This window comes from Helicobacter suis, from assembly GCF_902196135.1.
Lineage (GTDB): Bacteria > Campylobacterota > Campylobacteria > Campylobacterales > Helicobacteraceae > Helicobacter > Helicobacter suis_A.
The window spans coordinates 1-41,223 of record NZ_CABIKE010000013.1 but is presented as its reverse complement, the minus strand read 5'-3'; the positions used below and the strand labels follow the sequence as shown (position 1 = coordinate 41,223).

41 protein-coding genes and 4 tRNA genes are annotated in these 41,223 nt (G+C 40.5%); 29 read left to right on the top strand and 16 right to left on the bottom strand.

Annotated features, from left to right (window positions below):
- Nucleotides 1–113: 113 nt before the first annotated feature.
- The 6 genes from putP to G6Q06_RS07430 form a co-directional block, all read right to left on the bottom strand.
- Nucleotides 114–1,589 (bottom strand): sodium/proline symporter PutP, encoded by a 1,476-nt coding sequence (gene putP / locus G6Q06_RS07455; protein ID WP_163566209.1) that lies wholly within the window; start codon nt 1,587–1,589, stop codon nt 114–116.
- On the bottom strand, nt 1,579–5,130 hold the full coding sequence (locus G6Q06_RS07450) for a proline dehydrogenase family protein (protein WP_163566208.1): 3,552 nt from the start codon (nt 5,128–5,130) through the stop codon (nt 1,579–1,581). Before G6Q06_RS07450 ends, putP begins: the two co-directional genes overlap by 11 nt.
- 70 nt (nt 5,131–5,200) lie before the next feature.
- Nucleotides 5,201–5,277 (bottom strand) — tRNA-Arg (locus tag G6Q06_RS07445).
- A 1-nt stretch (nt 5,278) separates the two neighbouring features.
- Nucleotides 5,279–5,355, bottom strand: a tRNA-Arg gene (locus G6Q06_RS07440).
- Between the two features lie 42 nt (nt 5,356–5,397).
- Nucleotides 5,398–5,474, bottom strand: a tRNA-His gene (locus G6Q06_RS07435).
- 13 nt (nt 5,475–5,487) lie between these two features.
- A tRNA-Pro gene (locus tag G6Q06_RS07430) sits at nt 5,488–5,565 on the bottom strand.
- A 208-nt stretch (nt 5,566–5,773) separates the two neighbouring features.
- On the opposite strand from G6Q06_RS07430, the gene G6Q06_RS07425 reads away from it, so the two are divergent.
- From G6Q06_RS07425 to murA, 9 genes are all read left to right on the top strand, one after another.
- On the top strand, nt 5,774–6,388 hold the full coding sequence (locus G6Q06_RS07425) for an XRE family transcriptional regulator (RefSeq protein ID WP_163566207.1): 615 nt from the start codon (nt 5,774–5,776) through the stop codon (nt 6,386–6,388).
- Nucleotides 6,389–6,522: 134 nt separating this feature from the next.
- Nucleotides 6,523–7,215 carry a cytochrome c3 family protein gene (locus G6Q06_RS07420; protein WP_163566206.1) on the top strand — a complete coding sequence of 231 codons (693 nt, stop codon included), beginning with the start codon at nt 6,523–6,525 and terminating at the stop codon, nt 7,213–7,215.
- A 33-nt stretch (nt 7,216–7,248) separates the two neighbouring features.
- Entirely contained in the window at nt 7,249–8,679 is a 1,431-nt protein-coding gene (locus tag G6Q06_RS07415) for a multiheme c-type cytochrome (protein ID WP_163566205.1), read from the top strand.
- 102 nt (nt 8,680–8,781) lie between these two features.
- A complete protein-coding gene (gene gltX / locus G6Q06_RS07410; RefSeq protein ID WP_163566204.1) occupies nt 8,782–10,113 on the top strand; it encodes a glutamate--tRNA ligase in 1,332 nt (443 codons plus the stop codon).
- Entirely contained in the window at nt 10,110–10,403 is a 294-nt protein-coding gene (locus G6Q06_RS07405; RefSeq protein ID WP_163534909.1) for a YggT family protein, read from the top strand. Before gltX ends, G6Q06_RS07405 begins: the two co-directional genes overlap by 4 nt.
- Before the next feature lie 2 nt (nt 10,404–10,405).
- Nucleotides 10,406–12,064, top strand: coding sequence for a lytic transglycosylase domain-containing protein (locus G6Q06_RS07400; RefSeq protein WP_163566203.1), 1,659 nt, complete (start codon nt 10,406–10,408; stop codon nt 12,062–12,064).
- Nucleotides 12,061–12,897 carry a UTP--glucose-1-phosphate uridylyltransferase GalU gene (galU, locus tag G6Q06_RS07395; protein WP_163534056.1) on the top strand — a complete coding sequence of 279 codons (837 nt, stop codon included), beginning with the start codon at nt 12,061–12,063 and terminating at the stop codon, nt 12,895–12,897. Before G6Q06_RS07400 ends, galU begins: the two co-directional genes overlap by 4 nt.
- A complete protein-coding gene (locus G6Q06_RS07390) occupies nt 12,890–13,288 on the top strand; it encodes a hypothetical protein (protein WP_163534055.1) in 399 nt (132 codons plus the stop codon). Before galU ends, G6Q06_RS07390 begins: the two co-directional genes overlap by 8 nt.
- A gap of 1 nt (nt 13,289) precedes the next feature.
- Nucleotides 13,290–14,576, top strand: coding sequence for a UDP-N-acetylglucosamine 1-carboxyvinyltransferase (murA, locus tag G6Q06_RS07385; protein ID WP_163566202.1), 1,287 nt, complete (start codon nt 13,290–13,292; stop codon nt 14,574–14,576).
- 187 nt (nt 14,577–14,763) lie between these two features.
- Here the strand turns inward: murA and rny are convergent, their stop codons facing one another.
- A complete protein-coding gene (gene rny / locus G6Q06_RS07380) occupies nt 14,764–16,332 on the bottom strand; it encodes a ribonuclease Y (protein WP_163534053.1) in 1,569 nt (522 codons plus the stop codon).
- A complete protein-coding gene (locus G6Q06_RS07375; protein ID WP_275896962.1) occupies nt 16,280–16,825 on the bottom strand; it encodes a 5-formyltetrahydrofolate cyclo-ligase in 546 nt (181 codons plus the stop codon). Before G6Q06_RS07375 ends, rny begins: the two co-directional genes overlap by 53 nt.
- 245 nt (nt 16,826–17,070) lie before the next feature.
- Here G6Q06_RS07375 and greA point away from each other — a divergent pair, with 245 nt between their 5' ends.
- From greA to rfaE1, 9 genes are read left to right on the top strand one after another with little or no spacing between them, the layout of a single operon-like run.
- Nucleotides 17,071–17,556, top strand: coding sequence for a transcription elongation factor GreA (greA, locus tag G6Q06_RS07370; RefSeq protein WP_163566201.1), 486 nt, complete (start codon nt 17,071–17,073; stop codon nt 17,554–17,556).
- The gene (gene dut, locus G6Q06_RS07365; protein WP_163566200.1) at nt 17,549–17,980 is read left to right on the top strand and encodes a dUTP diphosphatase; all 432 of its coding nucleotides are present in this window, start codon (nt 17,549–17,551) and stop codon (nt 17,978–17,980) included. The genes greA and dut overlap by 8 nt, the downstream gene beginning before the upstream one ends.
- Nucleotides 17,980–18,597, top strand: a complete 618-nt coding sequence (locus tag G6Q06_RS07360) for a hypothetical protein (RefSeq protein WP_163566199.1) — start codon at nt 17,980–17,982, stop codon at nt 18,595–18,597. Before dut ends, G6Q06_RS07360 begins: the two co-directional genes overlap by 1 nt.
- Nucleotides 18,594–19,802 (top strand): hypothetical protein, encoded by a 1,209-nt coding sequence (locus G6Q06_RS07355; RefSeq protein ID WP_163566198.1) that lies wholly within the window; start codon nt 18,594–18,596, stop codon nt 19,800–19,802. The genes G6Q06_RS07360 and G6Q06_RS07355 overlap by 4 nt, the downstream gene beginning before the upstream one ends.
- Nucleotides 19,799–20,419 carry a type III pantothenate kinase gene (locus G6Q06_RS07350; RefSeq protein ID WP_163566197.1) on the top strand — a complete coding sequence of 207 codons (621 nt, stop codon included), beginning with the start codon at nt 19,799–19,801 and terminating at the stop codon, nt 20,417–20,419. Before G6Q06_RS07355 ends, G6Q06_RS07350 begins: the two co-directional genes overlap by 4 nt.
- Nucleotides 20,420–20,425: 6 nt before the next feature.
- Nucleotides 20,426–21,118 carry a sulfite exporter TauE/SafE family protein gene (locus G6Q06_RS07345; protein WP_163566196.1) on the top strand — a complete coding sequence of 231 codons (693 nt, stop codon included), beginning with the start codon at nt 20,426–20,428 and terminating at the stop codon, nt 21,116–21,118.
- Nucleotides 21,115–21,642, top strand: coding sequence for a D-glycero-beta-D-manno-heptose 1,7-bisphosphate 7-phosphatase (gene gmhB / locus G6Q06_RS07340; RefSeq protein ID WP_163566195.1), 528 nt, complete (start codon nt 21,115–21,117; stop codon nt 21,640–21,642). Before G6Q06_RS07345 ends, gmhB begins: the two co-directional genes overlap by 4 nt.
- A gap of 1 nt (nt 21,643) precedes the next feature.
- Complete coding sequence (gene rfaD / locus G6Q06_RS07335) at nt 21,644–22,609, top strand: ADP-glyceromanno-heptose 6-epimerase (RefSeq protein ID WP_163566194.1); 966 nt, start codon at nt 21,644–21,646, stop codon at nt 22,607–22,609.
- Nucleotides 22,602–24,026 carry a D-glycero-beta-D-manno-heptose-7-phosphate kinase gene (rfaE1, locus tag G6Q06_RS07330; RefSeq protein ID WP_163566193.1) on the top strand — a complete coding sequence of 475 codons (1,425 nt, stop codon included), beginning with the start codon at nt 22,602–22,604 and terminating at the stop codon, nt 24,024–24,026. The genes rfaD and rfaE1 overlap by 8 nt, the downstream gene beginning before the upstream one ends.
- 229 nt (nt 24,027–24,255) lie before the next feature.
- On the opposite strand, the gene G6Q06_RS07325 is transcribed toward rfaE1, so the two are convergent.
- Genes G6Q06_RS07325 through G6Q06_RS07300 form a run of 6 tightly spaced genes read right to left on the bottom strand, consistent with a single transcriptional unit; the run spans nt 24,256 to nt 29,632 of the window.
- Complete coding sequence (locus G6Q06_RS07325; RefSeq protein ID WP_205436000.1) at nt 24,256–24,708, bottom strand: peroxiredoxin; 453 nt, start codon at nt 24,706–24,708, stop codon at nt 24,256–24,258.
- Nucleotides 24,709–24,716: 8 nt separating this feature from the next.
- On the bottom strand, nt 24,717–25,361 hold the full coding sequence (locus tag G6Q06_RS07320; protein ID WP_163534044.1) for a LutC/YkgG family protein: 645 nt from the start codon (nt 25,359–25,361) through the stop codon (nt 24,717–24,719).
- Nucleotides 25,354–26,799, bottom strand: coding sequence for a LutB/LldF family L-lactate oxidation iron-sulfur protein (locus tag G6Q06_RS07315; RefSeq protein WP_163534043.1), 1,446 nt, complete (start codon nt 26,797–26,799; stop codon nt 25,354–25,356). Before G6Q06_RS07315 ends, G6Q06_RS07320 begins: the two co-directional genes overlap by 8 nt.
- Nucleotides 26,796–27,533, bottom strand: coding sequence for a (Fe-S)-binding protein (locus tag G6Q06_RS07310; protein ID WP_163534042.1), 738 nt, complete (start codon nt 27,531–27,533; stop codon nt 26,796–26,798). The genes G6Q06_RS07315 and G6Q06_RS07310 overlap by 4 nt, the downstream gene beginning before the upstream one ends.
- Before the next feature lie 51 nt (nt 27,534–27,584).
- The gene (locus G6Q06_RS07305) at nt 27,585–28,694 is read right to left on the bottom strand and encodes a DNA type IV secretion system protein ComB10 (protein ID WP_205435999.1); all 1,110 of its coding nucleotides are present in this window, start codon (nt 28,692–28,694) and stop codon (nt 27,585–27,587) included.
- Nucleotides 28,691–29,632, bottom strand: coding sequence for a TrbG/VirB9 family P-type conjugative transfer protein (locus tag G6Q06_RS07300; RefSeq protein WP_163566192.1), 942 nt, complete (start codon nt 29,630–29,632; stop codon nt 28,691–28,693). The genes G6Q06_RS07305 and G6Q06_RS07300 overlap by 4 nt, the downstream gene beginning before the upstream one ends.
- Nucleotides 29,633–29,723: 91 nt before the next feature.
- Here G6Q06_RS07300 and G6Q06_RS07295 point away from each other — a divergent pair, with 91 nt between their 5' ends.
- From G6Q06_RS07295 to hemC, 11 genes are all read left to right on the top strand, one after another.
- Complete coding sequence (locus G6Q06_RS07295; protein ID WP_163534923.1) at nt 29,724–30,761, top strand: flagellar basal body P-ring protein FlgI; 1,038 nt, start codon at nt 29,724–29,726, stop codon at nt 30,759–30,761.
- On the top strand, nt 30,758–31,069 hold the full coding sequence (locus G6Q06_RS07290; RefSeq protein WP_163534039.1) for a hypothetical protein: 312 nt from the start codon (nt 30,758–30,760) through the stop codon (nt 31,067–31,069). The genes G6Q06_RS07295 and G6Q06_RS07290 overlap by 4 nt, the downstream gene beginning before the upstream one ends.
- Before the next feature lie 50 nt (nt 31,070–31,119).
- Entirely contained in the window at nt 31,120–32,112 is a 993-nt protein-coding gene (locus tag G6Q06_RS07285) for a sensor histidine kinase (RefSeq protein WP_240329346.1), read from the top strand.
- Between the two features lie 73 nt (nt 32,113–32,185).
- A complete protein-coding gene (locus tag G6Q06_RS07280) occupies nt 32,186–32,626 on the top strand; it encodes a Dps family protein (RefSeq protein ID WP_163566190.1) in 441 nt (146 codons plus the stop codon).
- Nucleotides 32,626–32,901: a DUF2018 family protein gene (locus G6Q06_RS07275; protein ID WP_163566189.1), complete on the top strand. Its 276-nt coding sequence runs from the start codon at nt 32,626–32,628 to the stop codon at nt 32,899–32,901. The genes G6Q06_RS07280 and G6Q06_RS07275 overlap by 1 nt, the downstream gene beginning before the upstream one ends.
- Nucleotides 32,894–33,277 carry a hypothetical protein gene (locus tag G6Q06_RS07270; RefSeq protein WP_163566188.1) on the top strand — a complete coding sequence of 128 codons (384 nt, stop codon included), beginning with the start codon at nt 32,894–32,896 and terminating at the stop codon, nt 33,275–33,277. Before G6Q06_RS07275 ends, G6Q06_RS07270 begins: the two co-directional genes overlap by 8 nt.
- On the top strand, nt 33,262–34,167 hold the full coding sequence (locus G6Q06_RS07265) for a polyprenyl synthetase family protein (protein WP_163566187.1): 906 nt from the start codon (nt 33,262–33,264) through the stop codon (nt 34,165–34,167). The genes G6Q06_RS07270 and G6Q06_RS07265 overlap by 16 nt, the downstream gene beginning before the upstream one ends.
- 11 nt (nt 34,168–34,178) lie before the next feature.
- A complete protein-coding gene (hemA, locus tag G6Q06_RS07260; protein WP_163566186.1) occupies nt 34,179–35,477 on the top strand; it encodes a glutamyl-tRNA reductase in 1,299 nt (432 codons plus the stop codon).
- Nucleotides 35,477–37,207, top strand: a complete 1,731-nt coding sequence (locus G6Q06_RS07255; RefSeq protein ID WP_163566185.1) for a proline--tRNA ligase — start codon at nt 35,477–35,479, stop codon at nt 37,205–37,207. The genes hemA and G6Q06_RS07255 overlap by 1 nt, the downstream gene beginning before the upstream one ends.
- Nucleotides 37,208–37,561 carry an FxsA family protein gene (locus tag G6Q06_RS07250; protein WP_163566184.1) on the top strand — a complete coding sequence of 118 codons (354 nt, stop codon included), beginning with the start codon at nt 37,208–37,210 and terminating at the stop codon, nt 37,559–37,561. It abuts the gene before it with no gap.
- Complete coding sequence (hemC, locus tag G6Q06_RS07245; protein ID WP_163566183.1) at nt 37,558–38,466, top strand: hydroxymethylbilane synthase; 909 nt, start codon at nt 37,558–37,560, stop codon at nt 38,464–38,466. The genes G6Q06_RS07250 and hemC overlap by 4 nt, the downstream gene beginning before the upstream one ends.
- A 30-nt stretch (nt 38,467–38,496) precedes the next feature.
- On the opposite strand, the gene G6Q06_RS07240 is transcribed toward hemC, so the two are convergent.
- The gene (locus G6Q06_RS07240; protein WP_163566182.1) at nt 38,497–39,819 is read right to left on the bottom strand and encodes a glycosyltransferase family 4 protein; all 1,323 of its coding nucleotides are present in this window, start codon (nt 39,817–39,819) and stop codon (nt 38,497–38,499) included.
- Between the two features lie 9 nt (nt 39,820–39,828).
- Nucleotides 39,829–40,965, bottom strand: a complete 1,137-nt coding sequence (locus G6Q06_RS07235; protein ID WP_163566181.1) for an aldo/keto reductase — start codon at nt 40,963–40,965, stop codon at nt 39,829–39,831.
- Nucleotides 40,966–41,223 lie beyond the last annotated feature (258 nt).

Below are 41,223 nucleotides of genomic sequence, written 5' to 3'. Positions count from 1 at the left end.
TTAAATCATCTTTGATCTCTTCAAATTCTTCAAAGAGTTCATCAATGTTTTGGGTGTTATTCTCTGCTTTCATGGAGCATCCTTGTGAAGTGGTGGAAATAAAGTTTCAAATTCTATCCCTTATTGATTTCTTGCACCACTAAATCAAAAGCATCTTTTGTGCCGGGACGCACAGAACTTAGTAGGCTGAAAATTACAATGGCCAAAGAGCTAGCGATAAATCCGGGTACAATTTCATAAATGTCTAAATAAACCTTTCCAAATTTATCGTATAAAATCACCGTGCTAGCGCCAAAAATCATCCCCATAATAGCCCCTATTCTTGTCATGCGTGCCCAAAAGAGAGAAAATAAAATTACAGTGCCAAAGCTAGCGCCAAAGCCTGCCCATGCATAGGACACGATTTTAAGCACGCTAGCGTTGCGATCGGTGGAGATAAGAAAAGCAATACAGGCTACGGCTAAGACTGCTGCGCGGCTAACCAACATCACGGCTTGAACGGGGGCTTGCTTGTTAAAAATCTTGGAGTAAAAATCCTCAGCAATGGTAGAAGAGCTCACCAATAATTGCGAGCTAGCCGTACTCATCACTGCGGCTAAAATGGCGCTTAAAAGTACCCCGCTAATCCATGGGTTAAAAAGAGTAGCGCTCATGTGGATAAAAATCTTTTCTGGATCATCTAAGCTTAAATGGAATTTAGCCACATAGGCCACACCAAGCAAGCCAATCAAGCAAGAGCCAATCAAACTAATTGCCATCCACGAAATACCTACCGCTGTGGCTTGGGGGATTTCTTTAATGGAGCGAATAGACATGAAGCGCACCAAAATATGAGGCTGGCCAAAATAACCCAAACCCCAAGCCAAACTAGAAATAATAGCTACTAAAGAAGTGCCCTCTAAAAAGGTAAGATTGTTTGGCTTAACCTGTGCGATGAGTTCAAAGCTAGGGCCAAATCCTCCCAAATGATAAAGCATCATGCAAGGCACAGCAACCAATGCCCCCATCATTAAAAGTCCTTGAATGAGATCAGTCCAACACACCGCCTTATAACCACCTAAAAAGGTGTAGGTTACGATGATAAGTGTCCCTGTGATCAAGGCATGGTTGTACTTCACTCCAAAGGTGGCTTCAAAGAGTTTAGCCCCACTTACTAATCCAGAAGAAACATAAAAGGTAAAGAAGATCAAAATTACAATGGCTGATAAAAGCCGTAAAATGTGTTTATCATCGCTAAAGCGGGTTTCAAAGTAATCCGGAATAGTGATAGAATTAGCAATGACGCTTGTATAAACTCTGAGTCGCTTAGCTATTAAAACCCAGTTAATACACGCCCCGATCGTTAAACCAATGGCAATATGGCTATTGATCAATCCGCTTACATACAAAGCCCCGGGTAAGCCCATTAACAGCCAGCCACTCATATCGCTTGCCCCCGCACTTAAAGCACTCACAACCGGCCCCATAGAACGATCGCCTAAAAAGTAATCCTCTGTGGTTTCATTCTTTTTATAAAAGTAAAAACCAATGGCTAGCATTAAAACAGAGTAGAGAACAAAGACGGTAAAAACTTGGTAATTAATCTGCATGGGCGTGCTTTTGCATTTGTAAGCCTCTTGCGCCTAGATTGCCATAGCGGTGGTAAGAAATACTCACCGATTTTTCTAAATGGTAATTGAGCAACTCAAAGCGCCCACATCTAAGGGGCTTAGCCGTAGCTAGTACAATGGCCAAAGCGCTAGCGGCTTCATAAAGAGAGTCTAATGACTCGCTAAAGTAGCGTACCCGCCCAAAGCTTTCTAATTTAGCGCTAAAATCCTCCAAACTTTCATAGCAAATTGTAGGGCTAAAGTGGTGTTTGAGACATTCTAAACAGGCTAGGAGTTTTTCAAAATGCGGGTTTTCTGTTTGGCTGGTTGTACTAATTGTAAGCGGAATAGCACACACCGCTGCAGCCATTAAAACGCTAAAGAGTTCTAAAGGGCCATCTGTAGGGCATACGCGATAACCAATGCTAGAAACTTTGGTGTATGAAAACCAATTTTCCTCGCCTCTAATTTGAACAAAGTCGCGCTTTTGGCTAAACTCCTCTTGTTCGTAGTAGGCATAATTGCGCGCTAATTGCACGGCCTCTTTAAAGCCATGATTATTCTGAGCATTAAAAGATTCAAGGGCTTGTAAAAAGGGAGTAGTGGCGCTTTGGGTGATGAGATCCGGGATTTCCTCAATGCGTACAAACTGGGTTACATAATTATAAATCCCTACTTTGCGCCCCAAACCTACGGCAGATTTTTTAATCCCGCCAAAGGGTTGGCGCAACACAATAGCCCCTGTGGTGGGTTTGTTGATGTAGACATTGCCTACTTCAATGTGATTAACATAATATTCCCACTCCCTCTCATCTAAAGACTCTAAAGCCCCTGTAAGCCCATAACCTGTAGCATTAGCTATTTCTACAGCTTCTTTTAAATCTTTGGCTTTCATCACAGAAAGATAGGGGATAAAAAGCTCGGTGGTGTGGGTGTAATCGCCTAAGCGAGTGCCATATTTGATACAAGGGGGCATTAAATAGGGGTTATCATTTAGCGTAACAGGTTTAATAGCCCACTCCTCGTGATCTTCAATGTGATCAAGTGCTTTTTTAACTTTAAGGCTGGGTAGATCGGCTAAAGTGCCTATTTTGTGGTACAACTCCAAAGGATCGCCCACACTCATAGACTTAGCCGCGTCTACTAAAGTCTTTTTAAAATCTACATCGTTGTAAACTTCCTCTTCTAAGATTAAAAGCGAAGTAGCCGAGCATTTTTGGCCGGAGTTACTAAAGGCTGAATGAATGACATTGCGGATTGCCTGATCGCGATCGGCAAATTTGGTTACAATAGTGGCGTTTTTCCCACCCGTTTCTGCACTCAAAGCCAAAGTGGGGCTGGCCTCTAACATGCGTTTGGCTGTATCCTCTGATCCGGTTAAAACAGCAAAGCTAATGAGAGGACTTTTAAGTAGGTGTTTACTCACATCTTCCCCTCTACAGGGTAGATAAAGAAGTGCATCGCGAGAAATTCCGGCATCCCAAAAACATTCACACAAACGATACCCCACCACAGCGCTTAAACTAGAAGGCTTATAAATCACGCGATTACCCGCCGCTAAAGGCGCAGCAATCGTGCCTACAGAAATACCAATAGGAAAATTCCACGGGGCTACTACAACCCCCACTCCCTTAGGTTGGAAGCGCACTTCGGGGTGTTGTTTGAGGAGTTGTTGCAAACTATGGGGGTAATATTCTAAAAAATCAATCGCCTCGCTCACCTCCGCATCGCTCTCTACAAAGGTTTTACCCACCTCTAGCGCACTCAAACCAATTAAATCGCCCCGCCTCTCTCTAAAATACTGGGCTGTTTGGCTTAAAATAGCGTGGATTTCGCTAAAACTTTTTTCAGAAAAAGAACTTTGTTCTACAGATTCAAGCGCTTCTTTAATCACAGCTTCATTAGCCAAAGCCACAGTGGCGATTTTTTTGTGGGCGATCTTATCTTGGATAATCAAGGTTTTAAGGTCTTGGGCGTTGTAGGAACGGCCAATCACAGGGGAGAGCTCTATAATGGGCGCATTTCTAGTTTTATCTACGATTTTTTGTGCCCATTGCCGATTAGGTTTTAAAATAAAATCTGTATCGCTTTCGTTTTTAAAGGGGTTATCTGGATAAGTAGAATGCCCACTTTGTGCGCTGTTTCTATCCTGAGTGCGGTAGGGGATGTTTTGGATAGTGGCCATGCCCCCTAAACTTTTTAGAAAGCGGCTTTCTTGATCTTTCCAAGCAGGGGAGTCTACGGTGAGATTGAAGTAGGCTTTCATAAAATTATCGGCTGCGGTGTTTTCATCTAAACGGCGGACAAGGTAGGCAATGGCGTTATTAAAATGTTTGGCATCACAAACAGGAGCGTATAAAATGAGTTTGTGCATTTCTTTGAGTTCATAGCTAGCTTGTAAACTCATTCCTTCAAGCATTTCAAAGGTAAAATGTTCTTGTGCTATGGGATCGTTAAGTGTGTGGATACGGGTATAGGCATAGGCGATCTCAAAAAGATTATGCGAAGCGATACCAATATGAATGTATTTGTAATTCTCATCTTCTAAGATCAAATCAAGCATTTTATTATAGTTAGAGTCTGTGTCTTGCTTGCTTTTAAAGGTGGGTAATTCCCAGCCCTTCATCGCCGCGACCACTTCCTCATTTTCCATATTTGCGCCTTTGACAAAACGGATTTTAATAGGGGGGAGTTGGCTTAAAACCCGCTCTTTAGAAAAGGCTAGCAATTTTTTAAGATATTCATAAGAATCGGGGATATAGGCCTGTAATACAATGCCTGCACTGATAGGAAATTTAGCAATAGATTCCATAAACGCAGCCACGGTGAGCTCTAAATCTTTATATTCCTCCATGTCCAGATTGATAAATTTATCCCGCCCATGTTTTTCCTTTTGCTCTAAAGCTAAACCATAGAGAATATCTAGCCTTTTAACCACCTCTTGTTTGGAGCGTTCAAAGTCTAAAATATTGATCTGGGAAAAAATCGTGGTGATTTTAATGGAGATGTATTCAATGAAACTAGTCTTAATCGCTTCTTGGTATTTGTGCATGCGATAAGAAGCCTCTATCTCACCTAGCACTTCCTCCCCGATGAGATTAATATTTAGCGTGATATGTGCCTCGCGCCGTGATTCAATTTTTTGGCGTAAGTCTGCGCCTTCCTCGTTTAAAACAAGTGCTTCTGTATCCTTACGGAGTTTTTTAATGAAAAAGGGGACGCTGATAGAGGGGGCGATTTTCCCCACACTCAAAAAGGCCACAAGTAAGAATTTTTCAAAGCCACTAAAAAAATCTGCAATGCCATGCTCTTTTAGTGTGTGTTCAATAAGATCAAAGCGGGCGCGGTTGTTTTGGCAACGGAAACTGCGATCGAGTAATTCAATCAACATAATTTTATTAGAGGGGTTACTTAAGAGTTTTTGCATCTTGTTATGGAAAGAACGCTCGGTGTGGCTGAGTTTCTGGCTGATGCGTTGTTGCAAGGTGCGGGCAAGGGTACAAGTTGAGCGGATAATTTCCTCAAGAGGCTGTGCTGGCATGGTAACTCCGTTTAATCAATGAATAAAAAACCTGCCGTATTATAGGGTGTTTAAGTTAATCAATGGTGTTTGGTACGCTTGGCAGGATTCGAACCTGCGGCCTACGGCTTAGAAGGCCGTTGCTCTATCCAACTGAGCTACAAGCGCGTGGTACGCTTGAAGGGAGTCGAACCCCTAACCCCCAGATCCGAAGTCTGGTGCTCTATCCAATTGAGCTACAAGCGCAAAAATGCAAGAAAGGGGAAATAAGCAGAAGTTGAAGCAAAATGGGGTGGGTGATGGGGCTTGAACCCACGACCCCCAGGACCACAATCTGGTGCTCTAACCAACTGAGCTACACCCACCATAAAACCTTGCTGGTCGGGGCGAAAGGATTTGAACCTTCGACCCCTTGGTCCCAAACCAAGTGCGCTAACCAGGCTGCGCTACGCCCCGAAATTCTCACAAAGGGGTATTTTATCCTAAATAGGGTTATCTTGTCAAGCTAAGGTTTTTTATAGCTCAAAAATAGGCACTTTAAACATATTTTAAATTACTCACTTGTATAAATTATTCGCATAAAGCCTCTAAGTGAGACTGAAGAGGGTTAGGTATGTTTTATTTAGGTACACAAAGATATGCAAGATACAAGAAGGGAGTTTTTATGCTAAAAGAAAAACTAAAACAATTACGGAGTGCCAATAACTTAACCCAAGAGGAGTTAGCTTTAAAATGTGGGATTAGTCTACAAAGCATTAAACGCTATGAGAGTGAGCATAAAAGCAATATCACTTTAGAAACTTTAGAAAAGCTAGCCCACGCTCTTAATACGGATTTGTTTTTTTTCACCTCCACCCACCAAGAGGTAAAAGACACCGTGATGGTGCCCTATTTTAGAGATATTAAAGTAGGCACTAGCAATAGCCCGGAGGATAAGGATAAAATGACCTTTCTGCCTTTGAGCAAATCCTTTTTAATCCGCCGTTTTGGTCTGGTCTCTACCGATCATTTAGGTTTTATACAGGCTATGGGTAATTCTATGGAACCTCGTATCAAAGAAAATGATTTGTTGTTATTCCAAAGCGATGGTACCCGTTATGAGGGGGCAATTTATGTGGTAAATTTAGGGGGCGAGTATTATATCCGCCGTCTTAGCAAACGCCCTAAAATATCTCTAATTAGTGATAATCCTGTTTACCAACCCATTACGGTACATAATTTGGACGAATTAGCCATTTTAGGCAGAGTGGTAGGCGTATTACACACTTTTAGTTTATAAATGGGAGCGAGGAGGATAATCTTTTATCCGCCTGATTCTTAATTTTTTTCAATTTTGTAAAAAAATTTCTTTTTCATTAACTTTACATAGTAATAATTCCGAAAAATTTTGGGTAATTTTTAAACGAGGGCAATATGGGCGTTCTACTTGCTTTAAAAGAAGGGCGGTTTTTTCTGTTCTGGCTCTTTGTCGGAGGGTGTGTGCTTGGTGTGGTTTTAAGCATTGTAACCGTGCAGGCAGTGGAGTGGACAGGAGATGATAGATTTTGTGGGATGTGCCATATCATGACTCCTGAGGTAGATGCTTACCACTTGGATAAACATGGGGGTAAAAATGGCGTGGGTTTTAAGGCCACTTGCGTAGATTGCCATTTACCCCATGACAACATCATCAACTACTTTGTAACAAAAACGATTTTAGGTCTTCATGATGTGTATGGTAACACCTTTAAAAACCCATACAAATTTGACTGGGAGGAAAATAGACGGCGCGCAAAAGAGTATGTTTTTGACTCTGGCTGTTTGCGCTGCCATGAAGATCTTAAAAGCGAGACCACTTCTAATATGAAAGCCTTTTTGCCTCACCGCGATTACTTTAGCGGGCTTTCACACAAAAAATGCGTGGAATGCCATTTAGATCAAGTAGGCCATAAAAATTTAGGCCTTCACTTCAAAACCTTTTTGAAAAAAGACTATAAACCCTATCCTAGAGCTTTCTTAGTACAGGGTAGCAAGCAGACGCTAGAAGAATTAAGCGGAGTTAAACCCGCCTCAGATTCTGCGATGGTTGATCGTAAAATCCAAACAAAGACCCAAACAAAGGAGTAAAAATGTGCTTTAACCCGACTAAAGGAGAGAACCATGCGTGCTTCTAGCAAAATGAGTTTGCTAGCTTTGATGTTTATGTGTCTTGTAGGGGTGGCTTCTGCCCGGTCTCACACGGAAAACGCCCATACGCATAGTACCCATACAAATAGCGCCCACACAGGGGGGGGTACGAGTGTTGATAATGGTATGGATACACAACTACCCCTTAAAACTTTTAGAGGCATGACCGGGGAAGCTAAGGGCTGTATTGAATGCCATGCTAAGAAGAATCCGGGCATTGTGGCTGACTGGAAGATGAGTCGGCATGCCCATGCAGGAGTGAGTTGTATTGATTGCCATGGAATCACTAAAGATAGCCCCATGCTCACTATGGATGGGCATGAAGGTTCTAAAGTGCCTATCTCTGTGCTTGTTTCTACTAACACCTGTGCTAAATGCCATGAAAAAGAAGTTACAGAGTTTAGACACAGCGGGCACTCCAGAGGTGCGGTACAAACTTGGGCTAAGGCTAGTATGCGTACTCTCATGATTGAAGTAGAGGGGCGTGGGCATCCAGATTTAGGGCGTGCACCCTCCATTACAGGCTGTTCACAATGCCATGGCACTATCATCAAGTTAAACAAAAACAGACGCCCAACTCCAGAAACTTGGCCTACTTATGGTATTGGTACGGCTTTCCCAGATGGTTCTTTGGGTAACTGTGCTAGTTGTCATAGCGCGCATAAATTTAGTTTGGTTGAAGCTAGAAAACCAGCGGCATGTGCAAGTTGTCACTTAGGTCCTGATCACCCCGATATTGAAATTTATAATAACTCTATGCACGGGCATATCTACAATACTGAGGGTGAACAATGGAATTTTGATGCCGCACCCGGTACTTGGAAAGTGCCAGACTTTAGAGCCCCCACTTGTGCAACTTGTCATATGAGTGGTAACTCTAAAAGCGCGGTTACTCACAATGTAAGCCGCCGCTTAAAATGGAATTTGTTCATGCCTTTAAGCCAATTGCGCACAGGAGGATATGAAACTGCTAGCGATGCCTTTAAGTATGATAATAAAATCACCGCAGGTAATCCTTTAGCAGGCAATGTTAAAGGACCTGAGGCCGCACGCGAGGAAATGAAAGCGGGTTGTATGGACTGCCATAATAGCACCCATGTTGATAACTTCTTCCTCATGGCAGATAAAAATATCATGCTCTACAATGAGTATTACCAAGAGGCGGTTAAAATGCGCGATGCTTTGGCTAAAAAACACTTGTTAGGTAAAGACATGTGGAGCGATGATTTCCAAAATACCATGTATCACATGTGGCATCACGAAGGCCGTCGCATGCGACAAGGGGGTATCATGATGGCTCCGGATTACTCTCACTGGCATGGGGTCTTTGAGGTGCAACAAGACATCAGAAAGCTTAGAAAAATCTACGCTAAACGCATCAAAACTAATCAAATTGAGGATTAATGTTGCTTGCAGGGATAACCCCTGCAGGTATGCCCTTAAACTACACCAATAAGGGCGCTTTTAAAGCACTTTTAGTTATAATCGGGCAAAAAGGCTAAACCAATGTTACGCTTTGCCCCCTCTCCAACGGGAAGTATGCATATTGGAAATTTGCGCGTGGCTTTGCTTAATTTTCTAGTAGCCAAGCGCCTTAAACTCCCCCTGATGGTGCGTATTGAAGACACCGATTTAGAACGCAATATTCCGGGTAAAGATCGAGAAATCTTAGAGATTTTAGAAAAAGTGGGCATTACTTGGAATGAATTGATCTATCAAAGTGCGAATTTACCCACCCATTTAGCCTACGCAGAAAAACTTTTACAAAATCAAGAAGCCTTTTATTGCTACTGCACCCCTGCTTTTTTAGAGGCCAAAAAAGCAGAAGCTCTAAAGGCTAAAAAACCCTTTCGCTATGAAGATCACTGGGCACTCTTAGAAAAAGAGAGTAACCCTAATCCTGTTGTGCGTTTAAAGGGGAGTACGCAAGAAATGCAGTTTACAGACACAATCAAGGGCATGATTTGTTTTAACGCCCATGAACTTGATAGTTTTGTGATTTTGCGCTCTAATCAAACCCCTACTTATAACTTTGCCTGTGCTTGCGATGATTTTACCTATGGCATTAGTTATATTATCCGCGGCGAAGATCATGTAAGCAACACCCCTAAACAAATGCTTATCCAACAAGCGCTTTCTCGCGTACTGAATTTGCCCTATAAACCCACCACCTACGCACATTTGCCCATTATCTTGAATGAAGAAGATGGAAAAAAGATGAGTAAGAGAGTTGAGTCTTCTAGTGTGCAGTGGTTACTCAAACAAGGGTTTTTACCCGCTAGCATTGCTAATTATTTGATCTCTTTAGGGTATAAGCCTCCAAAAGAGGTTTTTGATTTATCTGAGGCAGCTACTTGGTTTGTCTTAGAAAATGTGAGTGCCTCAAGTGCTAAATTTAGCCTCCCTTATTTACGCCATTTAAACCATAAACGCCTCCAAAATCTTAGCCTAGAGGAGTTGGCTAAAGTTTTGCAAATAGACCCCTCTAAAGCTCCATTAGCCCAGCTTTTTTTAGAGGAATCTAGCACTCTAGTAGAATTAAATAGCAAGTTACAAGCAATGTTTGCGCCTAAGGATATTTCTAAAGATTATGAGGGCCAAAATTTCTACGATAAATGTTTGCTACTCTTTAACACTTTAAAAACCATGCCCGTTTGTACAGATTTTGAAAGTTTTAAAAAAATGGCCATGCAAAAAAGCCAACTTAAAGGAAAGGATTTTTTTAAACCCCTGCGGATTTTACTCACCGGACAATCCCACGGCCTAGAGTTAGCCACACTTTATCCCCATGTATATCCTTTTTTAGATCAAATCCTTACTTTGGCAACAAAATCATGATCATGAATACCCTTTTAAATGCTATCGCCACTATTTTACATGCCCTGCTTAATCTTTATCTTTGGATTATTATCATTGCCTCTTTGATTAGTTTTTTAAGACCCGATCCTTCCAATGTTTTAGTACAAATCCTCTATCGTCTCACAGAGCCGGTTTTATTAAAGATGCGCCAGATGATGCCCTTCTTGCTTTTTAATGGAATCGATCTCTCTCCTCTAGCTGTGATTATTATCTTAGAGTTTTTAGACATGACATTAGTACGGCTTTTATTCATGTATGCTCAAGGTTAAATTTGCGTACTTGGATTTTGGGATTTTTGATTCTACTAAATACTCTAAGTGCCCAAGACCTTACTTTGAATTTTTTAAAGAGTAAACCTAAAGGCATTGCGCGCGATTTTTTCATTTGGATCTTTTTACAAGACCCAACCACCACAGCTGAAGAAGCCCAAGAGGCCTACGCGCTTGTGGCTTATAAAAACGCCAAAATTCAGAGTTTGATGTATCAAAAAAAGGCATTAGAACCTGCTAGTAAAAACCCATGCCAAAACCTTGCTCTAGTAGATTTAATTTCTAAGGATAGCTCTTGTATTGTTGCTGGCTTGTCTCTTTCTAAAATCTTTAGCGATGCTAAACAAGAGGCTAATCTCCCACTGCTTAAAACTTTGCAACACAAACTAAGCGCCTATCCTAAATACTACATGGCATTAGAAATTTTATGTAACCCCTCTAATACCCAAACTCTTCTTAAGGCCGGAGCGGCCAATGTGGCTATTTTATACAACGCTCTTTCCTACGAACAAAGACAAGATTTTCTAGATAAACCCATTAATCCAGATGTTTTAACGGCTCTAGCTAATCAAAATAACGCTAGCTTTAATGATATTTTACAGCGCATTATTTTAGATGCCCGGTTTTTACACTTCAAACAAGCTTTAAGCCAAGCTTCTATCACCCATTCAGATTCTAAAACCTTTTTTCTTTTAGGAATCAACGCCCTTTTATACCACCAAGAACAAAAAGCCCTTAGTTATTTTAAACTCTCAGAAAAAAGCGCTAACTCTGATTTTTTACACGACCGGGCGCTATTTTGGCAATATCTGATGAGTAAAGATCACACCTATTTAAAAACCCTAAGCCATAGTTTAAACCCCAATCTCTTTAGTCTTTATGCTAATTTGATCCTTAAAACTCCCCCTAAATACCATTTGGTTACCTCTTTAGATTGGTTAAGCCATAAACAACCCTATTTTGATATACAAGACCCCTTTGCATGGCAAATTTTAAAAGAAAAGATTCTGGCTATTAGTGATAGAAATACCTTTTTAAGAGCGCTTAAACCTTTACGGACACAAAAAAGCCAAGCCCATTTAGCCTATTTTTTAAGCCATTACTATAACCAGCAACGGCATTACTTTTTAACCCCCTATGAACATGGTATCCGCTGGAAAAGTTTGCAAGAAAAGGCTATGGCTTATGCCATTGCTAGACAAGAAAGTTTGCTTTTGCCTGCTTTAATCTCTCGCTCCTATGCCTTAGGTTTGATGCAAATCATGCCTTTTAATGTCGCTCCCTTTGCGCACCAATTAGGGTTTAACTCTATTAGCCTTACTGACATGTTTAACCCCAATATTTCTTTACTCTTTGGTAATTACTACCTCAACACACTTAAAGAGGAATTTAAACACCCTCTCTTTGTGGCTTATTGCTATAACGGAGGGCCTAATTTTTTTAGAAAACTCCTTAAAGAGCGGCATTTTTTCAGCCAAAGGCGTAGATTTGATCCATGGCTTAGCATGGAACTTATTCCTTATGAAGAAACCCGTCTTTATGGCCAAAAGGTCATGGCCAATTACATTATCTACCAAAATATTTTTAAACACCGCGCCCACCACCCCCATTTTGATATAGAGGGTTTTTTTAACGCGACTTTACAAAAGGAGAAACCATGATTAAAAAGTGCCTTTTTCCGGCAGCAGGCTATGGCACGCGCTTTTTACCTGCCACTAAAGCCATGCCTAAGGAGATGCTACCCATTGTGAATAAACCCTTGATTCAATATGGCGTAGAGGAGGCTGTAGAGGCCGGGTGTTGTAGTATAGCCATTGTTACAGGACGCGGTAAAAGAGCAATTGAAGATCATTTTGATATTAGTTATGAATTAGAACACCAAATCAATGGTACGCAAAAAGAACAATATCTAAAAAGTATCCGCGCACTGATGCAAGAATGCAGGTTTTCCTACACCCGCCAATATGAAATGAAAGGATTAGGGCATGCTATCTACACCGCCCAAACCCTTATTGGTAATGAACCTTTTGGGGTGGTGTTAGCCGATGATTTATGCATTAACTCTCAGGGTAAGGGAGTGTTAGCCCAAATGGTGGAGTTGTATCATAAATACCAATGTTGCATTGTGGCTATTGAAGAGGTGAGTATAGAAGAGGTGCATAAATACGGCGTGATCTTAGGGCGCGAAATAGCAGAGGGGGTTTATCAAGTACAAGACATGGTAGAAAAACCTAAAGCAGAGGAAGCCCCTAGCAATTTAGCCGTCATTGGCCGTTATATTCTAACCCCAGATATTTTTGCAATACTCAAACACACTAAGCCGGGCAAAAATCAAGAAATCCAGATCACCGATGCTTTGTTAGAACAAGCCCAAAATAAATTAGTACTAGCCTACAAATTTAAGGGGAAGCGTTATGATTGTGGGAATGTAGAGGGGTTTGTAAAGGCTACAAATGATTTTTACCATTTATACGCGCGTGATTTGAATGTATGATTTGTGGTTTTATGGCTTTTACTGGGCAATTAGTTTATTATTTGCCTTCCCTGTGTTTTTAATTGGTCTTGTCTACACTTATTTAAAACCCCCCCCTCCGCCAAGCAAAATCCCCACAGTCAAAGAACTTTTATCAGAATTTGACAATATTAAAGATACAGCAGGCTATCAAACTTTATTAGAAAATTTTAACCGCCACTATCAGATTTTGCCCAAGAACACTAAAGAAGGAGATTGGCTTGAATTAATCCAAAAGCTAGCCGCATCTGAATTTTTAGATTTAGATTCAAGCATTAAATTTGGACAAGATATAGAAGATGCCAACCCTAAAATGCAAAAAACCATCGCTAACACTGTGGGTTTAGCGCTCAAACATAAAAAGAAGGATTAGCGTGGATTATTTAGAAATTAAGGGTAGAGAAATTCTAAGCGGGAGCATTGCTATCTCAGGCGCTAAAAATGCCGCTTTGCCTATTTTGGCTAGTACTCTTCTAGGTAAGGCTAGTGTGTGCATTAGTGGTTTACCTCAAGTAAGTGATGTACGGGCTTTAGTTGATCTTTTAGTGCATTTGGGCGCTTATGTGGAGTGGCAGAGTACGCATGATCTTAAGATCAATACAGAAAAAATCACGCGCTTTAGAGCCCCTTATGATATGGTGCGTAAAATGCGCGCCTCTATCCTAGTTTTAGGACCACTACTCGCGCGTTTTAGAACATGTGAGGTGAGTTTACCGGGTGGCTGTGCCATTGGAGCTAGACCTATAGATTTGCATTTAAAAGCTCTAGCAAAAATGGGGGCAGATATTCATATTGATGGGGGTTATATTATTGCTAAGGCCAAACACGGACTACAAGGCTGTGATATTATTTTTGATAAGATCACCGTAACGGGTACAGAAAATGTAGTCATGGCCGCTAGTTTAGCCCACGGAGAGAGTCGAATTATCAATGCAGCCAAAGAGCCGGAAGTGGTGCAACTGTGCGAATTTTTACAAGCTGGGGGTGTAGAAATTGAGGGGATTGGCAGTAGCGAATTATATATCCGTGGCAGCAATCAAGAGGCGCTAAATTTAAAGCCCATTCATATCATGCCAGATCGCATTGAGTGTGGGACTTATTTATGCGCAGCAGCTATTACTAACTCTACCCTTTGCTTGACAAATACCAATGCTTCCCATTTAGAGACAATTTTAAGTAAACTCAATGAAATTGGTTTTCGTATTGATATTAAAGAAAATGCACAAAATCACATGCTTACAATCCACAAGGCAGATCAAAGACGCGCTTTTAATATTACCACAACCGAATACCCGGGTTTTCCTACCGATTTACAAGCCCAATTTATGGCCTTAGCTACCCAGTGTGAGGGTAGTAGTCTGATTGAGGAAAGATTATTTGAAAACCGCTTTATGCATGTGAGTGAATTACAGCGCATGGGTGCACAAATTAGTCTAAAAGGTTGTTTAGCCCAAATCAAGGGGAGTTGTGCTTTAGTGGGTGCAGATGTGATGGCTACAGATTTGCGGGCTTCCTCAGCTTTGGTTTTAGCCGCTTTGGTTGCTAGTGGTAAAAGTAGAATACACCGCATTTATCACCTAGATCGTGGCTATGAGTGTTTAGAAGTTAAGATGAATGCACTAGGGGCTAAGATCAAACGGCTTAAAGAATCCATGTCTTAATCATCACTAAAGACATACACCAACGCAGTTTATAGCCCCGCGCGCTAAGCTAGAGGATTAGTTAAACATCAAAAAGTGTAGCCCTCACTCTGGGCGGTTATAGTACAAAACCTTTTCTTAAGCTTACAAATTTTAGTACTAGTGCTCAACACATTCTAAGAGTTTTAACTCTATAACCTTTACCCCACTATCTAGCAATGGCTTTTGCATGGGTTTCTCTAACTACATGTACAACTACTTCCCCGGGGTATTGTAAATTAGCTTGGATTTCCTTAGCAATATCGCGGGCTAAAAGCGTGATTTTGGCATCATTGATTTTATCCGGACAAACAATTACGCGTACCTCTCTACCCGCATCCATCGCAAAAACCTTTTCTACACCACTTTTTTGGCTAGCGATGCGTTCTAAATCATGCATGCGCGCTAAAAAGTTCTCCGCTTCCTTACGCCTTGCTCCGGGGCGTGCGGCTGAAAGCGCATCGGCTGCACACACCGCTGCACATTCAATACTTTTAATTTCTTGGCGATCGTGGTGGGCATAAATTGCATTGATCACTACCGGGTGTTCGCCATGTCTTAAACACACCTCCGCGCCTAGTTCTACATGATCGCCTCCATGTTCTTGGGTTAGAGCCTTGCCAATATCATGTAAAATACCCGCGCGCCTAGCTAGTTTGGCATCGCCTCCTAATTGTGCGGCAATGCTATCGGCTAAAATGGCCACTTCAATAGAGTGGGTGAGTGCATTTTGTCCATAACTGGTGCGGTAGCGCATACGCCCTAAAAGCGTTTTGAGTTCTTGATCCATAGAATCTAATTGTAAATCTAAAATGATCTCTTCGGCTTGCTTTAAAATATTTTCTTCCATGTTAGCCTCCACCCGTTTATAGACGGTTTCAATGCGAGCCGGTTGGATTCGCCCATCTTCAATTAAAAGTTTTAAAGTTTGGGTGGCAATTTCGCGCCGGTAAAGATTAAAACAGCTTAAAGTAACGATTTTAGATTCCTCATTAGGTATGATTTCTACCCCGCTAATGCGCTTAAAAGCCTCAATATTCTTCCCATCTTTACCGATGATGCGGCCGATAAAATCAGCGCTAGGTAAAGAAACCACACTGGTTAAATTTTCCACCGCAAAATCACTCGCAAACCTAGAAGTGGCCTCCGCTAAAATAAAATTAGCCCTTTCTTTGGCCTCTTTCTTGGCTTGTTTTTCATAACGGCGTACTAAAGCCCCCTTTTGTAAAATTAACTCCTCTTCTAATAGACGCAAAACCATGTTTTGGGCTTCTTCTTGGGTATAACCCGATCGTTCCATTAGAGTATCTAGGGCTTGTTGTTTGAGTTTGTTATATTCTTGGCATGTCTGCTCTTGGAGTCGTTTTTCCTCCTGTAATTGTTTTTTAAGATCATCTAAGGCTATTTTGTCTTGATCTAGTTTTTTATGTTTGCTATTCCAGTGTTGTTGTTGTTGTTGTTCGTAAGATTTTAGATCATTAAGTCTTGTTTGGTAAGAGGTGTTATGGGTTTGAATCTGTTCTTCATATTGTTGTTTTAATTGGTGGGCTAGCGTTTCTGATTCAACTTCCTTTGTTTTATAAAGTACTTGGGCTTGATAAAGCAACATGTCTGCCTTAGCCTTAGCCTGTTTGATCAAAGATCGATGCTTAGAAGTCAGCGATTTTTTTGTGATCCAAAAAACACTAATGCCGGTGAGTAAGCAGGGTAGCAAGCTGTTTATAAAAATTCTTTCCATTTAATTTCCTTTTAAAGCTGTGGTGATAGATCCCCTCATAGTCCATGCAATAATCCCCTTTTATATCATGGGATTCTCCTAAGTCTAGGGTAGATACAAGGATTTCTTTAGCAATAAAAACACTTAAGGGCGGCTTTTTAAACCGCGCAAACAAGCAATCATACATTCCTTTACCAAAACCTACCCGTTTAAAATGCGGATCTATACCCAAAACGGGGATAATAGCTAAATCTAAGTTTGTTTTATAAAATAGGCTAAATTTGGATTCATAAATCCCATAGGTATTTTTAATAAGAGGCAAACGGTAGGGAACAACTAAACAGGATTGGTTACGCACAAAAGGCATAAAGAGATTGATTTTTTGCCGCCTTGCCCATTTGATAAAGGGCGTTAAACTCACTTCATGGGGCATTGCACAATAAATGAGCACATTAAGCCTAGCATAGGGTTTTATTGCTTTGATTAAATGGGTGATGATTTTATGATCCTTAATATCGCCGTGCTTTGCATATAAAATACCCTTGCATGTAGTGCGAAACTGCGCCTTAGTGTTGATCTCTAAAGTCTTAATGTGATGCCTTTGTAACTTGAATCATTAAAAATCAAATTTTGTGGGGCTATTATTGGTATCTTTGGCTTAGAATAGGATTAATACAAGCAAATACCCAGTTTATGCGTTTTAATAGCCCTTTAACCATGCTTTTTATATAATGCCCCTCTCATTACAAGGAGTAAAAAATGAAAGAACCCATGAGCGCATATGGTTATGAAAAAATATGCGTTGAATTAAAACGGCTCAAAGAAATAGAAAGACCGGAGATTGTTAAAGAAATTGATCGAGCCAGAGAACATGGCGATTTAAAAGAAAATGCTGAATACCACGCGGCTAAGGAAAAACAGGCTTTTATTGAAGCGCGAATCAATGATTTAAGCCGTATTTTAGCTAATGCTCAGGTGATCGATCCTTCAACTTTAAGCCATCAAAAAGTGAGTTTTGGGAGCACGGTTAGGATTTTGGATTTAAATAATGATAAAGAGTTTAGCTACACCATTGTAGGCAGTATGGAGAGCGATCCAAGCCGGGGGCTTATTTCTTTTGGATCGCCGGTTGCTAAAAGTTTAATGGGTAAGTCTAAGGGCGATGAGGTAACGGTACTTCTACCTTCTGGTGAAAGCGAGTTTGAAATCCTAGACATTTGCTATAAAGATATTGTTTATGGTTAAGCTTTTACTAAAAAAGCTACACCCACAGGCTAATTTACCGGCTTATCAAAGTTTAGGGGCTAGCGGGTTTGATTTGCATGCCTTAGAAGATTTAATAATTGCACCCAAAAGCGTAGGGTTAGTTAAAACCGGTCTAGCCATTGAATTAGAAGAGGGTTATGAGATACAGGTGCGATCGCGCAGTGGTTTGGCTCTTAAGCACCAAATCATTGTGCTTAATTCTCCGGGCACCGTTGATAGCGATTATCGGGGCGAATTGCAGGTTATTTTAATGAATTTATCTAACACGCCTTTTTATATCCACCAAGGCGATCGCATTGCACAGGGCGTGCTTTGTCAAGTCATGCGCGCAGATTTTAAAGAGGTAGAAGAATTAGATCAGACAAAGCGGGGCACTCAAGGCTTTGGGAGTAGCGGGGTTTAATGGCCATTAAAGAGGATTTAAAACAGATTCAAGAGGAATTTAAGAGTGATGAAAAACTCTTAGAGGGCGCTTTTAAGCTAGAGCGGTTTTATAAGCAGTATAAATATGTGTTATGGGCTATCTTAGCTTTTTTAATTTTGTGGTTTGGGTATACAAAGTTTTTAGACATGCAAAAAGAGAGTCGGATTAAAAAAATCACCGCTGTTTACAATGAGGTTTTACAAAACCCCCAAAATGTGGCGGTGCTAGCGCGCTTAAAAACTATCGCACCCAAGCTCCACGATCTTTATCTCTACGCTAAAGCGTTAAAAAATCAAGATAAAAAAACCCTAGAAAATTTGAAACAATCTACTAGCCCTTTGGTCCAAACTCTGGCTAGTTATTATTATGCCTCTTATACACAGGATTTAAAAACGCTACAAACGCTTAACTTGCCCGGTTTAGGCGATTTTATCGCAATCCAAAAAGCCTATTTACTCCAAAATAAACCAGATTCAGCTAAACAAATCCAACAAATTTTAGTCACGATCCCCCCCACATCTAGTTTATACCAAATGGCCATTTTAATGAGACATTACCCCGCTACCGGTAAACAACCCATTAAAGGCCATCCATGAGGAGTTTAAAGCTACTCATCGCGGTAGTTTTGGCCTTGCTCTGTTTGGGGTGTAATGATCGCAAAAACTTCAAGCCACCTAGATCTAAAATCAGGGGTGATATTAGTTTTAAATACCAACTCAAAGACCCCATTATTTTTACTAACCGCTATGGGGCTATTTTGAATAATGGGGGCGTGATTGATTTACAGGGTCTAACCCAGCTAAAGTTAAGCAAACACACGGATAAAGAAATCTCTTTTCTTAACCAAAGCCAAGATTATTATATCCTCGCTCAGGATTGTTGGCGTAGCCATAAACAAAATGGTAAAAAAGTCAAAAAGCGCAAGAAAAACGCCACGCTTACAGATCAACAAGCAGAGGCAGAGATCATGGGCAATCTTGAGGGGAGTGATCAAAATGTGGTTTTAAACGATCACTGCCATCATATTGAATTAGTTAGTACCGCTATTAATGCCAAACCCTCTATCATTATCCCTTTAGAAACCTATCCGTTAAGCGCGAGTATCAAAGGCAATAGCTTAGCTGTGGTGATGGCGGATAATTCGGCTAATATTTATGACATCACGACTAAAAAGTTAATTTTTAATGAAAAGGGTACTTCTAGTCCGGCGATTAATTCTTTAGTGGCTGCTCCGGTGTTTTTAGATACGGTGGTGGTCTTTCCGATGTTAGATGGCCGTTTACTTGTCGTAGATGTGAGTCAAAAAGAACCAACCATTGTGCGCAATATTGTGCTCAATAGCGAGAAATTCTTTAACAATGTTACTTATTTAAAGGTGGATGGAGAAAACATGTTTGCTGCTACAGGCAAGCGTTTAGTCTCTGTGATCTCAGGGCAAGAATTTAATTTTGATACAGATATTGTAGATGTACTTTATAAAAACCACCACCTTTATGTGCTCACTCTTGATGGGCGGATATTAGAAATGGATCAAACCCTTAACGATCAGAGCATGGGGGTTGTTAAATTACCCTTTGCTATGTTTGCTACTTTAGTTGTAACAGATAAAAGGCTTTATACCTTAGAAAAGCGGGGCTATTTAGTAGAGGTGGATTTGGATCATTTTGATGATTACCGCGTTTATAGACTCAAAGGCGCTTCTAAGGATTGGGGCGGGAAATTAAATAAGATGAGTTTTTATAGTACCGATAAAATCTATTACGATCGCTACTACCTTGATTTAAGCCATGATCACCCATGATTTTATGTGATATTGGCAACACCTACCTACATTTTTATAATGGTTCTAAGGTATGGAAAAGCCGTGTAGAACAGCTACAAACTATTTTTACAGATACGCTTTACTACATTAGTGTCAATACAGCACACACACAAGCCCTTTTAAAAGTTTGCCCCCATGCTCAAGATTTAGCCCCCTTTCTTGTTTTAAAAAGCAAATATGAGGGTTTAGGGGTGGATAGAAAGGCGGCATGTTTAGGATTACAAACTAAAAGCGCTGTAGTCATAGATGCTGGAAGTGCTATTAGTGTAGATGTGATGGATTCTGGCATGCACTTAGGCGGTGTTTTATTGCCCGGATTAAAGGCCTATTACAAAGCTTATAGCCAGATTTCTAAGGCCCTTAATTATCCAATCAATGCGCGCGTTAATTTAAATACTCTGCCTCAAAGCACCCAAGAAGCTTTAAGCTATGGTGCGCTTAAATCTGTGTTGTTATTGCTTAAAGACCTCATTGGGGATCAAAAGGCCTATTTTACCGGTGGTGATGGAAAATTTTTAGCCACTTTTTTTAAACAAGGCATTTACCACGAATTGCTAGTTTTTAAGGGCATGCAAAGTGTTATCTCCAGGATTTAAAGTTAAATGGAATTTTTCTATCTCTTTTTAAACGCCTCTTTAATGTCTCTTGGCCATTGTGTGGGTATGTGCGGAGGGATTGTACTAGCTTATTGTCAGAGTAAGTTTACAAAGAACACCCCTTTAAAATCACAAATTCTAGGGCATGGACTTTATAGTCTGGGGCGTATTAGTACTTATATTAGTGTGGGGTTATTGGCTTTTGTAGGTTTTAGAGGGCTTTTAGAATTGGCTAGCCGTATTTGGCATCTTAACCGCATGCATTTACAAGCCTTTGTTTTCATTGTAGTAGGTGTGCTTTTAATAATTCTTGCTTTAGGGTATGTGTTTAAGTTTAAAATAGCAAAAGGGTTGATTTTTACGCGTTATTTTAAAAATCTTTTAAGCACCCCCCAGCTCTCTAGCTTTTATATACTAGGTCTTTTAAATGGCTTATTACCCTGTTCTATGGTTTATTATTTTGCACTCAACGCTCTAGCCCAGCCTAATATAGAGCGCGCATTTTTTGTACTCTTGCTTTTAGGTTTGGCTACCTTTGCTCCTATGTTTATCTTTGGGCTAGTTTTTGGTAGATTCTTAAGTTCTGAGCTTAGGGCGTTATTTCTTAAAATTGCTTTTTTAATGATGCTAGGGTTTGGGGGGTATAATATTTATATGGGTGTGCAAATGCTAACAACTACTCCAGCAGGGCATGCATGAAAGCCTTATTTTTAGATCGCGATGGAGTGATTAATGTTGATCATGGTTATGTCCACACCCCTAATCAATTTGAATTCATGCCCGGAATTTTTGAACTTTTAAAACATGCCAAACAAAAGGGCTATTTACTCTTGCTAGTTACTAACCAATCAGGGATTGGGCGCGGGTATTATAGTCAGCAGGATTTTTATCATTTAAGTAGCTATATGCAAACTAAGTTACAAGAAGTCTTAGGCTTTAGCTTAGATCGCATCTATTTTTGCCCCCACGCCCCAGAAGAACAATGTCTATGCCGCAAACCAAAACTAGGCATGTTAGAACAAGCCCTTAAAGATTTTAGGCTAGATTTAAAACAAAGTATCATGCTAGGGGATAAATATAGCGATATGCAATTTTCAATTAGCGCAGGCATCGGTACTAGTTTATGGCTACAAGCCTCTAAAGAATTTGAGTACGCAGGGTTTTTTAATATAAAAACTCTAAAAGAAGCACAAGATTTTTTAACCCCACTTAATAAGGATTAACATGCCCAATATTTCACACACTTTAGAAAACAAAACCATTGTGATTACAGGAGGAGCGGGTTTTATTGGGAGTAATTTAGCCCTGTATTTCCAAAAACACCACCCTAAAGCCCGCGTTATTGTGTTAGACAAATTTAGAGACTCTAATTTGAGCAGTTTGGGGCATTTTAAAAACCTCATCGGATTTGAAGGGGAAATCATCACCGCAGACATCACGCAAGATTTAAGCGCATTAGAAGAAATAAATTTTAATTATCTCTTCCACCTAGCTGCTATTTCAGATACCACCTACCTTAACCAAGAATTAGTCATGCAAACTAACCACCAAGCCTTTTTAAAACTCCTTAAAATTGCACAGAATAAAGGAGCACGCGTAATTTATGCCTCCTCAGCTGCTGTCTATGGCAATACTGATGCACCCAACCGCGTAGGTTTAAACGAAGTGCCTGAAAATGTTTATGGTTTTTCTAAATTGTGCATGGATAGAAGTGCTCTAGCATTTGAAGCTTCAATGCCTATTGTGGGTTTGCGCTATTTTAATGTCTATGGTCCGGGGGAATTTTATAAAGGTAGAACTGCTTCTATGATTTTACAACTAGGTTTGCAGGTCTTGCAAAACAAAGAAGTTAAGCTTTTTGAGTTTGGAGAACAACAACGCGATTTTGTCTATATTGAAGATGTGATTCAGGCTAATATAAAAGCTATGCTAGCAAGCAAAAGCGGGGTTTATAATGTAGGTTATGGGGTGAGCCATAGCTACAATACAATTATAGAAATTTTACAACAAGAATTAGGCGATTTTAAGACCACCTACATTAAAAACCCTTATCCTTTTTTCCAAAACCACACCTGTGCAGATATTCAAAGCACTCATAAAGACCTAGATTACACTCCAAATTATGATCTAGCAAGTGGCATTAAAGCCTACTTGCCCACCATTAAAAAACTAGCTAAAACCAATGCTTAGCGCATTTTTAAACCACTCTAAAAAATCTGTGCGCGTGTTGGTGGTAGGCGATATTATAGTTGATCATTATATCTGGGGGAATAGTGAGCGGCTCTCTCCTGAAGCCCCCGTGCAAGTAGTAGAGGTGATAGAAGAGACTTATCGCTTAGGCGGGGCGGCTAATGTGGTTAATAATTTAGTGGCTTTAGGAGCACAAGTAGATTTATGCGGGGTAGTAGGCGCTGATGGGGCTAAAGATCGTTTATTTAATATCTTGCAAGATTTAGGTGTTGGAGTGGATGGGATTTTAATAGATTCTACACGCCCCACTTGCTTAAAAAGCCGTGTAATGGTTGGTAAACAACAAGTTTTGCGCATCGATCATGAAAAAAACACGCCCATTAGTTCTAATTTGCGCGCCTCTTTACTAGAAATAGCCAATACCTTCTTACAAAATATAGATGTACTTGTTCTTTCAGACTACTTAAAAGGCGTATTAGATCAAAGTTTATGCCAAGCACTCATCATGCGTGCTAAAGAGCAAGATAAGATCATTCTTTGCGATCCTAAGGGTAAGGATTATTCTAAATATGCCCATGCTCACTCACTAACCCCCAATAAGAAAGAAGCCCAAATCGCTACGGGATTAGATATTACAGATGATACTAGTTTACTTAAAGCTCTAACTATTCTTAAAGACGGCTACCACATCACTACCCCGCTTATTACTTTAAGTGAGCAGGGCATGGCATTTTTAGATCAAGATAATCTAGTTAAAATCCCCACCATTGCCAAAGAAGTTTATGATGTAAGCGGGGCTGGAGATAGTGTGATTGCTGCGCTCGCTTTTTGTTTAGGTTTAGGCCTAGATTTTGGACAAGCTTGTACTTTTGCTAATGCTGTTGCTGCGGTAGTGGTGAGTAAGGTTGGGAGCGCGTGTTCTAGTTATGGCGAGGCGCTAGAGTTTTTACGACAACACTATCAAGGGCAAAAAATTTTAGATAAACACACACTCCAAGCAATCTTAAGTTCTAGCACTAAACGGGTTGTTTTCACAAATGGTTGTTTTGATGTGTTGCACAGAGGGCATGTATATTATTTGCAAGAGGCTAAAAAGCTAGGCGATATTTTGGTTGTCGGGCTTAATAGCGATTCTTCTGTAACAGCTTTAAAGGGCAATAAGCGCCCCATTTATCACCAAGAAGATCGTGCTTTTATTTTAGCCAGCTTAGAATGTGTGGATTTTGTGGTGATCTTTGAAGAACAAACACCCTTAGAGCTAATTAAAATCCTTAAACCTCAAATTTTAGTCAAAGGTGCGGATTATCAAGATAAAGAGATTGTGGGCAGCCATTTAGTAGAACGAGTGGTTTTAATAGATTTTGTAAAGGGGTGTTCTACAACAAATACCCTCCAAAAAATACAAGAGCTTTTATAAGCATTGCCTCATAACACACAACAAGGCATTAGAACTTGATACACTCCCCGCTTAAATGTTTTAATCTAACTTAGTTAAGCTTATAGGCTTGCGGTGCGACTGAGTTTGGGTTTAACGCGCCTAAATGCTAAAAATACTTAGGCTTATTTGGCCGCTGCAAGTTTAGCCCTAATAGAAATTTTACAAAATTTAGGATACCCAGCCTACTAAGCGGGTTATCAAAGTTTAATTAAAGTAAATCCAATACCTTTTGGGCATGCCCTTTGGCTTTTACATAATAAAATGCATGTTTAATTATCCCCTCTGGATCAATCACAAAAGTGGAGCGAATCACGCCTTCAATCCCCTTACGCATGCTTTTAATACCATAAGCCCCATAAGCCTTTAACACTTCTAAACTAGGATCGCTTAATAATTCAATACTTAGTTTTTCTGATTCTATAAAATGGCAATGGCTTTGCACCCCATCCGGACTTATCCCTAAAATAACCGCTCCCTTAGCCTCAAATTCTGCCTTGAGTCTGCTAAAATCCTGCGCTTCTACTGTACAACCTGGGGTGTTATCTTTAGGGTAAAAATAAAGCACCACCCACTTGCCTAAAAAGTCTTTTAAACTCACACTTTCATGGTTAGCGTTATACAAGCTAAAAGAGGGGGCGGGGGTATTGATTTGTAATCGCATGTTTTTCCTTAGTATAAGATCACATGCACTTCCATAGGTCCATGCACACCAAAGACGGTTTTAAGTTCAATATCAGCTGTACGGCTAGGCCCGCCGATAAAAAGCATATTGGTAGGCAACCGCCCCTCTTTTTGAGCCTTTAAAACCCCTATCCCCTGATCTAAATCCTTAACAATCTGGCTTTTTTCTAGCAAAATAACACATTTAAGGGTGATCAAAGAAATAAGACGAGGAGAGGCAACAGAGGAGACCACCCCCACCATTCCCAAATTAGCAACCCCACAGCTAGCTTTTAAAATAGCCGTGTCTATACTAAAAATTTCCTCTCTAAATTCCTCTACTGGTTTATTGTAAGGAATTTTTTCATAGAGATTTTCCGGATCAATTTGTTCTAAAGTGCAGGGTAAATCCAGTGCGCATAAAACCTTTTGGCTTGCAAAATCTTTTAAGGCCTCTTTTATAGCGGTGGCTAAATTCTCAGGGTTAGAATCTGTAAGTTTAGCGCGGTTAAGCTCTTGGAAGTATTTATACTCCTCTAACAAATCCTCTTTGGCATCTAAAAGAATGTTTTCAAAGGGCATGTCTGTGTGTGTTATGCTGTGTCTTTTTAACGCCCCAGTTATGCGCTCAAAAACCACCTGTTTACTACTCATAAATCACCCCTTCTAAAGCTTTAACTTGGGCGTGTAAATTTGCATGCACAATAGGCATCTCGCGGTGTTTCAGCCAGTTTTTAAGCACGGGTGTATAATGGCCAAACCATTTTCCAAGTGGGGCAAACCATCCGGCCATTTTTAAAGAGATCCGCCATAAATCCCCACTACAAGCCATTTTCGCAAAGAATTTCATGCCTAATTCTTCAAGTTTACTATGTTTGGTGCTTTGATAACCAAGCACCACACCCCGCCCCTCATGGCTTTTTTCAGCCCGCAAATCCCTAATAAGCTCAGGCAAAGGGATTTTCACCGGGCACACCTCCCCACAGCGCCCACACAGACTACAAAGATTAGCAATATGGCTATAGGTGTCTAAACCAAAAAGTTGGGGGGTGATGACTACGCCAATGGGTCCGGGATAGGTGGCTAAATACGCATGCCCGCCGATTTTATCATAAACTGGGCAGTGATTTAAACAGGTCCCACAACGGATACAACTTAGCGCTTTGTAATACTTTTCATCAGCTAGAATATTAGAGCGGTTATGATCAAGTAAAATAATATGCGCCTCTTTTGGGCCATCTAATTCGCCCTCTTGTCTGGGGCCTGTGATGATATTTTGATAGCAGGTTACAGAAACCCCCACCGCACTAGGACAAAGTAAATTATTTAAAGTTACCGCATCCTCAAAGCTCTCTACCATTTTTTCAATCCCACAAATTGCCACATGGATATCACAGGCTGTGGTACACATGCGCCCATTGCCCTCGTTTTCAACCAGCCAAATAGCCCCCTCATTGGCAATCGCAAAATTCACGCCAGAAATCCCCATTTTAAAGCCCTCAAATTCCTCGCGCATGTGCTCTCTGGCAATCCCGTTTAGCTTTTCTGGTTCACTCTCTAAAGGCGCGCCTAATTTCTCTTGGAAAATTTGCCCCACTTGGTAGCGGTTTTTATGAATAGCTGGGGCTACGATGTGTACCGGGTGCTCATCAATAAGCTGGATAATAAGCTCGCCTAAATCGGTTTCTTTAGAGACAATGCCTCTTTCATGCATATACCGATTCAGCTCGATCTCCTCGCTAGCCATAGATTTGCCCTTTAAAATCTTGCTAACCCCTTTTTGTTTAGCAAGGTTATAAATAATCTCATTGGCATCTTTGGCGGTGCTAGCATAGTGCACGATAAAGCCATTTTGAGTGGCTTTTTCCTCAAAGGTTTGTACATAGTGATCTAACTTAGCTAGTACTTTAAGCTTAGCATTTTGCCCAATTTGGCGCAGGTGTTCCCATTGTGGATAACGATTAGCTAATAAATTCTTGCGGTTATGAATAAGAGTATCCATAGCCGATCGTAAATTGGTGCGCAGTTGCGTATCAGCTAGATTTTCAGAAATGATTTTTTCATAGGCTTGATCATTATGTGCTTCTGTCATGTTAAATCTCCAATCCCCACTCTTTGGGCTAAAAAGTCATAAAAGTGCATGGTTTTTGTGCGGGCTTGCATTTTAGCCATCGCCCCGCTAATATTAAGCAAACAACCTGCATCGGCTGAGAGAATATAATCTACTTGACGGCTTTCAATGTCCTTAATTTTCTCCTGCACCATCGCATAAGAAATCTCTGGCTCTTTTACCGCAAAAGTCCCCCCAAACCCACAGCACTCCTCCTCACGCTCTAATTCTACTAACTCTACATTTTCTAACTGGGAGATGATTTTTTTAGCACTCCCAATTACTTTAGAAACCCGCAGGGCATGGCAATTTGAGTGCCAAGTAACTTTAATGGGCGCGCCCACATCTTTATAGTGAATATCTAGTTTTTTATCCAGAAATTCTGAAAGCTCAAAGACCCTAGAGGAAAAGTTTTTAACCGCCTCATAATCCTTATGCCCTTCAAAGAGTTCAAGATAATCATGGGCCATCATGCCCACACATGACCCGCTAGGCACAATAACCGGGTAATCCTCTTTAAACAGCCCCACATTGTGCAAGATAATCTCACGACTTTGATCGTAGTAGCCTGAGTTATAGCTAGGTTGCCCACAACAAGTTTGATCCTTTTTAAAGATCACCTCCACCCCTTCTTTTTGCAAAAGTTTAATGCAATTAATCGCCGTTTTACTAAAAACAGCTCCCCCTAAACAGGTTGCAAAAAAATACACCTTCATAAGTTTCCTTTGCGCTCTCTATAAAAACATCAGCCAATTATTATAGCTTAACTAAGGCAACGGATGGGTAAAAAACTGCGCTAATATCTCGCCTTCTTTAGGCACGGGAAAGAAAATATCTAAATTAGGCGCGATAAAAACTCTACTCCCCTCTCTAATGATAATAATAGGCTTAAGGTTGCTTTTATCTCTTAGAATCTGGGCTATAATTTGGTTTAATCCCATGCCTGTTTGGCGCGTCATTTGCATTAAAAGATAATCGCCAAAGAAATTATTTTTACCTGTTTTATTAGCAATAGCTGAGGTAAGCGCGATGAGTAGGCCATTAGAAATAGTAGAGACTAAAAGAGGCATGCCATAGCGCTGGAAATTATGCGTGATCATCTCACCTACTAATCCGCTATAGCCTTTAACATCTGCGCCTTTGGCGTTGGTGAGCATGATATTAACCCCCTGAGGTGTGAGGATACGCGTCCACACAATATCAAGGCGGTATTCGCCTATTTTATTATTATTGTTGTAATAGCCTATCACTTTAGAGCCTTTGGGGATTAAAATAGCCCTGCCCATGTTAGCAAATACATCGCTTTCTACCTGTGCAATAACCTTACCGCCTAACTGGGAGCTAATGGGCGTGATCAGAAAGGCTGGGATCATTTTATCAGCGGTGATAGTGCGCAAAAGCCTATTTTCATGGGTGGCAACATCTTTGGCCTTGAGATTTTCAAAATGATCAACTCCATAATCTAGTACTGAAATGGGTTCTTGTTCTTTAGGTTCATCTTGAGAAATTTCAAAGGCTTTAATACGAGAGGCTAGTATATCTTGCGTGCTATCTATTTGTGGCTCTTGTGGGGGCGTGGGGGTTATTTTAGGCGGTGGCTTTTGTGATGCTTGTTTGAGCTGTGCTTTTAGGGCTGTAATTTGCTTGGCATTTTCTTGTAATATGTGCTCTAGGCGTTTGTAATCCTCTGAATCTTTAGGATCTTCTTTTTGCTGTTGTTTGGGCACAAATAAATAATCAGAAAGCGGATAGTTAGACTCTTCTACTTCTAAAACGGCTTCCGGTTGTTCATGTTTTTTATGCCACCAAAGAGAAGAGGCCATGATCACTACACCCACACCAAATCCAATCATCAACTTTTTAAAAAGAGAATTCATGGGCGGATACGGCGGATACAGGCATGGAGTTTGCCCTCTCTAAGAGTCCATTTATTGGCAATATCCTCAGCGATGAGATAATCCCCCACAATGCGGGTATTAATGGGGTTATCATACCCATCTACAACTTTATAAGCTACAGGAAATTTTACCTGAGAGGCTTTGCGATCAAATTTAAAGTAGGTAAAGTGAGCGTCGTTAAAAATATCTAAGGGTTTGATTAGTTTGGCCGTATCAATTCTACACAGCCACAGACAAAACCAAGCCCTTTTTCTATTCCCTAAAACTTTATAATTCCTCTTAATTTGGGTTTTATCAATCCACATGGCATTGCTCACATCACCAATTTTAAGATAACGCGTAGAATCAGGTGTGTTCTTTTTACTCTCTAAAATATTGTTCTTTAAAACCTCTTTTTCTTCAAATTTAGCTAGGGGTTGATCTGGGCTAGATTGAAAAAAATGTTTATTAGAAATATAGACATTTAAAACAGGGTGTTTAGGGCTTGTAAAGGTGGTTGAAAAGATATAAAAAGTATAAATTTTACCACTCTTACCCACCACGCTTAAGTTAGAATCAATGCCAATTTGTAGGGGCTTAATAAGCAAAACATTGCTATTTTGGTGGCGCTCATAGCCTAGCATTTTAGTACTAAAACCTACACTATCGCCCAAAATCACTTCTCTAATAGGTTCGCTAAAAACCAAAGTGGTGATCATCGCATAGCGCAGGCGCAATTTAGGGGTTTGGCCTAAGCGATAATCTATAAATAAGGTGTTGTCTAGATCACCTCGCTCTCTTTTAAAAAAACTACCTTGAATGGCATGCAGATCTTGCATGGAGTAAATGGGAGGTTCTTCTTCCTCTTCTGGCTGAGTAGTAGAATCAGCCACTAATAAACACTCTAAGAAAAGCAAAAGCCAAACCCTTAAACACATCTAACACCAACTTCTCTAAATCAGGCATTATAACAAACTTTGCTGTGTAACGACTTGCAATATTTTTAAGATATTTGGGTAGAATCTAGGCATGCAAGTGTACAAACTTAGCTTTTTATTTTTATCTCTGTTGTGGGTTTTGCATGCAGAGAAAATTGAAGATGTGGCCAATATCGTAGGGGTGCGCGATAACCAGTTGGTGGGCTATGGGCTTGTCATTGGTTTAAATGGCACGGGGGATAAATCTGGCTCTAAATTTACCATGCAATCTATTGCAAACATGCTAGAAAGCGTTAATGTCAAGGTTTCCCCTGATGATATTAAATCTAAAAATGTAGCCGCTGTGATGATCACGGCTACTTTGCCCTCTTTTGCTAGACAGGGGGATAAAATTGATGTACAAATTTCTTCTATTGGCGATGCAAAGTCTATCGATCACGGGGTTTTAGTGATGACGCCACTAAGTGCCATTGATGGCAATATTTATGCGATCGCGCAGGGTAGTGTAAGTTTAGGCAATTCCTCTAATTTGCTTTCAGGTACTATTGTTAATGGCGCAACAATTGAGCGCGAAGTAGTCTATGATTTGACACGCCAAAACAACATGACTTTAAGCCTTAAAGAGCCTAATTTTAAAAATGCGGTGAAAATCCAAGAGACTTTAAATCAAGCCTTTAAAGAACCCGTAGCTTTGGCTATCGATCCTAAGACGATTAAATTAAAAAAGCCTGCTAAGCTGACAATGGTGGAGTTTTTAGCCTTGATTCAAGAAATTAACATTGATTACACCCAGCAAAATAAAATCATCATTGATGAAAAATCTGGCACGGTGGTAGCGGGGGTGGATATTGTGGTACACCCCGTAGTGGTTACAAGCGGAGATGTTACGATTAAAATTACAAAAGAACCTCTTGAACCTAAAAAAGGCAAGGCTAAAAAGGATATTGAAAAACTTGATGCCACAACTTCTTTTGATACAAAAGAGAATGTTTTAAGCGCACCTAAGGCTACAGTAGCAAGTGTGGTTAAGGCTTTACAAAAAATCGGGGTGAATGCTAAGGGCATTGTTTCTATTTTAGAGGCAATGAAAAAAAGCGGGGCCATCAGCGCAGAAATGGAGGTCATATGATTAAAAATAACCTAGATATTTACAACCAATATTTAGCCAATAAGCTAGATGCCAAGAAGTTAAAAAGCACAAAAAACGACGATCAACAACTTAGAGCACAAACCGATGCCTTTGAATCCTTGCTTTTAAAGTTTATGTTAGATACCGCGCTTAAATTAGATAATCCACTCTATCCAAAGCAACCCGGAAGCGAGATTTATCAGTCTATGTATAAAGAATCGCTTTCTAACCAACTTAGCGGGCATTTTGGCTATAGCGAATTGCTCTTTAACTTTCTTAAAGATCAAGAGGCACAGAGAAAAGGGTGAGTAAAAAGAACACTTTAGAATTTGAATCAGGGGAGGGATTAGATCAAAAAATCCTAGATGGGATTGAAATACAAGATCGCCAAGAGCTTTTACGCCTGCTTAATGAGTTTATTTTGCAAAGTTATAAGGTTGAGAAAGAATTTAAAGATTATAAAGCGCTTTATGAGTGGGTGATTGAGATTTTACCCCAAGCTATTTGGGTACTTAATGAAAATAAAAGCTTCTTTTATAAAAACAGCAAGGCTATAGAAAGCCAAGAAGTGTTTGAAAAGGCAAGATCTGTAGGGTTTAATAGCGAGATTGAACATGGAGGTAAGAATTATCTCTTTCAGAATAATAAAATTCAGGGCAAGGAAATCATCACCGCTACAGACATCACCAAACAAAAGCGCCAAGAGCGACTCATCTCTATGGGCAAAATTTCAGCCCATTTAGCCCATGAAATCCGAAACCCCGTAGGCTCTATTTCTCTACTCACCTCTGTTTTACTCAAAAAAGTAGAGGAAAAAACTAAGCCTATTGTTTTTGAGTTACAGCGATCGCTGTGGCGAGTGGAGCGCATCATTAAGGCGACTTTGCTTTTTTCTAAGGGTGTGCAGGCTAATAAAATCCCCCAAAGCCTTTCCTTACTAGAAGATGAAATCAAAGAAGCGCTTAACCAGTATAGCTATACTAAAGACATCACCCTTAAAACCCAGATCACACCCCTCATTGTCTCTTATGATTTAAGTTTACTCAGTATTGCCCTGCAAAATTTCCTTTATAACGCTATAGATGCCATTGAAGAGGGCAGCGCCGAAGAGGGGCATGTGGAAGTGGTGGCGTTTGAGGAGGGGGAGTGGGTGGTTTTTCATATTAAAGATGATGGTAAGGAAGTTGTAGATAAAGAGTTGCTCTTTGAACCCTTTGAAACCACCAAGTTAAAGGGCAATGGGCTAGGTTTAGCGCTTTCTTTGCAGGTGGTAGAAGCACACGGGGGGCAAATCACACTTTTAGACACCCCTACAAAAACCTTTGAAATCCGCATCCTCAAGGATGTATAAAAGTTTGTATTAATCATTTTAGGCTAGAATTCCCCAGCTGGCTAGAATCAGTGAAATTAAAAAAAGGGAATAGATGAAAGCAAAAACAGTTGACTTACTCAAACAACTTCAGGCCGATAGCCTTGTTTTATTCGTAAAACTCCACAACTTCCATTGGAATGTAAAGGGCTCTGATTTTTTCCCCGTGCATAAATTCACCCAAGAAGTGTATGAGGGATTTGCAGACATGTTTGATGATTTAGCCGAAAGGGTAGTTCAGCTAGGCCATGTACCTGTGGTTACTTTATCAGAAGCCCTAGAGCTAGCCCATGTCAAGGAAGAGAGTAAACACCACTTCCACTCTAAAGAAGTTTTTGAGGCTATTTTGAAAGATTATGAACATTTAGAGGAACATTTTAAAGAACTCTCTGAAGTAGCAGACCATGCAAAAGACGCCGTAACTACAGCTTATGCTGATGAACAGCTGGCTAAATTACAAAAATCTATCTGGATGCTTAAGGCGAGTTTGGCTTAATGGATGATTTAGAAGTCTTTGAGGGCGATCCATTAGAAAAATGGGCGGAGGTGATCGTGCATGCGAGTTTTAAGCGCTCTTTTGAGGAATTGGACAAACTTTTAGAGACGCGCGCGCTATGCGAACTTTTGCTTGAAGAAGAGGGGCTTTTAGAAAAATTTAACGCCCTTTGTCAGCAAAACCGCCTTGATTCTGCTTTGCAAGATCGCATACACGCCCGCAAGGTAGATTTAGCTATTGATTCTATGGCGCGCATTTTAAGCGGGCATGAGTAGGCTTTTGCTCGTGTTGTGTTGTACTCCTTTGCTTTTTTGTAAATCCCTTGATCAGCTCATCACCCTTAAAAAAGATCAAACTTTTAGCGGGACTTTGCAGCTACAAAAATTTAAAAAACCTTTATCTGTGCGCTGGACGCTCTACAAAGATAAGGGGTTAGTGGTGCATTTGCATTTTAACCAATTCCCCTATCAGTTTATTTTATATAAAGATTTCCAGCGCAACAGCTTTAGAAAAGAGATTTTTAAGCAACTGCATAGCACAGATAAAACTCCGCTTTTTTTTCTCATCACCTTTAAAAATTTTGATAGCAAAGAGGAAAGCGCTACTTTGCATGTACGCGCCTCTAAAAAGCTTTTATGGCTTCCAAATTAATTTCGGCCATTCAGGCCAGAATACAAACCTTTTTAGAGGAGGTTAAAAGCCCACAGGTTTTAAAGATGGTACAAAATCTAGGGCAGGGTAAGATGTTAAGAAGCCAACTTATTTTAGCTATCTGTTCTGATCACCCCCAGATTGTGGACTTTTGCGCCATTATAGAGATGATTCAAAGTGCTTCTTTACTCCATGATGATGTGATCGATCACGCCCAAACTAGGCGAGGCAACCCCTCGCTTAACGCCACTTTTGGAAACACCAATGCGATCATGTTAGGCGATGTGTTTTACTCTAAGGCTTTTTGCCAATTGGCTAATTTTAGTAAAGAAATAGTACAACTCATAGCCCAAAGTGTGGTAGAGCTCTCGCGCGGAGAAATTAAAGATGTACAGGGTTGTTTAGCCTTTAATCCGGATAAAACACTCTATTTAGACACTATAGAGGATAAAAGCGCTTCTTTAATTGCGGCTAGTAGCTGTGGGGCTGCGCTTTTGCAGGGTTTAAAGCCCTCTAAGTATAGGGATTTTGGGCGGCATTTTGGAATGGCTTTTCAAATAGTAGATGATTTGCTAGATATTACCCAGTCTCAAGAGGTTCTAGGCAAACCTGCTTTGAGTGATTTTAAAGAGGGTAAAAGTACTCTGCCCTATATTCTTTTATACCAAAAACTCAATCTAGCCGATCAGAAAAAATTAGCCTCCTATTTTAAAGTAGAGAGTGAGGAGGTACAAGAGTGGTGTTTGGAGAAATTTAAAGAATTTGGCATTGCTCAAGAGGTTTTAAAAGAGGCAAGGGGTTATGTTGACTTGGCGCTAGAGGCCATTAGTGGCGAGGGTAATGTGGCTTTAGAGCGCATGGCTAATACTATTTTAGAGAGAACATTTTAGGGAGGCTTTTTGTGAATAGCGGGTATGTGGTTGTGAGTTTCACCCATCAAAATCTCCCCGTTGAGTTGCGCGAGCAGCTTGCCTTTTCAGAAAAAAGTCTTTTAGAATTTCTAAGCGCGCTTAAACAGCATAGCGCTATGCAAGAGATCATGGCCCTTGCGACTTGTAACCGCATGGAATTTTATATTTTTGGGGCTTTAGAGAGTGTGCCTGTGATCTTAGAATCTCTTGCCCGCGCTAAAAATATGCCCCTTACTTTGTTACAAGAAAAAAGCGTTGTACACGCCCATAATCAGGCAATCCACCATACCTTTTCTGTGGTGAGTAGTTTAGAGAGCATGGTGGTGGGTGAAACCCAAATCACTGGACAATTTAAAAGCGCGTATAAAACATGTTTAGAGGCTAAGCTTTGTGGCAAACATTTAAGTAGGCTAGCTCACTTTGCTTTTAAATGCGCAGCTAGCGTGCGCAACACCACCGCTATTTCGGCTCAGGTGGTTTCTATTGCCTCTATGGCTGTTAAGCAGGCTTTAGAAGTCTTAGAGAGTGAAAAACTGCCTAAAAAAGCTTTAGTAGTGGGTGTAGGGGAGATGGGGCAACTGGTGTGTAAACATCTACTTTCTAAGGGCTTTGAAGTGGCGCTGTGCAACCGCAGTCTTGAAAATGCTCGCACTTTTGCCCAAACACTTGGATCAGAAAATTTAGAAGTACACGGGCTAGAAAATCTCAACACGCTTTTAAATGTTTGCCCTTTTGTTTTCAGTGCTACAAGGTCTAAAACCCCCTTGATCACGCCTAATATGCTAGAGTCTACAGCCTTTCGGCGCTTTTGGTTTGATTTAGCCGTGCCAAGAGACATAGAAGATCCAAAAGATACACAGATTTGGCTTTATAGCATAGATGATTTAAAGGGCGTGATTGCTAAACATCTAGAGGAGCGCGAACAGGATAGAAGAAAAGCCTACGGGATTGTGGGCGCTTATACAATGAAGTTTTTAGAATGGCTACAAACCTTAGAACTTGATCCACTCATTAAGGGGCTTAGAGAGCTGGCTAAAGAAGCTGCTTTAAAGGAGCTTAACAAAGCGCTTAAAAAGGGCTATATCCCACAAGAGCAGGGTGAGAGCGTGGCTAAGATTTTACACAATGCCTTTAACACCTTTTTACACCACCCCACAGCCGTTTTAAAGAAAAACGCCCACAAAGAGGAGGGAGATATGCTTAGCGAATGCCTTAAAAACCTCTTTAATTTAGGAGGCGAAAACATGTTTTTAAACGCCTATCACTGCGAATATAGCAAAGGACTTTAATGCGCTACTCTACTCTCTTTGCCCCCTCTCTTAAAGAGCCCCCCAAAGACGCGGTTTTAAAAAGCCACCAGTTTTTGATTCAGGCCGGTTTTATCAAACAAATAGGCAGTGGCATTTATAGCTTTCTACCCTTAGGGCAAAAGGTGCTTTCTAAGATTAAAAACATCATTAAAGAGGAGATGGATAAACATGGCGCGCAGGAGTGCATGTTTAATTTTATCACGCCGGCAAGTTTATGGGAGCAGAGCAAAAGGCTACATAAATACGGGCAGGAGTTATTAGTTTTTAAAGATCGCAAAAGTTACCCCTTTGTACTAGGTCCTACCCATGAGGAAGTGGCGGTGGAAGTGGTGAAGGGTTTTGTGCAAAGTTATAAGCAATTACCCCTACATCTTTACCAGATTCATACCAAATTTAGAGATGAGATTCGCCCCCGTTTTGGCTTGATGCGCGCGCGTGAATTCATTATGAAAGATAGCTATAGTTTCCATGTGAGTACGCAGGATTTAGAGCGCGAATTTGAGGCAATGGAGCAGGTGTATAGCAGAATTTTTACACGGCTAGGTTTAGATTTTAGGGTTGTACAGGCTGATAGCGGGGCTATTGGGGGCAATAAAAGTAAAGAGTTTGTGGTACTAGCAGAGTGTGGGGAGGATAGTATTATTGCTTGTACAAATTGCTCGTATGCAGCCAATATTGAGATAGCTAGGCGTGCTAAACGCTGTGAGCCAGACAATGTCCCTAAGGCCTCTTTTGCTAAATTCCCTACCCCAAACACCCCCACTATAGAAACCTTAAGCGCCTTTTTTAAAGTAGATCCTTTTTTTACAATTAAGGCCATTGCTAAGCAGGTTTTATTTGAGGATCGCGCTACACAAATTGTCTTTTTCTTTCTAAGAGGAGATGATTTTTTAGAGGAGACGAAAGCTTTAAACGCCATTAATCGCCTCTGTACTCAGCGGGCTTTAAGTTTAGAGGAGCTAAGCGCTAAAACTTTAGAGCAAGCAGGCTTATTCCCCGGCTACATGGGACCCTATGGGCTTAAACATATTTTACCGGATGCTTTAGTGATCTTTGATTGTGATTTAGAGGAGGCTAATAGCTTAATTTGTGGGGCTAATGAAAAAGAAATGCACTTTGTGGGCGTGGATTTGGCCACCTTTGAAGGCTTAAACTATCAAGATATTGCCGCTGTAAGAGAACAGGATTTATGTCCAAAATGTCAGGGAAACTTAGAACAACATAAAAGTATAGAAGTGGGGCATATTTTCCAGCTAGGAAATACCTATGCTAAAAATTTAGGGGCTAGCTTTTTAAATACAGAGGGGGAAGCGGCCTTTTTTGAAATGGGCTGTTATGGGATTGGGGTGAGCCGTTTACTTCCCGCAATTTTAGAACAAAAAAGCGATTCAAAGGGCTGTGTGTGGAGTTTAGAGAGCGCGCCTTTTGAGGTAGTGCTGGTGGTGGCTAATAGTAAAGATACAGAATTAGTAGCCCTAGCGCAAACTCTGTATCAAGAATTACTAGAGGCGGGTGTAGATGTACTTTTAGACGATCGCAACCTGCGCTTTGGGGCTAAAATGATAGATTTTGAGCGTATCGGCAGCTCTTATGCCCTTATTGTAGGTAAAGAGGCCAAAGTAGGCCATTTAGAACTCATCAAACGCGAGGGACTGAGCAAGCAAATAGTAAAGCGCACACAACTTATAGACATTTTAAAGGCGCGCTAAATGCCTTTTATCTTTATTGTGGGCTTGTTTTATATTGTCATAGAGTTCTTGTTGGTGCTAAGTGTTATCCAGCATTTAGGCTTATTTATCTTTTTGCTAGAGGTGGCTATTAGCGGGTTTATAGGGGGGGTCTTGCTTTTTAAAAATCCCTTTGAAGATCTAAAAAATATCAGGAATATCTCTTTTGCTGAGGACTTTGTTTTACGCAGTTTTGGCGGGCTTTTATTGCTTTTACCCGGGGTACTTTGTGATATTTTTGGAGTCATTTTAATTTTAATAGCCTCCATACGCCCCCAAAGAAGAAATCAAGAGGAGGGGGTTATTGATGTGGAAGTGTTGGATAAAGAGAAATGAAACCTCTAATTATTGGGAGTCGTGGGAGTGCTTTAGCTTTGTGGCAAGCGCGCTATATCCAAACTCAGCTAGAAAGTTTAGGGCTTTTAAGTGTTATTGAGGTGGTTAAGACTAAGGGGGATAAAATCTTAGATGTACCTTTAGCCAAAATTGGAGGCAAGGGGCTTTTTACTAAAGAACTTGAAGAGTTGTTGCTGAGTAAAGATATAGATTTAGCGGTACATTCGCTTAAAGATGTACCCGTAGAGTTTGTAGAACCTTTGGATTTAGCTTGTATAAGTGCGCGTGCAGATGCTAGGGATTGTTTTTTAAGTTTTAAACACTCAAGTTTTAAGGATTTGCCACAAGAGGCCAAAGTGGGCACGACTTCTTTACGGCGTTCTATGCAACTTAAAAGAAAACGCCCCGATCTAGATACTTTAAGTTTACGGGGCAATGTGCAAACCCGTTTAAAACGGCTAGAGGCAGGGGAATTTGATGGCATTGTACTAGCCTGTGCGGGGGTGGAGCGTTTAGGGATTAAAGTACCCTATCAGATTCCCTTTGAGCTTGAGGAAATGATTCCTTGTATGGGGCAGGGGGCTTTGGGGGTAGAAATGTGCACTAATCACCCCTTATTTAATACAATAGCCGGTCTTAATGATTCTACTAGCGCGTTTCTTTGCGGTGTGGAGCGCTTATTTGTTAAAAAACTGGGGGGCGGGTGTCAAGTCCCCATTGGCGTGCACGCTTCTTTAAAAGGAGATCAACTAGAAATATACGCGGTTGTGGGGCTTGTTGATGGGAGTTGGGTTATTAAAGAAAAGATTCAAGGATTAGCAAAACAGGCTAATACACTTCTTGAATCTCTACTAGATAGATTTTTAGCTCAAGGCGCTCAAGAAATTCTAGCCCAAACGCTTTAGGATGTGCCATATGCTTTTTACCAAAGATTTTTAGCTTACCAAAGCCTCTAACTTTTTAGCGATTTTCTCGTAGGTGTATTCTTGGATGATGCCATGTAATCTTTGTGTTATCTTGTTGTAATAGTCTGGATTACCTAAGAGTGCATTGATCTTCTCTGCCATTTGTTCTGGAGTATTAACAACAAGTTCTGCACATAAATCTTTAACATTACCCACATCAGTACAAATAAAGGGGATACCAAATTGCATGCTCTCTAAAATGACCATGGGAAAGCATTCATAGGAAGCTTGAGTGCCATGCAAAAATAGCGTTGCTTGTTGCAAAATAGCTAACACCTGTGATCGTTTGATCCTGTGAAAAAAATACACTTCCTTAAACCCATATTCTAAATCAAGCTGTTTTTTAAGTTCTTTTAACTCTTCTAAAAAATTATCCCTATTTAAAGAACCTATAAAGATTAGAGGAATTTTAGCCTGACTTAAATAGTAAGCTCTAAGTACAAAATCCTGCCCTTTCTCTTTATAGTAGTTAGACACATTAAGTACATAGGGTTTTAAAAGAAGGTCTGCTAGTTGTTCTGTTGTTCTGTTGTTCTGTTGTTCTGTTGTTCTGTTGTTCTGTTGTTCTGTTGTTCTGTTGTTCTGTTGTTCTGTTAGGGCGCTTGTAATGGTTTTAGGTGGACAAATGTCTTTTTCAAATACGCCATTTGGCAGAATATCTATATAAGAACAATAGGGTTTAAGATAATTGTAGGCATGGCTGTTTTTATGTAAAAAATAAACACAATCATAGTGTTTAAGAGATTTTTTAAGTTTATATCGTAGCCAAGCAATGTAGTATTTTTGTTTGTAGCGCTTAGGGCTAAAAATAAAACGCCTAATGCTATCTTTAAGTTTCTCTTTATCCCCTAATGCCCACCCATGCATAAGGCTATACTCCCCATGGCTTCTTAATATTTTCTTTTTGGCTAGGCAAGAAGGGAGGTAGTCATAAATAAAATCTGTATTCCATGTCAAAATAGCTGAATTGATGAGCAAATCGCATTTAAAATTTTGCACAAAATTTTGATATTCTTCAGTCTCACCTTCCCATTCTCCCCAATTTTTACAAGAAATCTTAAACTCTAATACAAATAAATTAGGTGCAATTTCTACTATCTCTTTAGATAAGTTGCCACTAGAGATAGAACTTAATTTCCCTTCTCTAGTAATTTTTGTCTCCCCATACATGCCTGTTGTGATCACATATACTAAATGCCCTGCCTTAGCAAGTGCTAAGCTAAGCCCATAATCTGCGCTGGCTAAACCTGTTTGTAAGGGGTAATATTGTTCAGTGGTAAAAAGAATAGTCATGAAAATCTCCTAATGTTTAGGCGCGGCTTCTACACCTGAAAGGGCTTGTACAAAATCCGGTAGCCGCTTGCCCTGAATCTTTATAGAATCAAGGGCTTGTGTGAGTTCTTGCATCTCTGAGGCGCTCAGTTTCACATTTAAAGAGGCGGTGTTTTGGAGCATATGATCTTTGTTTGTGGTGCCGGGGATAGGCACAATGTAGGGTTTTTTAGCCAAAAGCCAACTAAGGGCAATTTGAGCGGGCGTGGCGTTTTTTCTTTGAGCCCAAGTTTTGAGTAAGGCAACAAGTTTTAAATTATGGGCTATATTTTCCGGATTAAAGCGGGTTTCTGTGGCGCGAAAATCCCCAGAGGCAAAACGGGTTTTAGAATCAATCCAGCCAGTTAAAAACTGCACCCCCAAAGGACTCCAGGCAACAAAGCCAATCCCTAATTCCTCACATAAAGGCAAAATATGCTCTTCAGGCCCGCGCCACAGCATAGAATATTCACATTGCACCGCACTCACAGGCAAAGCCGCATGCGCGCGCCTTAGAGTTTGCAAACCCATTTCTGATAAACCCCAATGCAAAACCTTCCCCTGTTTGATCAAATCTGCAATCACGCCCGCCACATCCTCAATAGGCACTTGTGGGTCCACGCGGTGCTGGTAGAGCAGATCAATATAATCGGTACGCAGGCGCTTGAGCATATGGTGCACAGCCTGCTTAATATGCTCAGGTTTGCTATTAACCCCCGGAGATCGCTTGCCCGTTTGTGGATCTACATTAAAGCCAAATTTAGTTGCAATCACAATCTTTTTTCTAAAAGGAGCCACAGCCTCGCCTAAAATTTTTTCAGACTCCAAAGGGCCATAAGCTTCCGCGGTGTCAAAAAAAGTAACCCCCGTCTCATAAGCCCGGCGGATAATAGCAACCATTTCCGGGCGGTAGGGAACAGAGGTATCGTATTTGCGAGGCATGTTTTGCACCCCAAGCCCAATAGCAGAAACCTGTAATTTTCCTAAGAAGCGCTTGTTAGTTGCGCTATGCTGTTTATTTTTAGAAACCTTGCTCTCAAGCATTCCTGAGGAAAGTAAAGAGAGACCTAGCGCCCCTTGAATGAGTAAAGAGCGCCGTTTTGGATTATGGGGTTGTTTTGCTGGCATAGCTATCCTTTTTAAAGTGCTTAAAACTTTTAATTCAGAAACCTAGAGCCTACACAAAATTAACTTAAAAAGTACAGGCGTGTATGCGCCTAAGATTTAAGCTAGAGTTTATTTTAATCCCATTACAACCACTTTTATTTTTTTATAAAGGATCACTATAAGAATTACGGGGCGTTACTTTTGAGGCTGAGCCACAATTTTATACCCGTTTAACCAAATCTTCTTTTGTTTACTTCAAAGGTAAACACGCTGGGGAGT

Bases quoted from the DNA above. Each gene is read 5' to 3' on its own strand.
- putP (WP_163566209.1), bottom strand. From the start codon at position 1,589: ATGCAGATTAATTACCAAGTTTTTACCGTCTTTGTTCTCTACTCTGTT.
- G6Q06_RS07450 (WP_163566208.1), bottom strand. From the start codon at position 5,130: ATGCCAGCACAGCCTCTTGAGGAAATTATCCGCTCAACTTGTACCCTT.
- G6Q06_RS07425 (WP_163566207.1), top strand. From the start codon at position 5,774: ATGCTAAAAGAAAAACTAAAACAATTACGGAGTGCCAATAACTTAACC.
- G6Q06_RS07420 (WP_163566206.1), top strand. From the start codon at position 6,523: ATGGGCGTTCTACTTGCTTTAAAAGAAGGGCGGTTTTTTCTGTTCTGG.
- G6Q06_RS07415 (WP_163566205.1), top strand. From the start codon at position 7,249: ATGCGTGCTTCTAGCAAAATGAGTTTGCTAGCTTTGATGTTTATGTGT.
- gltX (WP_163566204.1), top strand. From the start codon at position 8,782: ATGTTACGCTTTGCCCCCTCTCCAACGGGAAGTATGCATATTGGAAAT.
- G6Q06_RS07405 (WP_163534909.1), top strand. From the start codon at position 10,110: ATGATCATGAATACCCTTTTAAATGCTATCGCCACTATTTTACATGCC.
- galU (WP_163534056.1), top strand. From the start codon at position 12,061: ATGATTAAAAAGTGCCTTTTTCCGGCAGCAGGCTATGGCACGCGCTTT.
- G6Q06_RS07390 (WP_163534055.1), top strand. From the start codon at position 12,890: ATGTATGATTTGTGGTTTTATGGCTTTTACTGGGCAATTAGTTTATTA.
- rny (WP_163534053.1), bottom strand. From the start codon at position 16,332: ATGGAAAGAATTTTTATAAACAGCTTGCTACCCTGCTTACTCACCGGC.
- greA (WP_163566201.1), top strand. From the start codon at position 17,071: ATGAAAGAACCCATGAGCGCATATGGTTATGAAAAAATATGCGTTGAA.
- dut (WP_163566200.1), top strand. From the start codon at position 17,549: ATGGTTAAGCTTTTACTAAAAAAGCTACACCCACAGGCTAATTTACCG.
- G6Q06_RS07360 (WP_163566199.1), top strand. From the start codon at position 17,980: ATGGCCATTAAAGAGGATTTAAAACAGATTCAAGAGGAATTTAAGAGT.
- G6Q06_RS07355 (WP_163566198.1), top strand. From the start codon at position 18,594: ATGAGGAGTTTAAAGCTACTCATCGCGGTAGTTTTGGCCTTGCTCTGT.
- G6Q06_RS07350 (WP_163566197.1), top strand. From the start codon at position 19,799: ATGATTTTATGTGATATTGGCAACACCTACCTACATTTTTATAATGGT.
- G6Q06_RS07345 (WP_163566196.1), top strand. From the start codon at position 20,426: ATGGAATTTTTCTATCTCTTTTTAAACGCCTCTTTAATGTCTCTTGGC.
- gmhB (WP_163566195.1), top strand. From the start codon at position 21,115: ATGAAAGCCTTATTTTTAGATCGCGATGGAGTGATTAATGTTGATCAT.
- rfaD (WP_163566194.1), top strand. From the start codon at position 21,644: ATGCCCAATATTTCACACACTTTAGAAAACAAAACCATTGTGATTACA.
- rfaE1 (WP_163566193.1), top strand. From the start codon at position 22,602: ATGCTTAGCGCATTTTTAAACCACTCTAAAAAATCTGTGCGCGTGTTG.
- G6Q06_RS07325 (WP_205436000.1), bottom strand. From the start codon at position 24,708: ATGCGATTACAAATCAATACCCCCGCCCCCTCTTTTAGCTTGTATAAC.
- G6Q06_RS07320 (WP_163534044.1), bottom strand. From the start codon at position 25,361: ATGAGTAGTAAACAGGTGGTTTTTGAGCGCATAACTGGGGCGTTAAAA.
- G6Q06_RS07315 (WP_163534043.1), bottom strand. From the start codon at position 26,799: ATGACAGAAGCACATAATGATCAAGCCTATGAAAAAATCATTTCTGAA.
- G6Q06_RS07310 (WP_163534042.1), bottom strand. From the start codon at position 27,533: ATGAAGGTGTATTTTTTTGCAACCTGTTTAGGGGGAGCTGTTTTTAGT.
- G6Q06_RS07305 (WP_205435999.1), bottom strand. From the start codon at position 28,694: ATGAATTCTCTTTTTAAAAAGTTGATGATTGGATTTGGTGTGGGTGTA.
- G6Q06_RS07300 (WP_163566192.1), bottom strand. From the start codon at position 29,632: ATGTGTTTAAGGGTTTGGCTTTTGCTTTTCTTAGAGTGTTTATTAGTG.
- G6Q06_RS07295 (WP_163534923.1), top strand. From the start codon at position 29,724: ATGCAAGTGTACAAACTTAGCTTTTTATTTTTATCTCTGTTGTGGGTT.
- G6Q06_RS07290 (WP_163534039.1), top strand. From the start codon at position 30,758: ATGATTAAAAATAACCTAGATATTTACAACCAATATTTAGCCAATAAG.
- G6Q06_RS07280 (WP_163566190.1), top strand. From the start codon at position 32,186: ATGAAAGCAAAAACAGTTGACTTACTCAAACAACTTCAGGCCGATAGC.
- G6Q06_RS07275 (WP_163566189.1), top strand. From the start codon at position 32,626: ATGGATGATTTAGAAGTCTTTGAGGGCGATCCATTAGAAAAATGGGCG.
- G6Q06_RS07270 (WP_163566188.1), top strand. From the start codon at position 32,894: ATGAGTAGGCTTTTGCTCGTGTTGTGTTGTACTCCTTTGCTTTTTTGT.
- G6Q06_RS07265 (WP_163566187.1), top strand. From the start codon at position 33,262: ATGGCTTCCAAATTAATTTCGGCCATTCAGGCCAGAATACAAACCTTT.
- G6Q06_RS07255 (WP_163566185.1), top strand. From the start codon at position 35,477: ATGCGCTACTCTACTCTCTTTGCCCCCTCTCTTAAAGAGCCCCCCAAA.
- G6Q06_RS07250 (WP_163566184.1), top strand. From the start codon at position 37,208: ATGCCTTTTATCTTTATTGTGGGCTTGTTTTATATTGTCATAGAGTTC.
- hemC (WP_163566183.1), top strand. From the start codon at position 37,558: ATGAAACCTCTAATTATTGGGAGTCGTGGGAGTGCTTTAGCTTTGTGG.
- G6Q06_RS07240 (WP_163566182.1), bottom strand. From the start codon at position 39,819: ATGACTATTCTTTTTACCACTGAACAATATTACCCCTTACAAACAGGT.
- G6Q06_RS07235 (WP_163566181.1), bottom strand. From the start codon at position 40,965: ATGCCAGCAAAACAACCCCATAATCCAAAACGGCGCTCTTTACTCATT.